We start from the raw sequence: 53,928 nt of genomic DNA, 5'->3' as shown, positions 1-53,928 counted from the left end.
AAGCAAGGCATTGCGTTGTGGCAGAAGCTGAAGGGCCGTTTCTTCGTCAATTCCTACGTCAAGGCGAAATTCCTGACGCATGATCCCGAGCGCATCGCCTCCTTCGACGCCGACCCACTGATCACCCGGCCGATCGCCTCCAACATCCTGGTCGAACTCTACGACCACGCAGCGCGCATCGTCGCCGATGCCCGCGCCATCACCGTGCCGACACAGCTTCTGATCTCCGGCAGCGACTGGGTGGTGCGGCATGGACCGCAGCACGAGTTTTTCGTCAATCTGGCGAGCCCGGCCAAGGAGCGGCATGTGCTGCCCGGCTTCTTCCACGACACTTTGGGCGAGCGCGACCGCCACAAGGCACTCGACCTGATCAGGCCTTTCCTCGAAAAGCAGTTCGCGGCGCCGGAAAAGCCGCTCGACCTGACCGGGGCCGACCGCGCCGGCTACACACGCGACGAGGCCGACCGGCTGGCCTCGCCGCTGCCGCTACTGTCACCCAAAGGTCTCTACTGGGCAATGAGCCGCGCCTCGATCCGCATGGGCGCATGGCTGTCGTCCGGCATGAAGACCGGGATTGCCACCGGCTTCGATTCCGGCTCGACGCTCGACTATGTCTACGAGAACGATGCGCGGGGCATCGGCCCCGGCGGCCGCATGATCGACCGCACCTTTCTCGATGCTATTGGCTGGCGCGGCATCCGCCAGCGCAAGCTGCATCTGGAAGAGCTGATCGGCAGTGCCGCTGAGACGCTGAAGGCCGCCGGCCGGCCGGTCCATATCGTCGATATCGCCGCTGGCCATGGCCGCTACGTGCTCGATGCTGTGCAGAAATGCGCCGAGCCGCCGGCCAGCGTGCGGCTGCAGGATTTCTCCGAGCTCAACATCTCGCTCGGCCGCAAGCTGATCGCCGAGCGCAAGCTGCCGGCGAGCGTCTCGTTCCATCAAGGTGACGCCTTCGACGCCACGATGCTGGCCGGCCTCGACCCGGCGCCGAATCTCGCCATCGTCTCGGGGCTCTACGAATTGTTTTCCGACAATGCCATGATCGCCCGCTCGCTCGGTGGACTGGCCGGCGCCATGCAGCCCGGAAGCCTGCTCGTCTACACCAACCAGCCCTGGCATCCGCAGCTCGAGATGATCGCGCGCAGCCTGACCTCGCATCGCGGCGGCCAGGCCTGGGTGATGCGCCGGCGCACGCAGGCCGAGATGGACCAGCTGGTGGCGGGCGCCGGATTCGAGAAGCTCGACCAGCGCATCGACCAGTGGGGCATCTTCACCGTTTCGATCGCCCGGCGCGTCTGAGCATGGACTTGCCTGCCTCTGCCTTGCCTCGCGATGCCCCTGCCCTTCCGGCCTTGCCGCGCGAGCCGTATCCCGGGATAGTCCTGCGCGCCGCGCTGTGGCTGGCATTTCTGGCGCCGTTCTTCTACTCCACCTACGGCTTCGCCAACTGGCTGGCGTCGCGGCGCGACGATGTCGGCAGCATCGTCTTCGGCTGGGAGCATGGCATCCCGTTCCTTGCCTGGACGATCGTGCCCTACTGGTCGATCAATCTATTCTACGGCCTGTCGCTGCTGTTGAACAATTCGAAGAACGGCGTCGACCGCCTCGCCGGCCGCTATCTGACGGCGCAGATCATCGCCGTCGCCTGCTTTATCCTGTTCCCGCTGACGGCGACCTTCGTGCGTCCGCAGACAAGCGGCCTGCCCGGTTTCATGTTCGCCGTGCTCGGCGGCTTCGACAAGCCCTTCAACCAGGCGCCGTCGCTGCACATCGCACTACTGGTCATCATCTGGGACCATTGGCGTCACAGGTTGACCGGCATCGCCGGCGCCGCCTGGCATGTCTGGTGTTTCCTGATCGGTGCCTCGGTGCTGACGACGTGGCAGCACCATTTCATCGACATTCCGACCGGCGCGCTGCTCGGCCTTTTCGCTCTGTGGCTGTTTCCGCGCGACGGCGAGCTGCCATTCGACGGCTTCCGCCTGAGCGTTGACCCGAAAGCGCGGCGGCTGGCGCTGTTCTATGCGCTCGGCGCAAGCCTTGCGCTGGCCAGTGCCGCTGCCGGCGCGTTGGTCTCGGCGCTGTGGCTCATCCTGTTGTGGCCGGCACTGGCGCTGGCCATCGTCGCTTTCGCCTATGCCGGCGCCGGCGCCAAAGTGTTCCAGAAAACAGCTGATGGCCGCGTGTCGCTGGCCAGCCGTCTCCTGCTTTGGCCCTACCGCCTTGTTGCCAGGGTCAATGTGTGGGCGTGGACGCGAAAGCTTCCAGCGCAGATCGTCATCGCCGACGGTGTTTGCCTCGGCCGTTTTCCGACCGCCGCCGAGGCCGACGCCTTCGGCACGGTGGTCGATCTTGCCGGCGAATTGGAAAGGCCGCGTGGCGCCTCGATCCGCTGGGTGAGCCTGCCCATGGTCGACCTTTTGCCGCCGTCTCGCGAGGCGCGTGCGCAAGCGGTGGCGGCGATCGAGACGGCGCGGGGCCAGGGCACGGTGCTGGTCTGCTGTGCGCTTGGCTTCCAGCGCAGCGCCGCCGTCGTCGCCGAATGGCTGGTCGCCAGCGGCCGGGCCGACACGCCGGCTCAGGCGCGAGGCAAGCTCGCCGCCGCGGGCCGGCCGGTGCATCTTGGCGTGGACGCACCGGCATGACCGCCTTTCGAGATAGGGCCGAGACGTTCGCCGCCGGGCTGATGGTGCAGGTGGCATGGCCGCTGCTGCTGGTTGCCGCTGCCTTGCTGGCGGCGCCGGTCGTCGGCCTGGCGGCAGTGCCGCAAACATCGTCGCTGTCGGCGGTAGCCTGGCTGATCGCCGCAGCGGGTGCCATAGCCACAATCATTCTCTCGGCCCTGCTTTTGTTCGACGCGCTGCTGTTCCGGCTGATGGCCAGCCACGCCAGCGAGGCAGGCGGCGGTGCCGCGGTCGACGATGTGCTGGCGCGCATGCGGCTGAAACCCACGGCGGCCGGCGGCCGCTCGCTCGACCAGCGGATAGCCGGCACGCGCCGCCTGCTTGCCAAGCAGCGTATCACGTTCGGCCTGTTCGCGGCGGCCTCGGTCGTCGCGGCATTCTTTTGAGCCCGTACATGACAAAGCTTCGTGTCAGCACCTATACCTTGCTGCAGACGGTGACCTCGGTCGGCCTGTCGGCGCTGGCCTGGGCGGTCACCGGCGTGCGGCCGATCTGGAACGGCAGCCAGCCATCGGACCGGCAGCGCATCTACTTCGCCAACCATGCCAGCCACGGCGATTTCATCCTGCTGTCGGCCTGCCTCAGCGAGAAGGAACGCGCCAGTACCCATGCGGTGGCCGCCGCCGATTATTGGGGCAAGACGCGGCTGCGCCGTTTCATTGCCGAGGACATGCTGTCTTCCGTGCTGATCCACCGGCAGTGGACGGATGAAACGCAGCACCCGATCTCGATCATGCTGTCAGTGCTCGATCAGGGCCATTCGCTGATCCTGTTTCCCGAAGGCACGCGCAACATGACCGACGAACCGCTGCTGCCGTTCCGCTCCGGCCTCTACAATCTGTCGATGGCGCGGCCCGATGTCGAACTCATCCCGTGCTGGATTGAGAACATGTCGCGGGTGCTGCCCAAGGGGCAATTCGTGCCGGTGCCGCTGCTTTGCCGTGTCGTCTTCGGCGCGCCGATCGCTATTCAACCGGGTGAGGAACGCCGCGCCTTTCTCGACCGTGCCCGCGAAACGCTGCTGGCGCTGAACCCCCGGCCGCAACGAGACGATTGAGGACCAAGGCAAAATGCTGCCGATGATGCACGAAACCCTCATTCTGATTGTCGGCCTACTGGCGGTGCTGATCAGCGCCAGCGTCGTCGCCGGCGTCTTGTCATGGCGCGCGCCAAAACCGTTGTCGCCGACGCTGGTCAACCTCACCCAGCGCATCAATGCCTGGTGGGTGATGGTGGTGGCGATCACCGTTGCCTTCTTCTTCGGCCGCCCCGGCATGACCATCCTGTTCGCGCTGATTTCCTTCGCCGCTCTGCGCGAATTCGTGACGCTGACACACAGCCGCCGCAGCGACCACTGGGTGCTGCTCGGCATGTTCGGCATCGTCATCCCGTTCCAGTACTGGTTGGTGTGGACCGCCTGGTACGGGCTCTTCACCATCTTCATCCCGGTCTACTGCTTCCTGCTGATGCCGGCGGTCACCGCGCTGCACGGCGACACCGAGCGCTTTCTCGAGCGCGTCTCGGCGCAGCAATGGGCGGTCATGATTTCGGTCTACTGCGTCAGCCACGTGCCGGCGCTGCTGACGCTCGAGGTGCCCGGTTTCGAAGGCCGCAACCTGTTGCTGATCGCTTTCCTGATTATCACCGTGCAAGGCAGCGACGTGCTGCAATATATCTTCGGCAAGCTGTTCGGCCTGCATCTCCTGGCGCCGACGGTCTCGCCGTCGAAGACCTGGGAGGGACTGGTCGGCGGGCTGGCGGCATCGAGCCTGCTCGGCGCGCTGCTGTCGTTCCTGACGCCGTTTTCGCCGCTGCAGGCGGCCGGCGTCGCCTTCATCGCCTGCCTGATGGGCTTCCTCGGCGGGCTGGTCGCCTCCGCCATCAAGCGCGATCAGGGCGTCAAGGACTGGGGCCATCTGATCGAAGGCCATGGCGGCATGATGGACCGTGCCGACAGCCTGGTCTTCGCCGCCCCGGTGTTTTTTCATACCGTGCGGTATTTCTGGACGTGAGGGGCGATTCAGCTGCAAGCGGGGTGCCCGACACGGCTGATCGCATTCGGCACTTAAAGGCCCCCCCTCAGTCATTAAGCATCGAGCTAATGCAGCAATCTGACTAGCCGTTTCGTTCTAAGGTCTGTTAAGCCTCCTCCAGCCAGAGGGTTCTGGCACGTTCTTTGGCGGTGGGATGATGACCTATAGGGCGCTCCAGATATGGTTATACGCGTCGCTGTCAGTGATGCTGTCGCTGTCAGTGATGCTATTGAGCAGTCGAGCTTGGCCGACTGAAAAAGAAGTTGTTCATGCGCAGGCCACCAAAGACGCAGCCGTTAACTATTTGCGATCGCTGCCGTATGATAGGAAAATCTATGTTTGGCCAACATGGCGTCGGCCCTACGAAGTTGTAGCTGATCGTCTGAACGTAAGCAGCTCGATCGAGCGATATAAAGTTCTCAGAGGCGATCTGAATGGTCTTTTCCCGGCCTTTGCCACGGCCCAAATTTCCATAATCGCTGCCGACGACGCGAACTGGCAAAAGGATATAGCGTCGGCCTTAACCAGTTCCCGCCTGCTGCCATCATACAAAGATGTCGTTGCAAAGGCGGAGGTCAGTTTAAACGGATGTACGGCTTATAAGTTTATAAGCAGAGACACTTGGGCGTCCGTAGGTGTCATTTTGGTAAACGAGCTCAACTTTCGCGACAGGGACACGGGAGCGCTTGACGGATGCGTCCATGCCGCACTTGATTACTTGCAAGGATTTCCAACGAAGGATGGATACTTCGACTACTTGACGCTTCCCGACGCGACAATCCGGGGCTTGGTGATTCAAGCGACCTATGAATGTGCTGCTGAAGGGGACGGAACCGCCGAGCCAAGAGAAAGAACTAGGGACGGTTTGACGCCACTTCCTTCGCTGGATTGCATCGTGGCGAAGGTGGCTGAATAAGGTCAGGCCACCGAGGAGGGGCAACTTTCTGGGCGGGCTGGTCGCCTCCGCTATCAAGCGCGACCAGGGGGTGAAGGAACTGGGGCCATCTGATCGAGGGCCATGGCGGCATGATGGACCGTGCCGACAGCCTGGTCTTCGCCGCCCCGGTGTTTTTTCATACCGTGCGGTATTTCTGGACTTGAGAGCGAGCTGCGGTCTCATTTTGCCGCGGCGAGCGGCTCTTTCTTGCGCGCCGGCGTCAGGCGGCGCATGCGGCGTTTGGCGGTGGCCTTCAGCGCCACCGGCGGAGCGCTGGACAACGCGCCGATCACCGCGCCGACCATGCCGTGTGCGACGAAATCGGCGTTGATCTCATTGGCCAATCTGGCGTCTGCCTCCTGGTTGTCGCTATCGGGCTCCGACCACAACACGATGCCCACCCGCAACCTTGGTTTGGCGCGTTTCAGCCGACGGACCAGGAACCGGCCATGCTTGACGGAATCGCGGTTCAAAAATCCGACGACGACGGTATCGACGGCGTCGAGTTCAAGGCGGCGAATGCTTCCCGGTTCCAGATCGGCGAAGCTCGCCCTCAACACCGTGGCGCCCTGGACTTCGAGCACCTGCGCCAGCATGGCGGCAGCGGCGTCGTCGAGTTCGCCGCGCCCTCCGGCGCACAGCACCGACATGCCCGTGCCATCCGGCAGTTCGGTGTCGTCCTCGTCCTCCCCCTGAATCTGCTTGTCCTCGCGTACGCCGTTGTCCTCGGCCGCGGCCGTATCGTCCGCTTCCGCCTCCTCGTGCGCGCTGTCGTCGAGGTTCGCCACCATCGTCAGCGCACTGCCGGCGACCTGCTGTCTTTGCTCATCGCTCAACACACCACGCACACGGTCCTGCTCGCCGAGCAGAAGTGCGGGAATCGCGACCTTGTCGTAGAACTCGACCAGATAGTTTTCCTCCAGCATCTCCTCGGCATGGTCTGTCGCTTCCTCGGGGTCGCCGGCCAGCAGCCGCTGGTAAAGCCGGGCGTGCGGTTCGAGCACGGGTTCGTTGCCGAACAGAACGTCGAGGAATTCGAACTGCGGCACATGGCGGCCGAGCACGACGAGGCAGACCGTCAGCGGCGTCGACAGAACCAGGCCCAATGGTCCCCAGAGCCAGGTCCAGAAGATCGCCGCAACGATGATGGCCAATGGCGACAGCCCGGTGCGCGAGCCGTAGAGCCAGGGTTCGATCACGTTGCCGGTGATCAGTTCCACGACCACGAAAAGCCCGGCGGTCCATAGCACGAGCGACCAGCCGGGCGCCACGGCCAGCGCCAGGAACAGAGGCAGCAGCGTCGCGATGACCGGGCCGATATAGGGAACGAAGCGCAGCGCCAGCGCCAGCAAACCCCACAGCAATGGATTGGGTATGCCCAGAACCCAAAGCCCGAACGTAATCGGTACTGCATAGACGATGTTCACGACCAATTGCATGAGCAGATATCGGCCGACCCGCTTGCCGGCATCCTGCAGCGCCTCGGTGGTTCGGTGCAGATCGCCGTAGCCGACGAGACGTATGAAACGATCGCGCAGGTCTTCCCGCTCGAGCAGCATGAATATGACGACCACGACGATCAGCCCGGCCGATGCCAGCGGGCTCAGCAGCGGGCCGATCAGATTCTGGAGAACCTCGAGCGGTCGTTCGCGCGCGACGATTTCGACCGGGATCGGCTCCCGCGGAGGCTGATCGGCGGCGGGTTGCGCGGGTTCCGGTCTGTCGAGTTCCTGGCCGACGCGTTCGATCACCCGGCTCAATCTGGAAACGATACCGCCGCCGACGCCGGTGTCCTTGAGAGACCGGACCTTGGTCAGGATATTCGCCTGGTAAAGCGGGATGTTCTGCGCCAGTTCACTAACCTGCGTGGCGACGATGAAGGAGAACAGCGCCAGCACCGTGAATGCGCCGAGCACGCTCGCGATCACGGCAGGAAGACGCGGAATGCCGGCGCGCTTGAGTGCCGACACCATCGGTACAAGCGCAAAGGTAAGCAGCAGGGCGATTGCGATCGGCAGAAAGACCTCGCGCCCGAAATAGAGCGCCGCGACGGCCGTCACGACCGACGCTACGCTGGGCAACGATGTGCGCGGAAGCGCCCTGGCAGCGGCAACAATACCCGCCCGCCGGGGCTCCGCTAGGTGCGCGCCGTTTCGACGATTTGCCGCCACTTTATACCTCCGCCCCGCCGTCGCCATGATCGGGCATATTGAGCCGGCGTGCAACTTCGCAGCGTCTCCCCCAACTGGACACCGATTGCCCTGGACCTTCATTGGCTTTGTCGGGCTTCAGATCGGCAGCGCGGCTATTCAGTCACGGTAGAATTTTTTGCATAAATGGCGTCAAGGGCAATCCTGTTCCATGTCTGCGCCAGAACGCGGAACTTTTGGGTCAAAACACCGTTCCTTCGTAGATCGCTGATGGACAACCTCAAAGCAGCAGCTCAGGAGGAATGATCATGAACATCAAGATGCTTTGCATGGGCGCGATGGCGCTTTCAATGATGACCGGCGCAGCGCTTGCCGCCGGTGCCACTGGCACTTCGGCGCTCGACGATCCGCAGAAAATGTCGCCGTTCTTTACCGATGCCGGCATGAAGACCATGAAGCCGGCAGCCGAATTCAAGACCGCATGGATGGCCATGTCCAAAGAGGACCAGGCGATGATGATGAAGGAATGCGGCGACGAGGCCATTGCCAAGGAGCATGACGATTTCTGCAAGATGACCAAGCAACTCGGCGGCGCCAACTAGGCACGTCGGTTCAGCACAATCGCAGTGGCGGGCAGAGATGCCCGCCATCTTCGTTTTGGGACCCTCGGTTCAGTCGGGCGCAAGCGTCAATCGCACTATTCGGCGTCAGCCGATCCTGACGACAAAGTGCTTGGTCACCGGCTCGATGATCTTCCACGTCCCCTTGAAATCGGCTTCCACCACGAAGGCATCGCCGGGGCCGACTTCGACAGGCGCGCCGCCATCCGGCGTGATGACGATACGGCCGGCTATCATGTGCACGAACTCATAGTCGCTGTAGGTCGCGTGATAGGTGCCCGGGCTCGCCTGCCAGGTTCCCGACATGACCTTGCCGTCCTCGGTAATGTGCTGGACGGCGGTCTTCATGGTCGGCTTGCCTTCGACCACGACCCACCCCGCGAGATCGCCGGTCTCGGCGTTCTCGACGGCGCCGAATTTGAGGATGGTCTTGTCTGTCATGGTCGGCTCCGTCTTGAATTGTGCCGGGATGGCTGCCGGTCAATAGCTGATGCACCTGACCCCGGCAACGCGGCTTGACCCGGCCGCTTGACCTCCCCGCCAACCGTGGGATAGGCCGGGGACTGGCCCAACCACCTCCGCACCGGAGCCCCGCGAAAGACCTGCCATGACGGACACGATCGTAAGAGACAGCAACGGCACGGCGCTGCACGAGGGCGACTCCGTGACCCTGATCAAGGATCTCAAGGTCAAAGGCACCTCGGAGACGATCAAGCGCGGCACGCTGGTGAAGAACATTCGCCTCACCGGCAATCCCGGCGAGATCGAATGCAGCACCAGGCAGGTAAAGGGCCTGGTGCTGAAGACCGAGTTTTTGAAAAAGGCGTGAGTGCCTCGGCACCCTTCGTTTCGCTTCAATATCAATCGCTCTCATGACTGAATCGCTCATGTGAGTGAATCGCCCACGCCAGAAGCTGGAGGAGCCGCGCCCTCCCCCTATGTTGCACTGCGTTAGATTTGTTGCATTGCAATATCGGCGCATCGGGTCGAGCCTCTGCGAGGTGGGCATTCCTTGCATGAGGTGATTGTGTCGGCATCATTTCGGCCTGACATCGAAGGGCTGCGCGCGCTGGCGGTGGCGGGTGTCATTGCCTTTCATTTTGGTCTCTCCGGTCTGCCCGGCGGCTTTGCCGGCGTCGACATCTTCTTCGTCATCTCCGGCTACCTGATTACAAAACACCTGGTTACGGAAATCACCGAAACCGGGCGGCTGAATCTCTGGCGCTTCTACGCCCGGCGCGCCCGGCGCCTGTTGCCGGCGGCACTGTTCGTCATCCTCGCCACGCTGTTCGCGGGTTATTTCATCCTGTCGCCGGAGGAACAGGCGCTCTATTCGAAAGGCGCCATGTTCGCCTCCGCCTACATGATCAACCTCTGGCTGATCCGCTGGTCGTTTGACTATTTCGCCGCCGACGCCACCAACAACCCTTTCATCCACTTCTGGTCGCTCTCGGTCGAGGAACAGTTCTACCTGGCATGGCCGGCGCTGCTTCTTGCCGCCGCATGGCTGCGCCCAGGCAAGCGCACCGCTATAATCGTCATCGGCGTCGCAGGCCTAGCCTCCTTCGCCGCCTGCGCCTGGCTGACCGAAGTGTCGCAGCCTTGGGCCTTTTACTTCTCGCCGCTCAGGGCCTGGGAATTCGCCGCCGGCGGCCTCGCCACCATGGCGCCAGCAAGGATCTGGCGCGACCGGCCGCTGCTGGCCACCCTCCAGGCATGCCTCGGGCTGGCGCTGATCGCGTGGGCCTATCTGATGCTGGACGAAGACTCGCCCTTTCCCGGGGTGAATGCGCTGGCGCCTGTCGCCGGCACCGTGCTGCTGCTGCTCAGCGGCAGCGGCCGCAACCTGCCAAGCGCCGTGCTGGCGCTGGCGCCCCTGCAATGGCTGGGCCGGCTTTCCTATTCGCTCTACCTCTGGCATTGGCCGGTCATCGTCTATGCGGCGATGATGGTTCCCAACCTGTCCACGCTTGACCGGCTTGCCTGCGCGGCGCTGACGCTGGTTCTGTCGATGTTCACCTATCATTTCATCGAGAACCCGATCCGCCGCAACGGCTGGCTGATGGCCGGAGCAGCGCGGGCGCTGGTGCCCGCCGTCGCCCTAACCGGCGCCGGCGTGGTCGCGGCCTACGGCAATGCGCGCTTTGCCGAGCACAATCTCAGCCCCGAACAGCACGTCATCGCCGACAGCGCCGCGCAGCTCTCCACCGTGCGCGCGAGCGACGGCGGCTGCGTGCTCGATTTCGAGACCGTCAAGCCGAAACCCTGCATGTTCGGCCGCAAGGACGCCCAGCGCTCGGTCGTGCTGTTCGGCGACTCGCATGCCGACCATTGGTCGACGCCGCTGATCAAGGCGGCCGAGAAGAACAACTTTCGCGTCGTCACCTTTCTCAAATCCTCCTGCCGGGCTTCGCGGGTGACGACCTGGAATTGGCGGCTGAAGCGCGACTACACCGAGTGCGACCAATGGCGCGAGCAGTCGGTCAAGGACATCATCGCGCTCCACCCGCAACTGGTGGTGATCTCAGAATTCTCGATCGGCAATGTGATCAAGGAATCGCCCGAGGAGTTGAAGCACGCCGATTGGCAAGAGCAGTGGCGGACGGGCCTGACCTGGACGCTTCAAGCGTTCAGCCAGGCCGGCATCAAGGTCGCGGTCATCAGGGACGTGCCCTATAACGCAAGCTACGCCGACAAATGCGTGGCGCGGGCGCTGTGGCGGGGACAGACGCCCGCGACATGCGATACGCCGAGGATCATGGCGGCAAATGACGACATCGCCACGATCGAGCGCGACATCGTGCGCTCGACACCCAACGCCAGCTATATCGACATGACCGACCGCTTCTGCGACCAGACCACCTGCCACGTCTTCATCGACGGCAAACTCGCCTTCCGCGACCGCCACCACCTGGCGACACCTTTTGCGGAGACGCTAGAACCGGCGGTGGAGCGGGCGCTGTTTTCGGATGTGATGGCAGCGGCTGTGAAGTAACGGCGCCGGCAGCCTTTCCCGCCGAAATCCTTCAGGCGGGCTTTGGTGCCACGTTGACCGACACGGCAACCATCCCTGGGTCAGCTAAGGATGAGACCCGCGAGGAAAACGGTAAGGATAAGCGACAGCGGAACTGCAAGAAGGCAGCACAGCTCGAAAGTATTGGCTCGCCAAGAAGTCATTGGTCGCTTTTCCATGTTGGCCTCCTCCCTCAACGGCCAGACCGGGACGGCAGTTCCGCTTAGATAGTGCTCATCCCCACCACTCATCATGCAATTGGCGCAACTCGTTCCGCTTCCTGGTCATCCATCGTGCACGCGCCAGATGTGTCGCCCACGCCCGGAAAGCCCTGTCTGGCTCCTGCTCCGGATCAATGTGCAGAACGATGCGGGCGACCTCGCGCCAATCGGTCCCTTCAGCCGACGCGTCGAGCAGCCGGATATAAGTAAGCATGCGATCTTCGTCATAACCGGTCGGCACTGAAGACGTCGGCGCTGCGTTCGCGATATGAGAGTTTGGCTGCTTTGGCATTGCGACCTACCAGCAATGGCGCACCGTAGCAGCCTATGAAGAAGCCGGCGCCCTTTGATCGGAGGATGCGGATCGAGATTCGCCTTGACGGTCGGCAAATGCGGGCCTCAGGCGGGAGTTCACCGCCCAGGAGGGCCACGCCTCATCACATCGCGATTGGGTCGATGCATTCCATGTATTTTAGTGGAACCTAATTTAGTTGGCGCAATTATGCATGCGTGAAAAAGCGTGAAATCCAGACTGTCACTGAAAGCTGGCTACCGCGAGATCAGTTGGCCGATGATCCAGTGATTGCCGTCGATTTGACCGAACGGATATTACAGGCGGCCGAAAACGACAGGATCGTCTGCGTCGTCGTGGCAACGGAGCAGCTGGAAACCGACAGCATCGCGAAAGCGGAACCTCAGGAGACCAGGATTGCCGCAAGTTTCGTCCGGGACTTTGAGGTGATGCTGCTTGTTCTTTATGCGGCCTACGCCCTCGCTGTGCTGGGCGCGACGGCTTTCGTTTTGCTGGAATTGGGCCATGTTCTGTAGGCAAACGTCGGCAACGCGGCGGGACTGGCGCCCGATTGTCGCTGCTTGACGAGAGGAGCGGTCACTCTGCGCCGGCGATCCCACCCTGGCGCAGCCAGCTGCATTTTCGCGCCAGCAGGCGCTAAACTTCGGGCTCGTTCATTCGTGACATCTTGCCAATCTATGGAACGAGGCTGCCCCTCACGGGTTTTTCTATTAGAGGGACGTTAAAGAAGGAGGTAGCTATGAAGAAGCTCCTGCTTGCCTCGGTGATCGCCATCGCCTCGGCGGCTTCCGTGATCGGCCCGGCGAATGCCGGCGGCAGTGTCACGATCGGCATCGGCAACGGCTATGACGACGATTATTATTATCGCCACCATCGGTATTCCGATTACGACGATGAGTACGTCCCCCGTTACCGCTATGACGTCTATGACGAGGACTACAGGCCACGCTACCGGTATCACCGGCGCTGCCACACGGAAGTCGTCAAGCACTGGCGTCATCACCACCGGGTTATCGAAAGAATCCGTGTCTGCCGTCGTTGACGGATCGATCCGGCCGGCAGTGCCGGCCGGATCGGTGGAGCTCCTCACCGCGGCTTGCGCATCAGCATCATGCCGTAGTGCACGGCCAAAATGTCGAGCCCGATCTTGAGTAGTTTCACCACCACGTCGCGCGGCTCGCCGGCCTGTTCGGCCAGGCTCTTCACCGTTGCGTCGGCACAGCAGACCTTTTGCACGATACCGGCGATCTCCCAATGGGCAAGCGCCCTGGTGGCCTCGGCATGGTCGCGGCCGGCGGACAGGATGTGGTCGGCGACACCGCTGCCGGTGCGGCCGCCGTCGACGCGCTCGGCCCAGGCCATCGGCTTGGCGCTTGCCTCCGACGAGTTGCGGAAATCCTGGCGGTAGCGCATGCCTGCATCGCGCTGCTGGCGCGACAACGAGGTGAGGCCGGTCAGCGGGTCGACATTGCGCACCCGCACGATGCCGCCGGTCGCGGTGTGGCCGTCATTGGAAACCTCATAGAGGCGCGCCGCCTCCTGCGTCCCCTTGGCCAGCCGCTTGCGGCCGAACCGGTCGTCCTGCAGCGCGAAATCATGGCCGATCTCCTTGCGGATGCGCACCTGCTCGGCCTCGCCCTTCGGCAATCGCGGCAGCCTGGCTTTGGTCTTTTGGACGGTTTTGTTGCTCATCGGCTCTGTCCTCCTGGTTTTCTGTCGTCGGGCTCTGGCGAATTTCCGTCATCCAGCGGGGCTCAAATCGCTTTGGCCGGCAGCGTGCGCAGGAAGCGCGCCGCATGATAGGCGCAGTAGCTTTTCGAAGGCCTTGTGCGCAGCCCGCAGCACAGCATGTCCAAACCGGGGCGGCTGCCGGGGGCGTCGTTTCCCGCATCCTCCTGCAGCGTCGTGTCGAGCGGCGCGCGGCAGCGGTCGAACAGGCAATCGATGAAGCGCATGGCGACGAAGTGTGGCTGGCGGCCGCCGGCGGCGATCGGGCGCGGCGCCGGCATTTCGAGCGGCTCGCCATCGGACCCCGTGATCCGAACCGGACCCGGCTGCCAGGCCGGCGGCGCCAGCCTGGCCGACAGCCTTGCCGGGCGGCAGTGGTGCTCGGCCGGTACTGCCCCTGCCTGGCCGGCGGGGTTCGACGGCTCTGGCGCCGATTTTCCATGCCGGCCGCCCGACCGTCCGCTACACCAGCCCTTGGATCTGGCAAGGCCGATGGCGTGCAGACGGGCGGTGCGGTGGACGATGCCGATGATCGCCGCGCGCGAGGCCGGGCGGCCGCGCTGCGCACTCAGCCGGGCGGCGATCTTCGCGGCCGACAGCCCACTCATCAGCCAGTTCTCGATTTGTTCCAATTCGGAGGGGGAATAGCGGGCGGCCATGACGTTTTATTCCCTGCAAAGGTGGTTGTGTGGCGCCGGCTTCGCCGGCCTCAGGCTCGAAAGCCGGTCAGCCCTCGCGTGGCCTGCTGCGATCGAGCTTCATCCCGGCCGCCTGCCTTGTTGCGCCGGAGACTGCCTTGCCCGCCCGCTTGTCGAAGGCGATGACCGTGCCGTCTTCGGTGCGGATGCAGGAAACTGCGGCATCCGCATTGCCGGCCGGCAGGCAATTCGTGGCCGGAGCCGTGAGGGGAACGGCTCCGGCCGTTCCGGCCGCTTGCGCTGCCGGATCCGAGGCGCGAGCCTCGGGCATCGTCCCGGCCGGGGAGGAGGACAGCCAGGACGAAGGCGAAAAGGTTGGCACATGACTGCCGCGGCCGCCTCCTTGGCGCTGAAGGGCGGATTCGAGGACCGAAAGCTGGCGGAGCGACTTGTGCATGGCCGTATAAGAGCATAACTCAATCCGTAATGCAAGTGATTCTTGCATAGACGAAACCGAATCTTGTGCCTCAGATGGAGCCATGGTGAAAACTGCACTGTCGATCAAGGTCGGGGCGGCGATCCGCCGGGCGCGCAAGCAGCGCGGCCTGGTGATGCGCCACATTGCCGAGCACAACGACACCGACGTCGCTGCCGTCGGCAATTGGGAAACCGGGCGCAACCTGCCCAAGACCGAGAACCTTTTGAAGACCGCCGCCTTCCTGCGCGTCGACCCGGTGGCGCTCGGCAAGGGCGAGGTCGTCTTCCTCGAAGATGCCGGGCCGGTTGCCGATGCCGAGATCGTCACCGATCTCGGCCCCCTGCCCGCCGGGCCGATGGACATCCAGCTTCTCGGCACCGCCGTCGGCGGCGACGATGGCGACTTCACCTTCAACGGCCAGCCGGCCGGCTATGTCCAGCGGCCGCCGGGGATCCGGCATCTGCGCAACGTGTTTGCGCTGCACGTGCTGAGCGATTCGATGGTGCCGCGCTACGAGCCCGGCGAGATGATCTATTGCGGCGGCCGCGAGGCCGTGCCCGGCGACCATGTGGTGATCGAGACGCTGCCCGAGGAGAACGAGCAAAACGGCAAGGCCTTCATCAAGAAGCTGGTCAAGCGCACCGCCGCCGAGCTGATCGTCGAGCAATACAATCCGCCGAAGACGCTGACCTTCAACCGCTACGCGATCAAGAACGTCTTCCGCGTCATCCCGCTCAAGGAACTGCTGGGGTATTGAGGCTTGTTGCCTTCTCCCCTTGTGGGAGAAGGTGGATCGGCGCACAGCGCCGAGCCGGATGAGGGGTGCTGGAAGGAACGCGGCGGAGGAAATGTAGAAGCGATTTTAAGCACTTACGCCATCAAGGTAGCGATCCGTCCAACACCCCTCATCCGACCGGGCTTCGCTCGGCCACCTTCTCCCACAAGGGGAGAAGGGAAGAGCAGCACGCCCTCCCCCCTCAAGCCCGCCTCGATTGCTCCAACTCTCGACCATTGAGCAGGCGCGCCTCGGCGCGGGCCCGCTGCCGGTCGTCGATGAAGGCGGCCTGGATCGAAACGGCGGCGCCCGGCAGTCCGTCGGCCCGGCAGGCCTTGCAGATCAGGCGCCCCGAAAGTGCTGATAGCGGTGTCTCCGGCATCACCCCATGCCGCTTGAGCTCGGCCGGCTTCCACCACCTGTTGCGGCCGCAATCGATGCACTCGACGGCAATCGAGACGACATCGGCGATCGTCGCTTCCTTGCCCGCTAATGCCATGGCCATCCCCATCGTTGTTCCTGCTTTGTTCACATCATTATCGGTTTTCGAGGCGGAGTCGAGTCGGTTCCGCTTACACCAACATGAAAGTTTCACTTGTTGACTTATTTGAGTTATGCTTATATTCTATACAAGCTGGAATCGGCGCAGCCGCGGCCGCTCCGTCCACCGAATGCAAGGGAGTGACGATGGACCTCGCCCGGTTCGCCCAGGCCTGCGGTTATGCCGGCGACAGCCCGGCCATGCTTGCCGCCTTCGCGGCCATCCGCCAGGACGGCATCCGCACGGCGCGCCAGGGGCATCGCCAGCGCAAGGCGGCGATCGACCGGATGAAGCCGAGCCGCGCTTTGTTCCTGGCGGCGATCCGCCCGGCGCAGTCGGCCAAGGAGGCGATCGAGGACGCCGCCCGCTTCCTGTCGATGTTCCGCAACATGCCGCACTGGCGACAGGAAAGGCGCAGCGCCGACCTCGCCCTCGCCAGGCAACAGCGCCTCTTCGCCCGCTTCTTCCGCCGCTACGGCTATCGCCTCTGGGCGTTGGAGGCCGCCTGAAGACGCGCGCCCCCCTTGCAGTCAAAACGGATATTGCGATCGCCAACACTGCGCCGTATGTCTCCGCGCGATGAGCGAGATCGAATTCCGTCGTGCCCAGGCGCCCGACCTGCCGGCGATCGTTGCAATGCTTGCCGACGATGCGCTCGGCGCAGACCGGGAAGACCCGTCCACGCCGCTCGCGCCATCCTATCTCGATGCCTTCAGCGCGATCGATGCCGATCCCAACCAGTTGCTGGCCGTGGCCGTCGAGGCCGGGCAATTGGTCGGAACGCTGCAACTCAGCTTCCTTCCAGGCATTTCGAGGAAAGGCGCCTGGCGCGGCCAGATCGAAGGCGTTCGCGTCGCCCGGCAATGGCGCTCTCGCGGCGTCGGCAAGCTGATGATCGAATGGGCGATTGAAGCGTGCCGTTCGCGCGGCTGCAGCCTCATTCAGCTCACCACGGACAACAGTCGACGGGAAGCGCACACCTTCTACGAGCGCCTCGGTTTCACCGCCAGCCATCTCGGCTACAAGATGGGATTGTAGGTCAGCATTTCATCGCATTCGGCGCCGACTGGTCTTTCTTCGCCGGCCCACTCTGGACGGAGCATTGACAAGCCGGCCTTTCGCCCTGCTCCATCCCATCGATGATTTACGACCGAACCTGGCTTGAAAAAACCTTTCGTGCAAAGCCCCGGCAGAAGTTCCTGTTCTTCTGGGGCCATCAGCCGTCCAAGGACGGCCGCATAACCACGTCGTGCTTCAGCCAGTGGTGGCATGCGCCCTTTACCGTCGATGGCCTGAGCTATCCGACGGCGGAACACTGGATGATGGCCGAGAAGGCCCGCCTGTTCGGTGATGCTCAGGCGGCAACGCAAATCCTCAAGGCGACGAGCCCCAAGCAGGCAAAGCAGCTTGGCCGGCAGGTGGCCGGCTTCGATGGAGCCAAATGGGATGCCGACAAATATCGCATCGTCACCGAAGGGAGCCTTCAGAAGTTCCGCCAGAACGCGGCGCTGCGCGAATATCTGCTGTCGACGCATGATCAGGTGCTGGTCGAGGCGAGCCCCGTCGACCGGGTGTGGGGCATCGGCCTTGCGGCGGATGACGAGAGGGCGGTGAACCCGCTGCTGTGGCGCGGCGAGAACCTGTTGGGATTCGCGCTGATGCAGGCCCGCGATCGGCTGCGCGGCTGAACATTGCCGTCCGCCCGTCATCGGCGGCAGCCTTCGCCCTGCTTGACAATCCGCCCACAATGTTCTCTTTATGTTCTCATCACAACTCGAGATGATGCGGCGTTTGAACCGCCGCGGGCGAACGGGCCGGATGGAAGCCAACATCCTCCACGCGGATCTGGATGCCTTCTATGCCTCGGTCGAACAACTGCTCGACCCGGCCTTGCGCGGCAAGCCGATTGCCGTCGGCGGCGGGGTAGTGCTCGCCGCATCCTATGAAGCCAAGGCGTTCGGCGTGCGCGGCGGCATGCCGGGACGGCGGGCGCGGGAACTCTGCCCGCAACTCATTTTCGTCGGCGGCCATTTCAAGGACTATCAGCGGCTGGGCGATGCAGCGATCAAGGTGCTGGGCGATTTCACGCCGGTGGTCGAGCGAATTTCCATCGACGAGGCCTTTGCCGACGTCGCCGGCTGCACCCACCTGTTCGGCTCGCCGGCCGAGATCGCCGGCAAGATCCGCCACCGCGTGCGGGCAGAGCTCGGCCTGCCGATCTCGGTCGGCGTAGCCCGCACCAAGCATCTGGCCAAGATCGCCTCACAGGTCGCAAAACCCGACGGGCTGGTGGTGGTCGATCCGCGCCACGAGCTGGAGTTCCTGCACCACCTGCCGGTCGAGCTGATGTGGGGTGTCGGCCCGGTCACCAGGGAGCGGCTGGCCGGCATCGGCGTCAACACCATCGGCGAGCTGGCGAAGACCAACGATGGCGCGCTGGAGCGCCTGCTCGGGCCGGCGGCGGGAGAAAAACTCAACGCGCTGGCGTGGAACCGCGATCCGCGCAAGCTGGAGACGCAGCGCCGGGCGCGCTCGGCCGGCGCGCAATCGGCGCTCGGCCGAAAACCGGCCGAGGAGCAGGTCTTCGTGCCTGCGCTGCTGCATCTGGCCGATAGGGTCGCCACAAGATTGCGGGCGAAATCCCGCCCCGGCCGCACGGTGACGGTTCGCGTCCGCTTTGCCGACCTGCGCTCGGTGACGCGCTCGATCACGCTCGACCAGCCGATATCGGCAACCGCCATGCTGGCCGAGATCGCCGAGGCGCTGGTGCGCAAGGTGCTCATCGACCATCCGCACGAAAAGACAATCTCGCTGCTGGCGATCGCTGTCTCGCATCTGGAGCAGCATGCCGGCCTGCAACTGGAACTGCCGCTCGGGCTCGCCGACGACCGCCGCCGCCCCGGCACCAGGAAGGGCGCGGCGCGCTGGACCGCAGATCGCGCCGTCGACAAGATCCGCGACCGCTTCGGCTGGGAGGCGGTCGGCTACGCCTCGGTCGCGCTCGGACTGTCGCGGTCCGTTCCCGACGCGTTTCGCGAGCTCGCCGAAAAGGAATTGTGAGCTGCGCGGCCGGGGCGAAAAAAGATTATCCGGCAGGAGCCAGGGGCGATACGGCCGGCCCGTTCAAAGCCGTGCCATCGACGGCAAAATGCGAGCCGTGGCAGGGGCAGTCCCAGCAGCGTTCCAGCGAGTTCCAATGGACATGGCAGCCGACATGGGTACATGCGGCCGAGCGTTTGTAGAGCGTGCCGTCCTCGTCGCGAAAGGCCGCGACTTTGGTAAGACCTTCGCGGACGATGGCGCCCTGCCCCGGCCGCAGCTTGTCGGCGGAATCGATTTCACCAGGCGCGACATACTCGGCAAAACTCCTGATCGCTGTCGCATTCTCCGCTAGATAATCGGCGATCGCCCGTACCGTCTTGCGAGAGGGTTCGTAAAGTTCCCGCCAGGGGCTTTCCCCCTTCAGAATCAGGTCCGAAATCAACAGGCCTGCCACGACCCCATGGGTGATGCCCTGGCCGGAATCGCCGGTAGCAACGAAGACTCGCCGATCACCGGGATTGCGGCCGATGAACCCGGCATAGTCGACCGTCTCCATCACCTGCCCGGACCATCGATTGGCTTCCGCGCCGACATCGGGCACCAATTTTTTGATCCAGGCCGCCAGGGCCGTGAAGCGGTGGTCGGCGTCGTCGGCCTGCCCTGTCTTATGGTCTTCACCACCGACGATCAGAAAGTCGGTCTTGCCTTCGCCAGGCTGCAGACGGACGTAGTGATAGGGGTCCAGCGTGTCCCAATAGAGTGCATCCGGCAAAACGTCGCGCGCGATCTCGAACGACATCGCGTAGGTCCGATAGGGCGCTTGCTTGGTATGGAGCGCGACCCGATCGTTGATCGGCGAGTTGGTGGCGACAACGGCCGATTTGGCAGACACGGCAAAGCCCGAGACCGTGCTTACGCGCACGCCGCTGTCGGTCTCCTCAACCTTGTCGACGATGGTCTCCGCATAAAGCGCGCCGCCGTGCGCGCGGATGCCGGCAGCCAGCCCGCGGAGATATTTGAGCGGGTGGAATGTCGCCTGATTGGCGTAGCGAAGGATCGGTGCATCCGAAAAGCCTGCAAACGGCACGCCTGCGGTTTTCTCGACGCCGACACCGATCTTCAGAGCGGCGTCCAGTTCGCGCTCGATGACGGATTCCTTCCTGCCCGACGCCGGAAACAGAAAACCGTCGAGGCGGCGGAAATCACACGCGATACCCTCCGCCTCCAGGATCGATTGGATACGGTCAATAGCGGCCGACTGGCTTTGATAGTAAATCCGCGCCAGTTCCTCGCCGCGCAATTTGATCAGTTCCGAAAAATAGTCATCGCAGATCGATGACAGGTGCGCGGTGGTGCGGGCCGTCATGCCGCTTCCGATCCGGCCGCGATCGAGCACCGCCACCTTTTGCCCGGCGATGGCCAGTTCGTAGGCGACCGACAGTCCGACAATGCCAGATCCGACGACCACGACATCGACCTGTTCACTCCGCTCGAGCGGAACCGCATCAGGCGCGACTTCGGTTCTCGCCCAAACGGATACAGTCCTTTCGTCGCCGACATTCATGGCGGAGCCCTTCATACCCGACATTCGGATAAACGGACGCCAGGATTCAAAGTTCCTCGACGCCTGAATGCCTGCGTAAGCTTGACGTCACCGCCGGTCCGCCCCGACGCGTTGTGAGCCGGCCGGGCTGGGGCGGTGCGATGCACTTTGCGTGGCCGTCACACCAAAAGCGTTGCGGTGCCCCAGGCGATCAGGGCGATGCCGGCTGCCCGGCCGACCCACTGGCCGGCAGGAAACGCCTTTTCAACCAGCACCAGAATGGCGAGCCCGGCAACCCACACCAGGTTCATGATGCCACCCACGAACAATAACGCCATCAGCATCCAGCAGCATCCGACACAGAACGCCCCGTGCAGCGCGCCCAAACGCAGCGCGCCAAGTGTGTGGGGACGCCAGTGGCGGGAAAGGAACGCCGTCGGCTTCCTGCAATGCGACAGGCAGGCGTTCTTGAGCGGCGAGAGCTGATACAGGCCCGCGGCGATCAGGACGATGCCTGAAAGCCAGCGGCTCTGCGAACTCATCGTCGCCGCGGTAACGAATGCCTCGCGTTCGAGCAGCCAATGCAACGCAGCTGCCGCGACGGAGAACCCCAGCCAGACCAGGAGATAGCCTGCCATGAATACGCCGGTGGGCGCGAGCTTGTCCTGGATCTGGCCCTGTGCGAGCGCATGGCGATGCACGCGCGCATAGAGCAGGATAGTCGGCGCCGCACTCGGGGACATCATCGCAACCATCATGACCCACCACATCGCAATCATCAGCGCCCAGATCGCGGCCCCCCAAACCCGCGGTTCGGTCGCCACGGCCATCGCGCTCATGTCCATCCCGCTCATGTCCATGCCAGACATATCCATGCCAGACATATCGGAGGTCATGTCGGCGGTTTGCTGGTGGGGGAATAGCGCGACCCTCGTCATCTCCCACGCATTCATGCCGAGCCCTGCACCGGCGACGATATAAAGCCAGCCCAGCAGGCACAGCGCCGCCACGCCCGCAATCGTGATGACGCGGTCGCGTCTGAGCAGCCGTTCCAGTGGCGACCCACCGTCCATGCGGCGCGTCAGGCTCGCACCACCCCGTGATTGTTGAGATGCAGCCGGGCGAACTGGCCGTAACTGTCCTTCATATTCACCTGAACCGGCCCGCTGGTTGTGCTTGAAGCGCTGCCGATCTCGGCGACCGCATATTCGAAGCCGTTCGGCAACACGATCTGAGCGCGCGAGTCCGCGCCCGTCACCTTGTTGCGAATCGGTTCGCCGACCGTTTCGATGTAGTCCTTGACGAAGATGCGGCCCCTGCGGCCGTCGATATCGAGGTCGAGATCGATCTTGGTGAAAACCGGATCATTCATTTTTGTCACGGTTGAGGCGTAAACGGCGAACATCGTTGCGAACGGGTCGGTGTCCTGGCCGGTCATGATGCGCAGCAGCGCGTCACGCTGCCGGTCGGTTGCGCTCTCGTCGACGAAAGCGATGGCTTCACCGTGGCCTTCGTGGATGGCGCCAGGCCATTTGAAGATCGCCGCGATCCGGAGGCCGTCGAGGGCGGTCTCGCCATGATGACCTTCATCGATCTGGATGCCCGCCACCGCATGGCAGTGGCCCTTGTCGGGCAGCGCATTGAATTGACAGTTGCAGCCATATTCGCAGGTGCAATTGACGAGTTCCCGTCCCTTGATTTCCCAAGACGTCATGCTGTCCTCCCTGATGCGAAGTATTAGACCATCATCATACACCTGCGCCGGCCGTGCCGCCATCCTGTGGCGCCAAGAGTGATCGCGACAAGAGGCGGCAGGCCAATGCGGTTTCTTGTCGAATTTGGGTGAACATACCCCCCGGAGATGGCGGGCGATATCGGAACGGCAGACGTGGGTCGAAACAAGCGTTTCCGAGCGCAACCCGCCAAGGTTCGGAAATGACCCCAGAAGGGGCGTTCGGCAGCGATCCGAGCAGCAAGGATTTGGCAGGACCGGAAATCGGCATGGAATGCCGCAATCATCATCATGTCCCGTCCAAGTTGTGGACACTTCCTTCTCAAAGGCGCACTCTTGGCATGCGAAACGCGAGCCAGAGTTTCGTCCAACGCTTCACATGCCTGACTTGCGTCGGTGATTGTCTGACCTATCCGGATACTTCCGGATGGGCAGACCTCACATTGTGTCGCCTATCCGTGATCAGGCTACGGCCTAAGGCACGTTGCAGCCCGTTCCGGATCAACTGGGAGGTAAACAACATGCCTGATTTTCAGCGCAGAGAACTTCTTGTTCAAGGAAGCGCGGCTCTTGCCGCAATTGCTGCTCTCTATACCTCGCGTCGGGCTTACGCTTTTCCAACACGGCCGAGCGAGGAAGTGATTCGGTGGCTGGATCAGCCGGCCGAAAATCCCGATCCGGTAGGTATCCAGAAGCAGCTTGTCTGGGAGGATTTGGACAGCTGGATAACGCCAAACGACAAGTTCTTCAGCATCTCGCATTTCAACCGACCAACGATCGACGAGAAGACATGGTCGATGGAGATCGGAGGCCTGGTCAAGAAGCCCTTGGAGTTAACGCTCGCCGACATCAGGGCGCGACCGCGGCAGGAGGTCGTTTTCACAGTGGAGTGCTCGGGCAATCACGGGTTTCCCTTTTTCACCGGCGGCATCGGCAATGCCCGTTGGGCAGGGACGCCGCTCGCCCCGATCCTCGAGGAAGCCGGTGTTCTGGAGAAGGGCATCGAGGTCGTCTTTTTCGGTACCGACACAGGCGAGATCCCGATACGCGACGTAAAAATGAAGCAGAACTTCGCTCGTAGCATGTCGCTCGCCGACGCGATGAACCCCGACAATCTCCTCTGCTATGAAATGAATGGAGCCGCCTTGCCGGCGGCCAATGGCTTCCCGGTACGGCTCATTGCTCCAGGCTGGTACGGGATCGCCAACGTCAAGTGGCTAAAACGCATCGAGGTTCGCGATACGCGGTTCATGAGCCTTCTGATGGCCCGTGACTATGTCACCATCCGGGAGGAGGACCATAACGGCCAGACCGTATGGGCCGAGACTTCGGTCGGGCGAGCGCTGATAAAGTCCGCGCCCGCGAAGGTTACCCGGAAAGATTCAGATTACTCCATCATTGGAGCAGCCTGGGGGGCGCCGATCGAACGGGTCGAAGTGCAAATCGATCAGGGGCCTTGGGCACCAGCGACCATTGACCACAGTGAGGAGGCAGAACACGCCTGGAAAATTTGGTCCCTGGATTGGGCAAATCCCTCTCCTGGAGAACACACGGTGACCTCGCGCGCGGTCAGCACCACGGGACAAATTCAACCGGCGATGGACGATCCCTTGATTGCCAAGAAACACACATACTGGGAAAGCAATGGCCAGGTGACGCGCCGCGTGCGTATCGGCTAGCGCATTTTGCAGCCAAATGGAATCATTTGGCGTCCGCATAAATGCGGCAAAACAGATAGTTAGAGCGGGTTACCGGTTCCAGAGAACCGGAACCAGTCTAAGAACTTGCTGCCGTGTGACAATTTGCGTTTGGGTCACCCAGGAGGAGGCTGCCTGATCCGAAAGCTGGCACCGCTCTGTATCGAGCATGACGGGTGTAGGCCGTAGATCCTCTTCGCGACGATACCGGTCCCCGAAATCGGGGGCGGAGCCCTTCAGCTTAGTGATCGAGGCGATGGCAGACTTGTCCGGTGGCGCAACCTTGGCCATGTCGCCTTCGCGCGCCATTTCCGCACCATTTCCAGCCTTCTGCTCACCTCTCCACGGCCCTGATTTCCGCATCGACCAGGCACCACGGCGCATAGCGGAAGTCGCGGATCTGGATGACCTCCTCGCCCGCCCATTCAACCAGCACGAAGCCGCGCACGGCGCCGTCGGCCGCCTGCGGGTCGCGGATGAGGATCGCCGGCCTGCCGTCGACGAAGCCGAGCGACAATGTCCAGTCGCTGATACGATCGTAATTGCCGAAATAGGTCGACGCCTGGGCCTTGCCGCGCAGGCGGACGCGGTTGACGACATCGAGCCGGACGTCCTCTGCGATCAGTGCCCTGACCGCGTCGAAGTCGCGCGCGTTGAACAGGTCGACATAGCGCCGCAGCCGGCGCTCGTCATCGGCGTCGAGCCTCGGCGCGAGCGCCTGCTCGGGCTGCAGCGCCAGCAGCTTGAGCTGCGCCCGCCCGCGATGCAGCGCGGCCTTGGTGGCGGCGAGCGTCGCGCCGGTCACTTCGCAGGTCTCGTGCAGGCTGAGGCCGAGCACGTCGACCAGGATCACGGCACTGCGCTGCGGCACCGAAAGCTGCATGAAGGCGCGCAGGCCGGTCTGGGCGGCGAGCCGGCTGTCGGCGCTGCCGGAGGGATCCTCGATGACGCTCATGTCGGCCTCGGTCATGCGCGACCTTTCCCGATTGCGCCGCCGCAGATGATCCTGCGCGGCATTGTGGGCGATGCGAAACAGCCATTGCTCCGGCCGCTCGACCATCGCACCGCCGTCGATCGCCTGCAGCGCGTTGATCAGCACCTCCTGGACGATGTCCTCGCCGTCGATCACCGAGCCGGCCATGCGCGCGCAGTAGCGATGCAGCCTTGGCCGCAACCCGACGAGCATCGCCTCCAACGTCGCCCTGTTCATTTTCGGCGTAGCATCCCGTTTCTGCGCGAGCGGCATGGCAGGCGCTATCCCGCCTTCTGACCCGCCAGCATACGGTAATTGCCGATGACTTTGACAGGCGATCGCATTGCCGGGGTCGAACGGCGTTCGGCGTGGTTTTCCGCAAATGCCTTGAAGGCGGCAAGCCCGGTCAGCGCCGACGAATCGCCGTCCTGGCCGACGATGTGGACGAACGAGCCGTCGTCCAGCTCGAGCACGAGATAGCGCACCGTCGGCGGTGCCGCCTCGCCCAGTGCTTCGAACACTTTTTCGACCAGCGCGCGGTTATCTTCCAGGTCGGCTTGGTTCACACCGTATCGAATGAGCGCGTAGTCCATCGTCGTCTCCTGACTGGTTGGTATGAACGAAGGACGACCGGCTGCGCTGAAAAGATTCTCCTTGTGGAAGAATCTTTTCGGTTGCCCGCATCGTCTTTCCCGCGTGGGCGGCTGCGCGGCAGCCATCAAGCAGGAGAGACGACCATGCATATCCAGTTTGCCGAGCTTCCGGTGTTCGACCAGGACCGCGCCAAGGCGTTCTACACCAGGCATCTCGCCTGTCAGGTGCTGGCCGACCAGAAGATGGGCGACGGCGGCTGGCGCTGGATCGAGCTGGCATTTCCGCATGCCGTGACGAACCTGCATTTCATCAGGCGCGCCGACGACGCCCCCGGCGCGGAGCCCGTATTGGTGCTGGTCGACGAAAATGTCGGAGCAATGAGCGCGGCGTTGAAGGCGGGCGGCGTCGAAATCATCACCGAACCGCATGATGCGCCGTGGCAGCCGGGGCGCACGGTGGCGGAGTTTCGCGACAGCGAAGGCAACCGCATGGTCCTCGCCAGCCGATAAGCCACCGGAGCCCTCTGTCCGGCGGGGCATCGTACCTAAGTCCTACCTTCGGCCCGACCATCGGCCGTGCTTCCTTCGTGTTATTATTTCGTGACCGCTGCGCGCCGGAACCTTCCCTTGCATCGGGCGTTCGGGCGCTGTATTCGCGATGCCTCATATTTAGGCAGGCGGAGGAAATGCGAATAACGGCGGGTGGCAAAACAAACATGGGCCGGGGAGGAGCATCTTACCATGTCGAACCGTAAAATCGGAATGTCCCCCAGTTTGGGGCTGCGCGTCGCTGACCTCAAATCCAGAATGCAAAGTGCCCAGATTACCGAGCACGAAATCAAGACGTTTCAAAAGGTTGCCGCCATTATGGGCGGCGCCAAAGGCTCACTGCGCCTCGATGCGGACGATCTGATTGCCGCATCCTTCCTTGTCGATCCCGTGGAAGATCTCCCGCTCTCCAGTTGACGGCGCTGAACGCGGGTCGAAATCCTATCGGGTTTGAACCTGCGATTGCCGCCAGCGGAGCATCCGCCAGCCCAGGCCGCATGCGAGGATGACGTTGGCCAGCGCCAGACCAGAAAGCGCGGCCAACGTCCCATGCGGGCCGAAGCGCTCCAGCAGCAATGCGCCGGCCGAGGGTGCCGCCGCCTGGGCGATCAGGCTCGGCATGGCGAGGCGGCCCATCAGCTTCGCGTAGCCGTTCGAGCCGAACAGCGCGAGCGGCAACGTCCCCCGCGCGATGGATTCCAGGCCGATGCCCGCGCCATAGAAGCCGAGCGCCAGCGGGATGATTGGCATGCCGGCCCAGAGCGCCGAAACGCCGATCGCCACAAACGTAACCGAGGCGAACTTGGTCAGGATCGGATGGTGGTAGCGCGCGATGGTCATCTCGATCGCGCGCGCCGCCACCTGGGACGGGCCGACCAGCGCGCCGAGCCCGACGGCCGCGGCCAGCGCCATGCCGCTGCCTTGCAGGATGGTGAGCAGATGCACCGACACCGTCGAGGAGATCACCGCCGCAAGCGTAAGGGTGGCGGCCAGAACGATGATGATCGACGGATCGGGATTGCCTTCGCCGGCCGGCGTCACCTCTTTCAATCCTGGCCCGACCGGCAATCCTGGCCCGACTGCCGGTTGCGGCGCCTCGCGGGGCAGGATCACGAGATAGAGCGGAAGCGCAATCACCAGCTGAAAGACAGCGTAGGCCAGGCAGGTGCCGCGCCAGCCGACCTCCCCAAGAAGCCAGGCCGAAATCGGCCAGCAGATCGTACTGGCAAAACCGCCGAACAGCGTCAGCGTGGTAATGGCGGAGCGCGCGCCGTGGCCGTAGTGGCGCCCAAGCGTCGCGAAAGCGGCATCGTAGAGCCCAGCCCCCATGCCCAGTCCGATGACCAGCCAGGCTGCGATATAGGCCGCAAGATTAGGGGCGAGAGCCAGCCCGATCTGGCCGAGCCCGATGCATGCGGCGCTGAACGCCAGAACGCTGCGGCCGCCATGCCGCTCGATCGACGACCCGACGCGCGGCGAGATCAATCCTGCCGTGAGCAAGCCGAGAGACAGGCCGCCGACAACCCATGCCAGCGGCCAGCCGGTATCGGAGGAGACCGCCGGCGCAATGACCGCTGGAAGATAGTAGGAAGATCCCCACGCCATGATCTGCGTCAGGCCAAGCGCGGTGATGATTGCGCCGCGGCTGCGCAGGATGGTGGGCGAAGGCGCCAGAAGGCTCATGCCGCGACGCCGCAGCCACAGCCGCTTTTGCCGATCGCCTTTGCTTCGGCATCGGCGACACAGCAGGCATCCACCGCTACCGGCGCCGGACCGCCGCAGCAGCCCGTGTCGGCAATGCCGATCCGCGGCACGGTGCAGACGCCGGTCTCCGGCAGCACGAGCTGGACATTGTCGGCGGCCACCATGTCGCCGGCGATCGCCGCGGCGACGGAGCGGACCTGCTCATACCCGGTCAGCAGCAGGAAGGTCGGTGCGCGGCCATAGCTCTTGATGCCGACCGTATAGAACCCATGCTCGGGATGGCTGAGCTCGCGATGGCCGTGCGGCGGCACGTCGCCGCAGGAATGCTCGTTGGGATCGATCAACGGTCCCAGTGCCTTGACGCTTTCCAGCCACGGATCGAGCTCAAGCCGAAGCTCGCGGGTCAGCGACAGATCGGGGCGCTGTCCGGTCGCGGCGATGATGCGGTCGACCGGGCCAATCCGCTGCAAGCCGTCCTTGGTCTGGCCTTCGACGACCAGCCGTCCGTCGGCATCGCGGATCGAAACAGCCGCAAAGCCCGTCACCAGTCTGAGGCCGCCGCTCTCGGCGAGTTCGCGCACTTCGGCGCCGAGTTCGCCGCGTGCCGGCAATTGGTCGGCATCGCCGCCGCCATAGATGCGCACCAGGTCGGTGCCGCGCGTTGTCCAGATGAAGGCCGTGCCGGGCTCCATATCCGCCAGCCTGGCGAGATCCAGCAAGGCGTTGGCGGCTGAATGGCCGGAGCCGGCGACCAGCGTCGTCTTGCCGGCATAAAGGCGGCGGTCGCGGCCGAGGATGTCGGGAATGCCGTAGGCGATGCGGTCGGCAAATTGCGCTTCGCCTACGGCATGAATTCCGCCGGCGCCGAGCGGGTTCGGCATCTGCCAGGTTCCCGAAGCATCGATGACGGCGCGGGCGCTGTCGCGCCGCGTGCCACTGGCGGTTTCGATCACCAGCATGAACGGCCGGTTTTCGCGTTCCTTGCTCAGCACCTTGTCGGCGCCCCAGCGCGAGACGCCGACGACCCGGGCGCCGGTTTCGATCGACGGCGACAATTGCGGAAGCTTTGCAAGCGGCTCGAGGTAATCCGCGACGAGGTCGCTTGCGGTCGGGAATGCCTCGGGCTCCGGCATCAGCCAGCCATGCGCCTCGAGCAGGCTTCTAGACGCCTTATCGACGCAATAGCGCCAAGGCGTGAACACCCGGACATGGCCCCAATCCCTGAGGTTGGATGCAACCCTATTGCCGGCTTCGTAGACTTTGACAGGAATACCTTGCGCGATGAGGTGGACCGCTGCCGCCAGGCCGACCGGCCCGGCGCCGATCACCGCGACGGGGAGTTTTTCGATCATTTCCATACCTTCCATCCATCCGGTAATTTCGAATTATACTGCCAAAAAAAATCACGCTGGCGTCTTGGCCGTCGCTTCCGCCGATGCCGGCGCACAGGTGGCGTCGGCGCAGCATTCGTCTGCGAGGTATCCGATGAGCCCATTCATGGCGGGATAGTTGGCCCGGCAGATCAGCGTCGTCGCCTGCCGCTCCTGTGTCACCAGGCCGGTGTCGACCAGCCGCTTGAGGTGATGCGACAGCGTCGAGGCAGCGATGCCGAGCCTGTCCTGGATGCGCCCGACCGGCAGGCCTTCATCGCCCGCCCGCACAAGCGTCCGATAGAGCTGCAACCGCGTCGGGCTGCCGAGGGCTTCCAGTTGCAAGGCTGCTTTTTCGAGTTTCATGGAAACACCTTAGCTCCGAGAACCCACGACGTCAACGCTTATTTCGAACATTCTCGAATAACCGGACAATCGCCGTCTCGTTTGCGCCAACCGCCCGCCTCAAATCGACCGCTGATTTACCCGTCTGGCAAGCTCTTCCGCGCTTTCGACGCGTTCGGAATATCGGTTGGTGAGATAGGCCGACCGGTCGCGCAGAAGAAGCGTGAATTTCATCAGCTCCTCCATCACGTCGACGATGCGGTTGTAGTAGGGCGAGGGCTTCATGCGGCCGGCCGCATCGAATTCGTTGAATGCCTTTGCCACCGACGATTGGTTGGGGATCGTAAACATGCGCATCCAGCGGCCCAGGATACGCAGTTGGTTGACGGCATTGAAGCTTTGTGAGCCGCCGGAAACCTGCATGACGGCAAGCGTCCGGCCGTGGGTGGGACGCACCGAGCCCAACGACAATGGCAGCCAGTCGATCTGCGATTTCATGATACCGGTCATCGAACCGTGACGTTCGGGCGAACACCAGACTTGGCCTTCAGACCAGAGCGACAGCTCACGCAGCTCTTTCACCTTGGGGTGATCGGCGGGCGTCGAATCCGGCAGCGGCAAACCGGCAGGGTTGAAGATGCGGACTTCAGCGCCAAGCCAGGTCAAGATACGTGCGGCTTCCTCAGTGGCCATGCGGGAGTAGGAACGCTCGCGCAAGGAGCCGTAGAGCATCAAGATCCGAGGCTTATGGGCCGAGGCGGCCACATCGAACAGCGCAGAGGCATCGATCGCCGGGAGTTGCTCCATATCAATGTTTGGTAGGGACACTGCATGATCGACTGGTTTCATGGCTTCAAATCTTTCTTATTTCGAGTTTCATCGAAATAGATAGACGCGGTTCGCCGCGGCATCAAACCGAATTTCGATAAATGTCGAAATACGCTAGACGACGCGCTTGCCGCTGGCGTCGATGACAACCTCGCCGTCCTCCTTGGTGAAGGGGCCGATATCCGGATTGGGCAGGATATCGAGCACGGCTTCGGAGGGTCGGGCGAGCATGGTGCCGAGCGGCGTCACCACGATCGGCCGGTTGATCAGGATCGGATGCGCCAGCATGAAATCGAGGATCTCGTCGTCGCTCCACTTCGGGTCGGCCAGGCCAAGTTCGGCATAGGGCGTGCCCTTTTCGCGCAGCAACTGGCGCGGCCTCATGCCCATCGCTGCGATCAGTTCGACGAGCTTTTCGCGCGACGGCGGGTTTTTCAGATATTCGATCACCCCAGGCCCCTCGCCGAACTGCCTGATCATGGCCAGCGTGTTGCGCGAGGTGCCGCAATCGGGGTTGTGGTAGATGGTGATGGTCATTGCGCAGCTTTCATCTGTCCGACTGGTTTCGGTTGGGCGAGCAGCCACCCTGCCAATCCCATGGCGAGCAACGCGCCCAAAAGTTCGGCGGCGATGAAGCCCGGCAGATCGGCGGGGCGGATGCCGGCAAAAGTGTTGGAGAACGCTCGGGCGATGGCGACGGCCGGATTGGCAAAGGATGTCGACGCGGTGAACCAATAGGCGGCGGTGATATAGAGCCCAACCAGCCAAGGGATAGAATCCGGGCGGGAACGCAGGCCGGCAAGGATGGTGAAGACCAGCCCGAAGGCGGCGACCAGCTCCGCGATCCATTGGCCGCCTCCGGTCCGCACCGTCGCCGACACTTGCAGGATCGGCAATTCGAACATTGCATGCGCGAGGAACGTTCCAGCGATGCCGCCGGCAATCTGGGCGGCGACGTAGGCCAGCGCTGCGTTCGTTTCGATCTCACGCCGAAGCGCGAACACCAGCGTCACCGCCGGGTTGAAGTGCGCTCCGGAGATCGGCCCGAATATGGTGATGAGCACGACCAGGATCGCCCCGGTCGGCAAGGTGTTGCCGAGCAGGGAGACGGCGACATCGTTGCTCAGCCTGTCAGCCATGATGCCGGAACCGACCACGGTGGCGACCAGCAGAGCCGTGCCGAGGGCCTCGGCAACAAGGCGCCGGGAAAGCTGAACCACCTTAGCCGGCCTTCGGCAGATTGCGGCCGATTTCATCGAGGCGCTTCTGCAGCGCAAGTCTGTCGACCGCATTGATCGGCAGGCTGACAAAGATCGAAATCCGGTTGTTGAGCATGCGGTAGGCTTCGGCGAAGGCGAGATGCTTTTCCGCCTCGGTGCCCTCGACGGCTGCAGGATCAGGTACGCCCCAATGCGCCGTCATCGGTTGCCCGGGCCAGGCTGGACAGGATTCGTTGGCGGCATTGTCGCAGACCGTGAAGACGAAATTCATCTCTGGGGCACCTGGCTCCGCAAACTCTTGCCAGTCTTTCGAACGGGCGAACGACGTGTCGTAGTTGAGGCTTTTCAAAAGCTGAAGGGCATAGGGATGAACCTCTCCCTTCGGATGCGATCCAGCCGAATAGGCCTTGAACTTGCCTGCGCCGACGCGGTTCAGGATCGCCTCGGCGAGAATCGACCTTGCCGAATTGCCGGTGCAGAGAAAAAGAACATTGTATGGCTCGCTCATCGCGCACCTCCCTTCTAGCAGTTGCAGGTCACAGCCTGGATCACAGGCTGGCAAAGTTCCGGCGCGCCATTGCAGCAGTCCTCCATCAGGTAGGCCAGCAGATCGCGAAAGCCGGTCATATCGGCGAAATAGCGCACGCTGCGGCCCTCCCGTTCGGTCCGCACCAGGCCGGCATGCGACAGGATCTTGAGATGGGCCGACATCGTATTCGGGAACGCGGCGAGCCGCGAAGCGATCTCGCCCGCCGGCACGCCGTCGGCTCCAGCCCGCACCAAAAGGCGAAAAACGTCCAGCCGGGTTTCCTGGCCGAGCGCGGCAAGCGCCGAAAGGGCGAGTGTCTTGTCCATAATTCCAGGATTCCAGAAATGGCGAAGAGAGTCAACGCGCCTCTGCCAGCGACCCAAGGCAATCTCTCAGTTTTGAATTCGCCCTTTAAGCGTTTGCGTTGCCCCTCACCTGCCTGCCGGCATCCTCTCCCCGTATAGTGACGGGGAGAGGGGCCTCGTCATCGGTGATTTCGCCAAACATCAGCGGTGCAGAAACGACGCCAACGCTGCGGCCAGCCCCTTCTCCCCATCACTATACGGGGAGAAGTGCCGGCAGGGCGATGAGGGGCGGCGCCGACTTGTACAACTGGTCGTATCCGACACATCGAAGCGATGCCCGCTGCCCTCGGCGGCTCACTCGACCAAATCAGCCAGGCACCGTGGCGACAATGGCATCAGCGCGGCCAAGACCGGCAACCGCTTTCCTGACCCGCTGCAGATGCGCCTGGCGTCCGGCGGCCGAGACGCTGTCCATCCGGTAGAGCGCCAGGAATTTGGTCCGGCACAGCGGATGGCAGACGGAGCGGAAGCCGCGCAGCAGGGTTCGCCGGCCGGGCTGTCCCATGATCCACGACATCAGCGGCGTGGCACCGCATGTGGTCATCGCCATCACCCGGCGTATGTGCCGCAATTTGGGCCGCGGACCGCGTCGTGCGGTCGGCATCTCGAAAGCGAAGCCCGGCACCAGCACACGCTCCAGCCAGCCTTTCAGCATCGCCGGCACGCCATACCACCAGGTCGGGTAAATGAAGACGACCGCCTCGGCCCAGAGCAGCTCCTGCGCATGTTCGTGGACCGGTTGCAGGTTCGCCGCCTTGTCGTGGTAACCGCGCCATTCCTGCGTGCGCATGACTGGATCGAAGCCGGTCGCATGGAGATCGAGCAGGTGGACCTGATGCCCCCTTTCGGCAAGCGTCTCCAGCACCGTATCGCGCACGGCGCCGTTGAAGCTGTCGGTGCAGGGATGGCAATAGACGACGAGGACCTTCATCTTGCGCTCAGCCCGGTCGGTCGCCAGAGGATCGCGGTGCTGCATGCAAGCGCGTCGCATGCAAACAAGCCACCCGCAGACATAGTCGATCAGCTGTTTTCATGCGAAGCCCCGCAGCCCCATATCAAGACGCAACACCTCCAGTCGCGTCAAGCCCCGCTCGTTCGCTCAAGGAAAATTGCGCAGACATGGGCTTGCTGGAGGGCGCTGTCCCGCATGCCTTGAGGTACTCCGCGGGATGCGGCGCTGCGGCGTATCATGCCCAAGAACTCCCAGCATTGTTCCCAGAATGTCTGCGCCCTAGCTTCAGGGCGTGTTCAAAGCGTCAGGAGAAAACGATGCAGACAGGAAAACTGAGCGGCAAGATCGCCTTGGTGACGGGCGCCTCCTCCGGCATCGGCGAGGCCACCGCCTTGGCGCTGGCGGCCGAGGGCGCCACGCTGGCGATTGCCGCGCGGCGCGCCGAGCGCCTGGACGATCTGGCGAGGCGGATCCGTGAGACCGGCAGCACCGCGCTGCCGATTGCCGTCGACGTCACCGACGAAGCGCAAGCCACGGCGATGGTCGAACGGGTCCTGCAGGAGTACGGCCGGCTCGACATTCTGCTTGCGGTTGCCGGCGTCGGCGTCGCCGCGCCGTTCCGCAATACGACGCCGGAAGAATACCGCCGGATGGTCGACGTCAACATTCTGGGCCTGCTTTATCCGATCCATGCGGCGCTGCCGTCGATGCAACGGCAAGGCGCCGGCCACATCGTCGTCGTTTCTTCCGGCACCGGCCGTTATATCCACCCTTCGGTGGTCTATTCCGGCACCAAGCACGCGGTAAGCGCGATGGCGGAATCGCTTCGCCGCGAGATCGGCAAGGACGGCATCCGCGTGACCTGCATCGAGCCTGGCGCCGTCAAGACCGAGTTCACCCAGAATATGCGCGCCGATGTGCGCCAGGCGGTCGAGCTAAGGCTTGGCGACATGGAGCAGCTGGAAAGCGAGGACATCGCCGCCGCCATCCTGTACGCGGTAACGCAGCCGCCACGGGTCAACGTCAACATCCTGACGCTTTATCCGACCGAGCAGGCATGAGCTTGGCCGACAGATATGGTGCCCTGCGCCGCCCCGCAGCATCATCCCCCGGTCATCAGCGTGAACACAAGCTGCCGCAGCTTGCCGCCCGGGCCGAATTCGACCCGGTCGAAATCGCGGCTCGCCTGCCGCTGTGCCTGAGAAATTCCGGCGAGCCGTTTCGTCACTTCGGTCCTGATCTTGCTGCAGCCGCGGTCGTCGGGGACGGTCAGGCCGATGGTGGCCGCCTCGATCTTGTGCACCATGTCGATGATGCTGGCGCCGTGCACCTTCTCGTGGGCGGCGAGGCCGGCTGCGAAAACGCCCCAGTTCTTCTGGATTGTGCCCGGCAGCCGCGCGGCCGGCTTCGGCAAGGTGTAGGTGATGATCAGCTTCGGCCGCGCCGACACCAGCACGCAGGCGTCGCCTTGCGGCTGGTAGTCCCTCACCCAGGTCAGCTTGAAATTGGTATGCGCGATGACGCGGCGCTCGCCGAGCAGCGGCCCGCGGCCGCCGATCGAGGCATAGAGCTCCGGCCCGGATTGCCCTGAGATGGCATAGGTCTCGACCTTTTCGACCGCCTCCCAGCCGGCATGCGCCGGCGAGGTCAGCAGAGAGGCTAGCAGCAGGCAAAGGCGAATGGCTGTTTTCATGCAAGTCCTCGCAGCTGCTGCGCACGATGCAAAAGACATGCAGTTCCCTTCCGTGGACATAGCCGGCGGCCGGCTATAGTGGGATGCTCGTATACAAGAATCCACAGGCAACGCCATGTCGCCGCGACCGAACATTGCCCGGCAACGCCCTGCCCCCGGGACCCAGCCTCCCGGCGTCAGCCTGTGCCGCGCGCTGTCGAAGCTTGGCCTGTGCTCGCGCAAGCAGGCCGAGCTTCTGGTTGCCGAGGGGCGCGTGCGGGTCGCCGGCAAGATCGTGCGCAACGGCGCGATGCGCGTCGATCCCGGCCGCGACCGCATCGAGGTCGACGGCCGCCGCGTCGCCGCCGAGCGCAAGGTCTATCTGATGCTCAACAAGCCGCGCGGCCTGGTTACCACCCGCGACGACCCGCAGGACCGCGGCACCGTCTATGATTGCCTGGCAGGCCTCGACCTGCCCTTCGTCTCGCCGGTCGGCCGCCTCGACAAGGCCAGCGAAGGCCTGCTGTTGATGACCAACGACACGCGCTTCGCGCAGCGCCTGCTCGACCCCGCCTCGCATGTCGCCAAGACCTATCACGTGCAGATCGGCGCCCTGCCCGACGAGGCCATGCTGGCGCGGTTGCGCGCCGGCGCGACAGTCGACGGCGACTTGCTGACGGCCCGCTCGATCGAGCTGTTGCGCGGCGGCACCAGCACCGCCTGGCTGGAAATCGTGCTCGACGAGGGCCGCAACCGCCATATCCGCCGGCTGCTCGGCGCCCATGAGATCGAGGTGCTGCGCCTGGTGCGCGTTGCGATCGGATCTCTGCAACTCGGCGAGCTTGCCAAAGGCAAGGCCCGCCATCTGACCGCCGAAGAGCTGGCGCTGCTTCGGGCCTGAAGGGCAGAGCGAAGCATCACTCAGTGCCCAGGCCGGTTTGATGAGCGTTCTCATGGATTTCGGCAAAATCCAGCCCATATCCTAGATATGGAGCTTTGAGCGTGAAACTCGCGCGTGCGGTCCTGCTTGCCGCGGCTTTCGTGGCTGCTGCGGCCGTTTGTCCCCCTTCTGCAACCGGAGAGGCGAACGGCCGGGAGAAAATTGTGTTGCGCGTCGAGATGGACGGCGCCATCGGTCCGGCGAGTGCCAGGCAGCTCGAGGAAGCGCTGGCGGTGGCCGCGGACCGAAACGCCCAGGCTCTCATCCTGCAGATGGACACGCCCGGCGGGCTGGTCACCAGCATGCGCGAGATGATCGCCGCTATCCTCGCCTCGCCGGTTCCCGTCATCGGCTATGTCGCGCCCGCCGGCGGGCACGCGGCGAGCGCCGGAACCTACATCCTCTACGCTACCCATGTAGCGGCGATGGCGCCCGGCACCAATCTGGGCGCGGCAACGCCGATCGAGATGGGCGGGCCGCTGCCATCGTTTCCCGGCGGCAAGAACGATGGCCCGGAGGCGGACAAGGACAAGAAGAACGCACCCGCGGGCGATGCGATGATCGCCAAGGCGACGAACGACGCCGTTGCCCTGATCCGCAGCCTGGCTGAATTGCGCGGGCGCAATGCCGAATGGGGTGAAAAGGCCGTGCGCGACGCGGCCAGCCTGTCGGCCGGCGCGGCGCTGCAGGAGCATGTCATCGACTTCGTCGCCCGCGACACCACCGAGTTGCTTCAACTGGCCGACGGCCGGACCGTCGAGATCGCCGGCAAGAAAGAGGCATTGGCGACGAAAGGGCTGCCGGTTGAAACGCTCGAACCAGGCTGGCTCATCCGGCTTCTCGCCGTCATCACGGACCCAAACATCGCCGTCATCCTGATGCTGGTCGGCGTCTATGGCCTCGTCTTCGAATTCACGAGCCCGGGCGCGGTCGCGCCTGGCGTGATCGGCACGATTTGCCTTCTGCTCGGCCTCTATGCGCTCAATCTCCTGCCGATCAGCTATGCCGGCCTTGCCTTGATGCTGCTTGGCATCATCTTTCTCGTCGTCGAAGCCTTGAACCCGACAGTGGTCCTTGGGCTGGGAGGCGTGGCTGCGTTTCTGCTGGGCGCTGCCATGCTGCTCAAGATCGAGGGGCCCGGCTTCGAGATGTCGTGGGCCGTTATCGGCACCGCCGCCGTCCTGACGCTCGGCCTGGCGCTGTTGACCGGCAGCTATCTGTGGGCGGCCCGCAAGAACGTTCCGCGTGTTGGCGCACAGGCCATGCAGGGGCTGCCGGCGGAGATTCTCGACTGGCAGGGCAGCGAGGGCCACGTGCTCGCCCGGGGCGAGCGCTGGCGGGCAAAAGCCGACGAACCGCTTGCGGTGGGCGACAGCGTCGAGGTGGCTGATGTCAGGGGTCTTGTGCTGACGATACGGCGCCGCAATGTGGGAAGCGATGGAGCAAGGCAATGATCATCGGTTATGTGACCTATCTGGCAGCAGCGCTCGTCGTGGTCATGTTCTTATCCGCGGCCATTCGCGTCCTGAGGGAATATCAGCGCGGGGTGGTCTTCACGCTCGGCCGCTTCACCGGGGTCAAGGGCCCCGGCCTTATCATCCTCATCCCGTTCGTGCAGCAGATGGTGAAGGTCGACCTGCGAGTGGTGGTCCAGGACGTGCCGCCGCAGGACGTGATCTCGCGTGACAACGTCTCGGTGAAGGTCAACGCGGTGCTGTATTTTCGTATCGTCGACGCCGAGCGGGCGGTGATCCAGGTCGAAGACTTCATGACCGCCACCAACCAGTTGGCACAGACCACGTTGCGCTCGGTGCTCGGCAAGCATGAGCTCGATGAAATGCTGGCCGAACGTGACAAGCTCAACAGCGATATCCAGGAGATTCTCGACCAGCGCACCGATGCCTGGGGCATCAAGGTCTCCGATGTCGAGATCAAGCATGTCGACCTCAACGAGAACATGGTCCGCGCCATCGCCAAGCAGGCCGAGGCGGAACGGCTGCGGCGTGCGAAAGTGATCAATGCCGACGGCGAACAACAGGCGGCGGCAAAGCTCGTCGAGGCTGGCAAGATGCTGGCCGAAGCACCGCAAGCCATGCAGCTACGCTATTTCGAGGCTCTCCATGACATCGCCGGCGAGCGCTCGTCGACGGTCGTGTTTCCGGTGCCAATGGATCTGCTCGGTCATTTCATCAAGCAGGGCGGGAAGTGAGGAGAGGTGATGGGCTGAAGCTGCCAATCTCCCCCTTGTGGGGGAGATGCCTGGTAAGGCAGAGGGGGGCGCTGTCCCGCCGGCCTGTCAGCCTGTTACAATTACAAGCTTAAGCCAGTTCGCGGCTGATCGTAGGTCATCCTTCGCGCCCCCCTCTGTCCTGCCGGATATCTCCCCCCTTGTGGGGGAGATCGGCAGATCCACCCGCTCACGTCTGCCACGGCGGGACCGGCGCAAAGCGTTTGCCGATCCAGTCGGCGAAGGCACGTGTCTTGGCGGCTTGCCCTTTGGCCGAAGGCATGACGACATAGACCGCGCCCTCGTCGGCAAGCGTCCAGTCCTCCAGCACTGGCACCAGCCGGCCGTCGGCGAGCTCGCGTCCGACCAGCCAATCCGTGCTCATCATCAGCCCGACGCCCTGCACGGCGGCTTCGACCAGGACCTCGGCGTCGTCGGTGACCAGCGGGCCGGAGACCTCGATACTGACGCGGCGGCCCGTAGTGTCGGTCATCTCCCAGGCCGGAAAGGTCTGGAAGCCTGAGAAGCCGAGACAGCTGTGTTCCAGCAGCGCTTCCGGCGCAGCCGGCGTGCCCCGGCGGGCGAGGTAGGACGGCGCGGCGCATAACAGACGCCTCCGTGTCGCGACCTTGCGCGCCACCAGCCGCGAATCCTCCAGCGCGCCGAGACGAACGGCAACATCGAAATTCTCGGCGACGAGATCGACGAAGCGGTTGGAGAACTCGGCCTCGATACGGACGTCGGGAAATTCGGCGAGAAACTGTGGCAGCAGGGGGCCGATCCACATGCGCCCGAACGAGCCGGGCAGCGCCAGCCGCAGCACGCCGCGCGGCCCGCCGCCGGCATGCGCCGACGCGACAGCCTCGGCTTCGTCGACGGCGGCCAGGATAGCGCGGATGCGGACGAGGAACTCCGAACCCGCCTCGGTCAGCGACACGCTTCGCGTCGTCCGGTGCAGCAGGCGCACGCCCAACCGCTCTTCCAGGGAGGCAAGGCGCCGCGACAGGATCGTTGCGTCGCGGCCGATGCGAGCCGCCGCCTTGGTGAAGGAGCGTGCTTCGGCGATTGCCGCGAAGGCGGCCATTTCGGCCAATGCTGCCGGTTCGTGCGATTGCTGCATCTGGCGCAGAGCTCAAATGTAAAAGCCAAGGATTATATACCAATAGCGCAGCAGCTAGTTTCACTCAATCCCGGCCCGTCAATCGGCCCATCAACCGGAGTGAGACATGAAAGCGATCGAACTGACTGCCCCGAGACTGGACGCGTTTCGCGCGGCCACCGTTCCCACGCCTGAACCGCAGCGCGGCGAAGTGCTGATCCGCCTGCGCGCCGCAAGCCTCAACTTTGTCGACGTCGCGATCGCGAGCGGCAACTATCCAGGCCCGAGCTTTCCGCTCATTCCCGTCGTCGACGGCGCCGGCGAGATCGTCGGCATCGGCGAGGGCGTGTCGAGGCTCGCCGTCAACGACCGCATCATCGCCCATGCAAAACCGCGTTGGATCGGCGGCCGTCCGCGGCCTTATGAGACCAGAGAGATGCGCGGGCTGACACTGCCCGGCTCGCTCGCCGAATATGTCGTGCTGCCGGCCAATGCCGTCGTGCCGATGCCGGCTCACTTGTCCTTCGAAGCGGCAGCAACGCTGCCGATCGCTGGCACCACCGCCTGGAACGCGATCCGCGCCGCCGATGCCGGGCCCGGATCAGTCGTCGTCCTGCTCGGCACCGGCGGTGTGTCGATCTTGACCCTGCAGCTGGCAAAGGCAGCCGGCGCCACGGTCATCATCACCTCGTCGTCGGACGAAAAGCTGGCCCGCGCCAAGGCCCTGGGTGCGGATCATCTCATCAATTATCGTGAGACACCGGACTGGGACGCCAAGGTGCTCGAGCTGACCGACGGCCTCGGCGCCGATCTGATCGTCGAGACCGGCGGCTCGGCCACCTTCGCCCGCTCAATCAATGCCGCGGCGCCCGGCGGCACGGTGTTCGCGATCGGCTTCGTCACCGGCGCCGAGGCCACCACGAACCTGCTGCCGATCATCATCAAGGCGCTCAAGGTAGTGGGCAACAACACCGGTTCGGTATCCGACCTGCGCGACGCTGCGCGCGCTATCGGCGCCGCCCGTATCGATCCGGTCATCGACACAATCTACAGCCAGCACCAGGCGACCGAGGCCTACGCCCACATGGCGGCCGGCGGCCGGCATTTCGGCAAGCTTGCGTTCAGTCTGTCGTGGTGAGCCTGAAAAGGCAGGGCGTTCAAGCTGCCGATCTCCCCCCTCGTGGGGGAGATGTCCGGCAGGACAGAGAGGGGCGCTGTCCCTCCAGCCTATCAAGCAGTTCGCGCACCCACGTAAGGTTCTCAGCTCATCAAAGTTGAACTGAACGCTGGCGATCCTTCACGCCCCCCTCTGCCCTGCCGGGCATCTCCCCCACGAGGGGGGAGATTGGCAGTTCCACCGCGTCCGCCTAAATCAGCTTCTCCAGCGTGATCGGCAGATCCCGCACCCGTTTCCCGGTGGCGTGGAATACCGCGTTGGCGATCGCCGGCGCCACGCCGACGATGCCTAGCTCGCCGACCCCCTTGCCGCCAAGCACCGAGGAATGCGGGTCGGGAATACCGACCGAGATCACCTCGATGTCGGGAATGTCGGCATTGGTGGCGATGAGATAGTCGGCGAGGTTGTTGTTGACGATGCGGCCGTGGCGGCGGTCGACGATGCCTTCCTCGAGCAGCGCCTGGCCGATGCCCATGATGATGCCGCCCTTCCACTGGCTTTCGGCGAGCTTGGGGTTATAGAGCCGGCCCGAATCCAGCGCCGATACCACGCGCGACACACGAACCGTGCCAAAGTCCTCGTCGACGCGCACTTCGATGAAATGCGCGCACCAGCTGTGGCGGGAATAGTCGCCCTCGGTGTGCGGCAGCGCCATGGCTATGGTGGTGTAGTTCTTGTAGCGGTCCTCGACCGTCGAATTGGCCGGCATCGTGTCGCCCTTGGCCTCGATATGCTGGCGCCCGACGCTGCTGAGCAGTTCGGCGATGGAAACTTCAGGGCCGTTGCCGCGCGGCGACGAAATGCGGCCATTGGCGACGACGAGCGTGTTGGCCTGCAGCGTATGGAACGGCGAAGCCGGATCACTGATGGCGAGCCCGACCAACTGGTCGAGCGCGGCACTCGCCGCCTTGTGGACGGCGCCGGTCATCACCCCGGCCAGCCGCGAACCGCCGGTGACGCCGGCACGGGCATAGCGGGAATCGCCGAGCTTGACGATGACGTTTTCCGCCGGCACGCCCAGCACCTCGGCGGCGGTCTGCGCCAAGATCGTGTAGGTGCCCTGCCCCATGTCGATCGACGAGCTTTCGACCTCGACCGAGCCGTCGGCGAGAATGCGCACGACCGCCTCGCCATAGGCGCGCCGCACCGGGTAGGTGCCGGCGGCGACGCCCCAGCCGATCAACTGGTTGCCGTCGCGCATCGAACGCGGCTGGGGCGTCCGCTTCGACCAGCCAAAGGCTTCAGCGCCGGCCGCGAACGCCTCGCGCAGCTGCCGTGTCGACCACGGCTTCTTCGCATGCGGATCCTGCTCGGCATAGTTCCTGAGACGGATTTCCAGCGGGTCGATACCGACCTCATAGGCGAGCTCGTCGATCGCGCTTTCGATGCCGAAGGCGCTCGGGTTCTCGCCCGGCGCGCGCAATGCCCCCGGCACCACCGTGTTGACCCGCACGACGTTCTGCCGCGACGAGAAATTCGGCGTCGCGTACATGACCGAGGTGACCGAGCCGAGCGGCTCGACCCACATGCCGTCGACCGAGGTCTCGTTGACGCCGCGATGCACGATCGACTGGATCTGACCCTCTGCGTTGGCGCCGAGCGCCACGGTCTGGCGCGTCGCCGCCCGTCCGCCATAGGCGGTGAAGGTCTGCGGCCTGCTGACCGCCAGCTTCACCGGCCGTCCCAGCATTTTCGCGGCGACTGCCGCCACCGCGCCGTAGCCATAGGCGAACGCCTTGGAGCCGAAGCCGCCGCCAATATAGGGCGAGACCAGTCGCACATTCTCGAACGGCACGCCGAACCATTCGGCATAGGTCCGCGCCATGCCGTCGAGCCACTGGCTCGGCTCCCAGACCGTGAGTTGGTCGTCCTGCCACTTTGCGATCAGGCCATGCGGCTCCATCGGCGCCTGGTATTCGCGCGGCGTGTTGTAGGCGTTGCAGATCCTGACCGGAGCCGAGGCGAACGCGGTCTCCGCCTCACCCCACTCCTTGGTCATCGCATCGACCGCAATGCCGTCGCCGGCTTTCGGATCGCTGAGGTCGACGATCGCCGGCGCCTCGTCATAGGCGATCTTGACCAGCGCCGCGGCTGCGACCGCCTGTTCGAAGCTCTCGGCCACCACCGCCGCGATATGCTGGCCGCTGAAGGTGATGCTGCGCGCCAGCGGGCAATAGGCAACAGCCGGCGGCGGCGTGCCCAGCCAGTCCGTGGCGGTTCTCAGCGGCAGGAAATTGTCGGGCGTCAGCACCAGCAGCACGCCCGGCGCGGCTTCGGCCGCTGCCGTGTCGATCGACTGCACCCGGCCGGCGGCAATGGTACTCTCGACCAGCACCGCATAGGTGAGCCCCTCGAGCTGCTGCTCGACGGCGTATTTGGCGGCACCGGTGATCTTGGCCGGTCCGTCGACGCGCGACAGCCGGCCGCCGACCTGATCCGCGAGGACGGCGCCGTCCGAAGCGTCGCCGCGTTTGGCATCGCCAGGTCTTGTTCTCAACTCGTGAACGGTCATGCCGTTTCTCCCATTTTGAGGATGGCGCGGGCGACGACGCGCGGCGCCAGTTCGATCTTGTAGTGGTTGGCGCCATGGTCGACGGCGCCCTCGACGGCGAGCAGGCTGGCTTGCCTGACGACCTCCGGCTCGAGCACCTTGCCTTTCAGCGCCTCTTCGACGGCGCGGGCGCGCCATGGCTTGGTGGCGACGCCGCCAAGCGCGACGCGCAGATCGCGGATCGTCCTTCCGTCGGCCTCGAACTCGATACCGACCGCGGCACTTGCCGCGGCGAATTCATAGGACTGGCGGTCGCGGACCTTGAGATAGGTCGAGCGGCGGGCGGCGGCCGAAGCGGGAATGCCGATCGCGGTGATCATCTCGCCGGGTTCGATCGCATGTTCCCGTTCGGGCGTGCTGCCCGGCGGCAGGAAAAAATCATCGACGGCGACCTGACGGTCGCCGAGATGGAGGATCGCGTCGAAGGCGACGAGCGCAACCGCCAGGTCGCCGGGATAGGTGGCGATGCAGGCTTCGCTGGTGCCGAGCACGGCATGACCACGGGTGACGCCGCCGATCGCCGAGCAGCCGCTGCCGGGCGAGCGCTTGTTGCAAGCGGGGAAATTCGCCGGATCGCGGAAATAGGGGCAGCGCGTACGCTGCATCAAATTGCCGCCGATCGTCGCCATGTTGCGCAACTGCGCCGATGCGGCCTGCCACAATGCTTCCGAGACGGCGGGGAACCGGCTCTTGATATCGGCGTGGTCGGCGACTTGGCTCATCCTGGCCAGCGCGCCGATCGTGGCGCCCCGGTCATCGACGGCAATCGTATCCAGTCCCCTGAGATGGGTGATGTCGACCACGGTCTCGGGTTCGGCAACGCCGCATTTGGCGAGATCGACAAGCGTCGTGCCGCCGGCCAAAAGCATGGCGCCCGGTAGCGCCGCTGCCTGGCGGGCTGCATCGACGGAGCCGGCGTGGAGATACGAAAAGTCCCTCATGATGCGGCCTCCATTGCCGCCTGGCGCACGGCGGCGACGATATGCGGATAGGCGCCGCAGCGGCAGAGATTGCCGGCCATGTATTCGCGGATCTCCTCGTCGGAACCGGCATGGCCCTCGCGAATGCAGGCGACCGCCGACATGATCTGGCCCGGCGTGCAATAGCCGCACTGGAAGGCGTCCTGTTCGAGGAAGGCGGCCTGCACCGCATGCAGCGTGCCATCCTCCCCGGCAAGCCCTTCGATGGTGGTGATGTCCCTGCCTTCAGCCTGAGTGGCAAGCGTCAGGCAGGCCAGCACGCGCTGGCCGTCGATATGGACCGTGCAGGCGCCACACTGGCCCTGGTCACATCCCTTCTTGGTCCCGGTCAGGCCGAGATGGTCGCGCAAGACGTCGAGCAGCGTAACGCGCGGCTCGACCTCCAGTTCACATGTCCATTGATTTGAAGTTGGATTGGAGTTCGGGTTATGCTTGTCATGGGGCGTCTGGCTCCAGTTGCTTGACGCGGGAGGGGATGATCTGGTGCCCGGCCGGCGAGCGGCAAGGTCAGCTTATGGCTAGGTGAAGGCTAATCTCCCCCTTGCGGGGCAGATGCCCGGCAGGGCGGAAGGGCTCGGTTCGACTTGGCGCGACCTCTGGGAAGGCTGCAGCTTGCGAGGTCGAAAGACGTGACATACCCGATCCCGTGATTACATGATAAAGGCGCTCCACAAATCGGAGGCGCCTCCGTTTACTACGTAGGGACCTGCTCTGCCCTGTTCAAGCCCCGGATCGAAATCGAACGAAATTGAAAAAATTGGCAGGGCAGCAGCCGTCATGCCAAGCCTGAAGCCGCCGCGGCAACCGCTCGCGCGCCGACAATCGCTCGGATTCAGCCGCAACACTCGAAACAGAGCAACGAGCGGACCATTGGGGCGCCGAAGGAGGGTGGTAAAAAAGCACCACCGGCCCAAGCCGGTGGTGCTCTCTGGACTGTCTGTAGGGGCAGGACAGTCCAATGATCCTGAGGGGATCGTGCTCAATGTCGGCTCATTTTTGCCTCAGGGCATCGGCCGAACAGATGAGGAGTGCCGGCCGCGCCAGGAAATATCCTCCGTCGTCATCCACCGGGACAGGCAAGATGCGGAACGCCGGCCCAGACTCGATCCTGTGATTGTATTTACTTGCGATTATATTTGTCGGAGGCGTAACGAAGTTGGAGGCGTCTCCGTTGTTGAAACGGGGCCTGCCCTATTCGGATCAACACTGGAGAAAAAATTGGCCGCAGAGCCGCCCGTCATATCTGGAGACAAGGCCGAAGCCGCCGCTGCAAAACCGCTGCGCGCCGACGCGCAGCGCAACCGCGACGCACTGGTCGAGGTCGCGGCGAAAGCCTTTGCCGCGCATGGCGTCGATGCCTCGCTGGAGGAGATTGCGCGTCAGGCCGGCGTCGGCATCGGCACGCTCTACCGGCATTTCCCAACGCGCGAGCATCTGGTCGAGGTGGTTTATCGGCGCGAAGTGGAAGGACTGTGCCAGGCGGCCGACGAACTCGCCCAGGATCATGTGCCCGACGTCGCGCTCGAACAATGGATGCAGCGCTTCGTCGACTACATCGCCACCAAGCGCGGGCTGTCGACAAGCCTGCGCATCCTGCTCACAACCAACTCCACCCTGTTCTCCGACGTTTCGGGCAGGGTGACGCTGGCTTTGCGGCGGCTGATCGATGCCGCGGTCGCCAACGGCTCGATCCGCAGCGACGTCGATGCCTCCGACGTGCTGCATGCGCTGGGCGGCATCTATTCGGCCCCGGACACCAAGGACTGGCGCGACCGCTCGCGCCGATTGGTGTCGCTGCTGATGGATGGGCTGCGGTTTGGAGCGGCCAAATCCGGCCCATCCAGGGAATGACGAATGCAATGACTGCCCTTATTTCAGCGAGATGCTCATACCGCTGAGATCGGCGTTGACTTGCAGACCTACCTGCCTGCCTGTGAGTTCGAGTTGGGCACCCTTGTCATTGGTCATGACGATCACCTGGGCTCCTTTGCCAAGCGCGCCGCCACCGCCCGCTGCACCGTACACCCCCGTCACATCCCGGGCGCGGCGTATGTGGCGCACGGTACCTTTGAAATAGGTCTTGGAGGCGCCGAAGGCGAGGCCGCCCGAGATGCCGCCGACCGAGATGGGATATCGGCGACCATGGAAGGTCAGTGTGCCCTCGCCTCCGGAGCCGCCGATGAAAAAGGCCGCCTTGTAGATGGCGAAGCGGATCGTACCGCTGTCGGCATGCGCGACGCTGGCAAAGCTAACTGCCGCGGCGGCGATGACGGCAACCGCGACTGAACGAAATCTGGACGAAATCTTCATGATGAGAACTCCTCAAGATCGCCGCATGCCCAGCCGGCCGGGCACATCGGCGTCGTATCAAAGTCATAGCTGAACAGTCTCGCCCGTCATTGGTTCCAAGCGCGCGGCCTGAATTCGGCTGCGAGAAGACCGCTACGAAACGAGGCGGACGGCGAGCATAGACCTGGCTGTAAGAACAGCGGCCGAATGGTGGGAATCCTTCGCCGGCGCTCCCATGAAAACGTAGGTGTTGAAGCCGAACGGTATTAGTCTGCGCTGTCTGGGGTTTCGGGAGCGCGGCAAAGAATGGGTTTGAACTCTGGCTACGGCTACATGCTGATCGGCGGCCTGATCCTGGTCGGTGCCGGGCTCCTGGTCGTTTCGCTGATCGTCAATCTCCGTGTGGCGCACAGTGTGCGTGACGACGTACGCCATCGTGAAAAGCTGCTGGAATATTATCGCAACATCTTTTCGCAGCTGGGCGTGATCCTGATCGGCATTGGCGTGTCCCTGTTCATCTTCTTTTTCCAGCAGAACTATCAGGACCAGCGTAAACGCGAAACGGAGCTCCAGCAGGTTCTCGCCAAACTGGCGGCGCGTATTGCCCGCGGCGGCGCCGTCGTGGAGGCCCTTGGCGAATTCGATGCGCTGCTGGATGATGGCGGCGCCTATGTCAGTCCGGAACTCGGCGGCAACAATGCCGCGGTCAGCGCCCACGGGACGGCGCTCGCCAAGCAGGTTTCGCAGATCCTTCTGGTCGAACGCGACGTCGATGTTCAGGGGTTCGATACCCTGAATTTATCACGCGATTTCGAAGCATCGTTCGTCGTCAACGAGCTCAACCCAACGCTATGGTTCAACATCGTCCGGGACGAGAGCGACATCAAATATGCCACCACTCAGATCGCCCTGGATTACAAGGACCTGCAGGATGCGATCGGCGGCGAGGCGATCGAGGTTGCGATCGCCAATCCCGAAAAGGAGCGGAAGATCAAGCAGGAGGTGCTCGACATTTTTTATGATGCCGACCTCCTGCGCCAGCGCAGCAGGCGGTTTCTCGGCCGCGCATGCTGGCTGTTCAGCAAGGGGCGCGGTTTCGTCAAGCTTGCACCGGCCAATGAGATCGAAGCCGATGCCAGGTCGCACCAAGAATGGATCGACCGGTCGAAACCCTTCCTGACGCAAGCGACGCCGGGCAGCGGCGATTGCTTCAAATTGCTCCAGTTCGGCCCGGCATCCTGAACCGGCAAAGGCTCGCCCGCCCCGCGACGGCTAATCACCCTCGCGCTGCAGCGTGCCGAGATGATTGTCGTTGAGAAACTCGATGGTCACGGCCGACGCCTTGCCGTCGGGGTCGATGACAAAGCTGACGGCCGAGGGCCTGTCCGGCATCTCGGCATCGGGGAAGGTCACGAAGAGGTCGCGGTCGAAATGCTTCAGTGGATAGGACCGCGCACCGGCGGGCCCGACCTTGAGGACAAGAGCCTCTCCTTCGCCCGACACAATAGCATCGCCGATGAAGTCGTTGAAGTAACGGCCGGCATAGGCACTGGCTGGCCCGGCCGGACTTGCCGGAGAGGGCGGCACGGCATAGGTGGCCTTGGCCGCCGCAATCACCGGCCCGAACATGCCTGCATAGATATCATTCCATGCCTTTACCTTATCTTTCCCCAGCGTTCCGTCGAAGACGAGATCGGCGAAGCTGTCGGACAGTCCCTCCGGCACGCCTGTCGGAAAGGCGTTGGCGATGACGACGATGCCAAGCTTCTCCTCGGGGAAGAGCATCACCAGACTGCGTGCGCCGGTGCTGAAGGCGCCCGCATGACCCCAGACCAGCCCGTGCCGGCCGAATTCGACATTCCAGCCGAGGCCGTAGAAGGCCTCGCCTCCGGAGACGGGGTTCTTGCCGCGAACCATCAAGGGAATATGTGTCTGGTCCAGCGCACCGGCGGCAATGAGTCTCTTGCCGGCGTAGGCCCCGTTGCCGAGCACAAGGCGCATCCATTGAGAGAGATCGCGTGCGGTGGAACTGACGCCGCCTGCTGGCGCCTGCGCATCCGGATAGCGCTGGACCTTCGCGGCCCAGGCGCCATCGATCTTGGCGTGGAGTTCGGCGCGGTTGGCGTGCTTGATGAAGTCCGAATGACGCGAACTGGTCGAGGCCATTCCAAGCGGACGATAGAGCTTCTCTTCGGCGACCTCTTCCCAGGGCTTGCCCGTCGGCTTCGCGGCGGCGACGGCACCCTCGGTCAGTCCGAAATTACTGTAGGAATAGCCGGCACGAAAGCTCGACGACGGCGACACGAACCGCAGGCGGCGCAGGATCTCCCCGCGGTCATAGCCAATGTCCTCGAGGTCGTCGCCCGCCGTGCCGGGAAGCCCGCTGCGGTGCGCAAACAGGTCGCGGACCGTGAGTTCGCTGGTCGGATAGGGCTCGGCGAGCCGGAAAGCCGGATCGAGGTCGGCGATCTTCGAATCCCACGAAGCAATCCCGTCGCTGACCAGCGCCGCCACGACGGTGGCTGAGACCGGTTTGGAGAGCGAGGCGATCTGGAAGACCGTATCGGCGTCGACGGCCTCCGGCTTGCCGGTCTCGCGATGCCCGAACCCCTTGAGGAAGATCACCTCGTCGCCATGCACGACGCCGATGGCCAGACCGGGCACGCTACCATCCGCGACGACGCCTTCGGCGAGTAATTCGAGCTTCGCAAGGGCCGCGGCGATCCTGTCGGGTGGGATGGTATCGGCCGACGCCGCTTTCGGCAAAAGCACCATGATAGCGATGAAGGCCAACATCCTCCAACGGAGGTGGTTCCGCTTTATGAATAGCCGCATGCTCAGCCCCCTCCGCTTCACCGGCGTGCACTATTGCAGGCCGACGCAGGGAAGGCCAGCCTCACGCTCGACCCGCCATCCATTGACGGATGTCGGTTTCGCACCAGTCGAAATTCAGACAGCCGCTAGGATGCCGCGCGCAGGCGAAGGCGCCGCCTGCTGGCGCGGGCCTTCTCCGCCACCGCAGCGGTGATCTCGACCACGCCGTCTTCACGCGGTCTGGCGTTGGTGACCTTGTGGAGCCGCTCATAGGGCAACAGTTCCTTGACCCGGGCTTGAAGCGACGCGACTTCGGCACGCAGATCCTCGCATTCCTGCCGCTGGACGTCGAACTGTATCTGTTCGGATGCCTGCTGCAGGGAAAGCTGCGAAAAATTCGCGCTGACCGCGGAAAGGTTCATCTTGTCGCTTTCGCTCTCCTTCATGAGAGCAGACAATTTTTCCTCGGCGATTTGCTTTTCGGCCACCGCGTCGCTCGCTTGAGCCTTGAGCCTGGCGATCTCGCTGACGGCTTCGCTGTTGTGGTTCGAGGCGGCTTCCAGTCGCGATCGGAGATCCTCGATCTCAGAACGCAAGCCGGTCATCTCCGCGACACCGCGTGCAAGTTCGGCTTCCCTGTCCCCGTCCCTGATGCGGGCCGCTTCCGTCATTTCCGACAGCTTGGCCTGCGCCATGTCGAGCGATTTCTGCAGCCGCATTTCCTCTTTCTCGCTCTTGCCAAGCGCGGCCAGCAGTTCCGAAACCTGTGCGGCGTCATTGGCGTGGACAGTCGAGAGTTCGTCCAGCCTGTGCCGGGCCTCGGCCTCCCGTTTCAGCGCCTTGTCGAGGTCGATCGACAGGCTGACATGTTTCTCCCGCAGCATCTCGTTCTCGCGCGAGCGTCTGTTGGCCTCGACCGCTCTGGCCGAGAGCGTTTTGACAAGCTCGCCGAACTCGGCCTCGCGTTTTGCGCTCGCATTGCCTGCCACGACGAGTTCCAGCCTTGCTGCAGCCAGCGCGCCGCGAAGTGCTTCCTTGTCCTCGACCAGGCTCGCCTCGTGCTGCTGCAGCGCCTCGATAGCGCTGTCGCGCTCGCGCTGCTTTCTGGTTGCATCGTGGAGCTGTTCGGATAGTGCTCTTTGTTGCGCGGTCAAGCTGGTATTTGCCAGCTCCAATTCGTTGGCGCGAAGAATGTCGCCGTGGAGGAGTTTCAGGAATTCGCCTGTCAGATGATGCGAGGTCGCGATCTCCGACAGTTTCGCATGGATCTCCCCAAGATACTCCTGCGCGTCGTGAAAGAGCCCGTCGACCGCACTTAAGGCAGCGAGCCGGGTTTGCGTGTGGGGCGTCAGCCGTCGCGCGGTCTCGAAGGCATCCGCATTGGCCTCAAGTTGCGAGCTGTCATCCATTGCCGCGAGATTCCCATCCGACACAGTCTCATCCGGGACAGTGACGTCGTTCAACGGCGACTGATCGTCCACGTTGAGACATTCGCTAAACGCATCCGCCAAATCGGTTTCGAGCTCCTTGAACGCCCTCTCCACAGTCTCGGCACGCTTGATCAAACCTTTGAAATTCATGACTGAATATCCCTCTCGTGCAGCGCCGTTAAGGAGCGAACATTCGCCTCCCCCGAATACGGGTTCACCCCTGACCGTGCGCTCTGGCCGACGCCACGCTAGGGACAGGCTCGGCCACTGTCCTCGTGTATTTGAATGACGCGCCTCGCGGCAGTCGCCGATGGCGCGATTCGTAGCGACGGCGACAGTTCCAACGAACGCGTTGGGCGGCATCTGCTCGGCCGCCGCAAAACCGTCGAAGCTCGACATGAACCGGTTATTTCGACGTCTGGCGGCATCGGTGCTTGATGCCGCCAATATTTCATTCCACACACCGGTCACGATGACGGACGAGATACGGGATCAGCGCCAGGTATTCAGGTGGGCCTTGCCTGCCTCCGCGGTCCTGCATTTGCTCGCCGCGGCGCTTCTGTTGTCCGCGCTGCCGGTGTCGCCCCCGCAGCCGCAGAAGGAGCAGGCCATCGGGGTGGATCTGGTGCCGCCGCCCAAACCATCGGAGAAAGCCAAACCTCCGCCTCCTGCGAAACCGCCCAAGCCCGAAAAGCCGCCGGAAGCAAAGATCGAGACGCCGGCGCATCCGGAAGCCGGCCCTCAGAGGCCTGTCTTCCAATTCGGCGAGAAGGACGCCGGCCCTCGCAAGTCTCTGGACGGCAACAGTGCGGAGGATGGTTCGGAACAACCGACGGCGCCGCAAGATCCCGATAAACAGGATCTTGCGCAGCCGCCGGACGTGACTGCGGTAGACGGCAAAGACCCGGCTCCGCCGCCTGGCGCATCCGCGTCGCCTAAGCCCAAGCGAGCGGCCAAGGTGCAAAAGCCGCTGAAGCTTGAAGAAGCGAAAAGATTGTTCTCGCAAACAGCAACCGGTGATCCGATCGCGACAACCGCCATGAGAAATGTGCCGCGCCCCGATCGGATCGGTCAGCTCTGCTTCTGGGAAGCGCGCGAACAGTTGCGCCATGCTTCGCCCCCCTACTTTCCTGACGTCTTGCGTCCCTTCAGGTTGAAGGCCGGCAATATCATGCAAGTCTCCAGGACCGAGTTCCGCGCCGGCGGGCAGTGGTACGCTCTGAGCTTTCGTTGCGAGGTCGATCCGGATGCGACAAAAGTCGTGTCGTTCGCCTTCCGTGTTGGAGATCCAGTGCCAGCGCCGCGGACTGCCCGCCAAATAGGTGGCCCAGACTGATCGAGGTCGGCTCGCCGGCCGCATCAAATCCACGATGCCGGCGAAGTCTTCGCGCCCCGGCATCCGTAAGGTGGCTTTCGCCAGCGGCCGCCTCACGGTGGGACGAATGCTCGCCCGCCTTGGCAATCGCTGTGTCGAGGTTTAGCTTATGCTAAGGGAGGGTTCGATGACTTCAAGTTTCAATGTTCACCATGCTGCCGGCTATGAGCAGCTCATGGGTCGCTGGAGCCAAAGGCTCGGGCCGCTGTTCATCGACTTCGCGGGCCTTAAGGACGGCGAAAAGATCCTCGACGTCGGTTGTGGCACCGGCAGCCTGACCTTCGCGCTCGTCAAGGCCGCTGAACTCCGTGAGATCGCCGCGATCGATTTTTCGGCCGTTTTCGTCGAGGAGGCAATCCGGCGCAACACCGACCCGCGGATAAAAATCCGCCAGGCGGATGCCTGCGCTCTGCCCTTTGAGGACGGCGCGTTCGACCGTGCCCTGGCGCTGCTCGTGCTCCATTTCGTGCCCGAAACCGGCAAGGCAGTCGCTGAGATGCGACGCGTCGTGCGGCCGGGCGGCGTGGTCGCGGCGACCGTATGGGACCATCTCGGCGGCATGCCCGGAATGCGCATGATGATCGACACGGTGGCAGTGCTCAGTGAAGGCGGACGCCAGCTGCGCGCCCGCTATTGCACCCAGCCGATGATGCAGCCGGGCGAAATGAAACGGACCTTTGTCGAGCAGGGTCTCCGCGACGTTACGGAGACCGAGCTGATGATCCGCATGGACTACCAAAACTTCGACGATTACTGGGCGCCGATTGCCGCCGGCGAAGGGCCGCTCGGCAAGTATGTGGCCACGCTCGATCCAGAAGAGCGGGCGCGCACCGACGCCGCCATGCGCGACGCCTATGAGGCCGGCCGGCCCGACGGCCCGAGGTCCTTTGCCAATGTCGCCTGGGCCTGCCGCGGTGTCGTTGCCTGACGTTGGCGCTAATGCATGTCGCGCAAAAGTGTGTATCGGTTTGCGATAACGACATGCATAACAAAGAACCTAAAGCGCGTCGCATGAGGCCGATCGAACGCGACGCGCTTTAGCCAATCCCATAGACCAGCCCGACGCGGCCGTCCGACAGCTGCTCAACCTTGCGCAGTTCGAGCCCACGACGATTCTTCGCCGTTCCAAACAGCGCCTTTCCTTCACCGGCGAGCAGCGGATAGACGATCAGCCTGAGTTCATCCACCAGCCCGGCATCGATAAGGCTCGCGGTAATTCGGGCGCCGCCCATAAGGTAGATGTCCTTGCCGGGCTGCTGTTTCAGCGCAGCGATATCCTCGAAATTCCGCACGAAGCGCGTCTTTGGCCAGGCCGCCGAAGTCATTGTGTTCGACAGCACATAATGCGGCGTCTGCGCGGCGAAGCGGGCCCATTCGAGCTCGGCCGGCTTCGGCAATTTGCCGGTCATCGGCAGCGGCTTGTCGGGCTCGTTCTGGATGGCGCTCCAGTAGCGCTCGTAGCCAGCATACATGACGCCGCCAAGCAGGCAGGCATCGATTTGCGGCGTCAGGCCGTATTCCTCAGACCACGCATCGACCCAATCAGCGTAACCCTCGGGTCCCTCCATCTTGCCGTCGACGGAAATTTTCATTCCAGTGATCAATTTACGCATGACTTCCTCCATCAGGCTTGCGGGATGCAAGCACGTTTCGTCGGATCATCGTTGCTTCGTGTGGCTGGCGGCGACCTCAGGGATGGCCGCCGCGAGTTACATCAGGCCGGCAGGCGGCGGTCGTATTCGTCCCGCAGGCGGCTCCAGTCGCCCCAGAACGAGGTCGGTGTCTTACCCGCCAGGCG

At 63.7% G+C, this 53,928-nt stretch carries 59 protein-coding genes and 1 pseudogene (2 of these 60 running past the window's edge); 29 read left to right on the top strand and 31 right to left on the bottom strand.

Annotated elements, in window-relative coordinates:
- The 7 genes and pseudogenes from NKH01_RS22560 to NKH01_RS22530 all read left to right on the top strand — a co-directional run.
- A protein-coding gene (locus NKH01_RS22560; RefSeq protein WP_353022481.1) for a bifunctional alpha/beta hydrolase/class I SAM-dependent methyltransferase crosses the window boundary here: on the top strand, positions 1 to 1,302 show its 3' portion. The gene continues 486 nt to the left of window position 1, outside the view; the window shows 1,302 of its 1,788 coding nt (coding positions 487-1,788); the start codon falls outside the window, past its left edge; the stop codon is at positions 1,300 to 1,302.
- Between the two features lie 2 nt (positions 1,303 to 1,304).
- Complete coding sequence (locus NKH01_RS22555; protein ID WP_352481644.1) at positions 1,305 to 2,648, top strand: phosphatase PAP2/dual specificity phosphatase family protein; 1,344 nt, start codon at positions 1,305 to 1,307, stop codon at positions 2,646 to 2,648.
- Positions 2,645 to 3,073 (top strand): hypothetical protein, encoded by a 429-nt coding sequence (locus NKH01_RS22550; protein ID WP_031195380.1) that lies wholly within the window; start codon positions 2,645 to 2,647, stop codon positions 3,071 to 3,073. The genes NKH01_RS22555 and NKH01_RS22550 overlap by 4 nt, the downstream gene beginning before the upstream one ends.
- An 8-nt stretch (positions 3,074 to 3,081) precedes the next feature.
- Complete coding sequence (locus NKH01_RS22545) at positions 3,082 to 3,744, top strand: lysophospholipid acyltransferase family protein (protein WP_352481645.1); 663 nt, start codon at positions 3,082 to 3,084, stop codon at positions 3,742 to 3,744.
- A 22-nt stretch (positions 3,745 to 3,766) separates the two neighbouring features.
- Entirely contained in the window at positions 3,767 to 4,699 is a 933-nt protein-coding gene (locus NKH01_RS22540) for a phosphatidate cytidylyltransferase (protein WP_353022543.1), read from the top strand.
- Between the two features lie 178 nt (positions 4,700 to 4,877).
- A complete protein-coding gene (locus tag NKH01_RS22535; RefSeq protein ID WP_353022478.1) occupies positions 4,878 to 5,636 on the top strand; it encodes a hypothetical protein in 759 nt (252 codons plus the stop codon).
- 25 nt (positions 5,637 to 5,661) lie between these two features.
- A pseudogene (locus NKH01_RS22530) lies at positions 5,662 to 5,821 on the top strand (phosphatidate cytidylyltransferase); the annotation flags it as partial.
- 15 nt (positions 5,822 to 5,836) lie between these two features.
- Here the strand turns inward: NKH01_RS22530 and NKH01_RS22525 are convergent.
- Positions 5,837 to 7,828 (bottom strand): AI-2E family transporter, encoded by a 1,992-nt coding sequence (locus NKH01_RS22525; protein ID WP_353022476.1) that lies wholly within the window; start codon positions 7,826 to 7,828, stop codon positions 5,837 to 5,839.
- A 287-nt stretch (positions 7,829 to 8,115) separates the two neighbouring features.
- Here NKH01_RS22525 and NKH01_RS22520 point away from each other — a divergent pair, with 287 nt between their 5' ends.
- Positions 8,116 to 8,409, top strand: a complete 294-nt coding sequence (locus NKH01_RS22520) for a hypothetical protein (protein ID WP_352481646.1) — start codon at positions 8,116 to 8,118, stop codon at positions 8,407 to 8,409.
- Between the two features lie 105 nt (positions 8,410 to 8,514).
- Here the strand turns inward: NKH01_RS22520 and NKH01_RS22515 are convergent, their stop codons facing one another.
- Entirely contained in the window at positions 8,515 to 8,868 is a 354-nt protein-coding gene (locus tag NKH01_RS22515; RefSeq protein ID WP_353009453.1) for a cupin domain-containing protein, read from the bottom strand.
- 166 nt (positions 8,869 to 9,034) lie between these two features.
- Between NKH01_RS22515 and NKH01_RS22510 the strand changes: the two genes are divergently transcribed.
- Both NKH01_RS22510 and NKH01_RS22505 read left to right on the top strand, forming a co-directional pair.
- Positions 9,035 to 9,256 (top strand): alkylphosphonate utilization protein, encoded by a 222-nt coding sequence (locus NKH01_RS22510; protein ID WP_352640940.1) that lies wholly within the window; start codon positions 9,035 to 9,037, stop codon positions 9,254 to 9,256.
- Between the two features lie 198 nt (positions 9,257 to 9,454).
- Entirely contained in the window at positions 9,455 to 11,422 is a 1,968-nt protein-coding gene (locus NKH01_RS22505; RefSeq protein ID WP_352481648.1) for an acyltransferase family protein, read from the top strand.
- Positions 11,423 to 11,674: 252 nt separating this feature from the next.
- Here the strand turns inward: NKH01_RS22505 and NKH01_RS22500 are convergent, their stop codons facing one another.
- On the bottom strand, positions 11,675 to 11,953 hold the full coding sequence (locus NKH01_RS22500; RefSeq protein ID WP_352457314.1) for a hypothetical protein: 279 nt from the start codon (positions 11,951 to 11,953) through the stop codon (positions 11,675 to 11,677).
- A gap of 218 nt (positions 11,954 to 12,171) precedes the next feature.
- Here NKH01_RS22500 and NKH01_RS22495 point away from each other — a divergent pair, with 218 nt between their 5' ends.
- Positions 12,172 to 12,489, top strand: a complete 318-nt coding sequence (locus NKH01_RS22495) for a hypothetical protein (protein ID WP_353022473.1) — start codon at positions 12,172 to 12,174, stop codon at positions 12,487 to 12,489.
- Between the two features lie 224 nt (positions 12,490 to 12,713).
- Positions 12,714 to 13,016 (top strand): hypothetical protein, encoded by a 303-nt coding sequence (locus tag NKH01_RS22490; protein ID WP_352457316.1) that lies wholly within the window; start codon positions 12,714 to 12,716, stop codon positions 13,014 to 13,016.
- Between the two features lie 44 nt (positions 13,017 to 13,060).
- On the opposite strand, the gene NKH01_RS22485 is transcribed toward NKH01_RS22490, so the two are convergent.
- The 3 genes from NKH01_RS22485 to NKH01_RS22475 all read right to left on the bottom strand — a co-directional run bounded on the left by NKH01_RS22485 (position 13,061) and on the right by NKH01_RS22475 (position 14,671).
- Positions 13,061 to 13,666 (bottom strand): DUF6456 domain-containing protein, encoded by a 606-nt coding sequence (locus NKH01_RS22485; RefSeq protein WP_353022471.1) that lies wholly within the window; start codon positions 13,664 to 13,666, stop codon positions 13,061 to 13,063.
- Positions 13,667 to 13,728: 62 nt separating this feature from the next.
- Positions 13,729 to 14,361: a GcrA cell cycle regulator gene (locus NKH01_RS22480; RefSeq protein ID WP_353022469.1), complete on the bottom strand. Its 633-nt coding sequence runs from the start codon at positions 14,359 to 14,361 to the stop codon at positions 13,729 to 13,731.
- A gap of 67 nt (positions 14,362 to 14,428) precedes the next feature.
- Complete coding sequence (locus NKH01_RS22475) at positions 14,429 to 14,671, bottom strand: hypothetical protein (RefSeq protein ID WP_353022467.1); 243 nt, start codon at positions 14,669 to 14,671, stop codon at positions 14,429 to 14,431.
- A gap of 208 nt (positions 14,672 to 14,879) precedes the next feature.
- Here NKH01_RS22475 and NKH01_RS22470 point away from each other — a divergent pair, with 208 nt between their 5' ends.
- Positions 14,880 to 15,575 carry an XRE family transcriptional regulator gene (locus tag NKH01_RS22470; RefSeq protein ID WP_353022465.1) on the top strand — a complete coding sequence of 232 codons (696 nt, stop codon included), beginning with the start codon at positions 14,880 to 14,882 and terminating at the stop codon, positions 15,573 to 15,575.
- A 220-nt stretch (positions 15,576 to 15,795) separates the two neighbouring features.
- Here NKH01_RS22470 and NKH01_RS22465 read toward each other — a convergent pair whose 3' ends face one another.
- On the bottom strand, positions 15,796 to 16,092 hold the full coding sequence (locus NKH01_RS22465) for a hypothetical protein (RefSeq protein WP_353022463.1): 297 nt from the start codon (positions 16,090 to 16,092) through the stop codon (positions 15,796 to 15,798).
- Positions 16,093 to 16,280: 188 nt separating this feature from the next.
- On the opposite strand from NKH01_RS22465, the gene NKH01_RS22460 reads away from it, so the two are divergent.
- From NKH01_RS22460 to dinB, 4 genes are all read left to right on the top strand, one after another.
- The gene (locus tag NKH01_RS22460) at positions 16,281 to 16,643 is read left to right on the top strand and encodes a hypothetical protein (RefSeq protein WP_353022461.1); all 363 of its coding nucleotides are present in this window, start codon (positions 16,281 to 16,283) and stop codon (positions 16,641 to 16,643) included.
- Positions 16,644 to 16,713: 70 nt separating this feature from the next.
- Positions 16,714 to 17,172 (top strand): GNAT family N-acetyltransferase, encoded by a 459-nt coding sequence (locus tag NKH01_RS22455; protein ID WP_353022459.1) that lies wholly within the window; start codon positions 16,714 to 16,716, stop codon positions 17,170 to 17,172.
- 101 nt (positions 17,173 to 17,273) lie between these two features.
- On the top strand, positions 17,274 to 17,822 hold the full coding sequence (ybiA, locus tag NKH01_RS22450; RefSeq protein WP_353022457.1) for a riboflavin biosynthesis intermediates N-glycosidase: 549 nt from the start codon (positions 17,274 to 17,276) through the stop codon (positions 17,820 to 17,822).
- A gap of 130 nt (positions 17,823 to 17,952) precedes the next feature.
- A complete protein-coding gene (gene dinB, locus NKH01_RS22445; RefSeq protein WP_352494403.1) occupies positions 17,953 to 19,194 on the top strand; it encodes a DNA polymerase IV in 1,242 nt (413 codons plus the stop codon).
- A gap of 25 nt (positions 19,195 to 19,219) precedes the next feature.
- Here the strand turns inward: dinB and NKH01_RS22440 are convergent, their stop codons facing one another.
- The 3 genes from NKH01_RS22440 to NKH01_RS22430 form a co-directional block, all read right to left on the bottom strand.
- Positions 19,220 to 20,740, bottom strand: coding sequence for an FAD-dependent oxidoreductase (locus NKH01_RS22440; RefSeq protein ID WP_353022541.1), 1,521 nt, complete (start codon positions 20,738 to 20,740; stop codon positions 19,220 to 19,222).
- 158 nt (positions 20,741 to 20,898) lie between these two features.
- On the bottom strand, positions 20,899 to 21,792 hold the full coding sequence (locus NKH01_RS22435) for a DUF2182 domain-containing protein (protein ID WP_353022455.1): 894 nt from the start codon (positions 21,790 to 21,792) through the stop codon (positions 20,899 to 20,901).
- Positions 21,793 to 21,800: 8 nt separating this feature from the next.
- Positions 21,801 to 22,433, bottom strand: a complete 633-nt coding sequence (locus NKH01_RS22430; RefSeq protein WP_353022453.1) for a DUF1326 domain-containing protein — start codon at positions 22,431 to 22,433, stop codon at positions 21,801 to 21,803.
- A gap of 539 nt (positions 22,434 to 22,972) precedes the next feature.
- Here NKH01_RS22430 and NKH01_RS22425 point away from each other — a divergent pair.
- Positions 22,973 to 24,130: a sulfite oxidase gene (locus tag NKH01_RS22425; RefSeq protein WP_353022451.1), complete on the top strand. Its 1,158-nt coding sequence runs from the start codon at positions 22,973 to 22,975 to the stop codon at positions 24,128 to 24,130.
- A gap of 352 nt (positions 24,131 to 24,482) precedes the next feature.
- Here the strand turns inward: NKH01_RS22425 and NKH01_RS22420 are convergent, their stop codons facing one another.
- Together NKH01_RS22420 and NKH01_RS22415 are read right to left on the bottom strand one after the other, a co-directional pair.
- Positions 24,483 to 25,358: a sigma-70 family RNA polymerase sigma factor gene (locus NKH01_RS22420; protein WP_353022449.1), complete on the bottom strand. Its 876-nt coding sequence runs from the start codon at positions 25,356 to 25,358 to the stop codon at positions 24,483 to 24,485.
- 44 nt (positions 25,359 to 25,402) lie between these two features.
- Positions 25,403 to 25,714, bottom strand: a complete 312-nt coding sequence (locus NKH01_RS22415) for a hypothetical protein (RefSeq protein ID WP_352481658.1) — start codon at positions 25,712 to 25,714, stop codon at positions 25,403 to 25,405.
- Positions 25,715 to 25,858: 144 nt separating this feature from the next.
- Between NKH01_RS22415 and NKH01_RS22410 the strand changes: the two genes are divergently transcribed.
- Positions 25,859 to 26,224: a VOC family protein gene (locus NKH01_RS22410; protein WP_352481659.1), complete on the top strand. Its 366-nt coding sequence runs from the start codon at positions 25,859 to 25,861 to the stop codon at positions 26,222 to 26,224.
- Between the two features lie 231 nt (positions 26,225 to 26,455).
- Positions 26,456 to 26,680: a hypothetical protein gene (locus tag NKH01_RS22405; protein WP_352481660.1), complete on the top strand. Its 225-nt coding sequence runs from the start codon at positions 26,456 to 26,458 to the stop codon at positions 26,678 to 26,680.
- Positions 26,681 to 26,704: 24 nt separating this feature from the next.
- On the opposite strand, the gene NKH01_RS22400 is transcribed toward NKH01_RS22405, so the two are convergent.
- The 9 genes from NKH01_RS22400 to NKH01_RS22360 all read right to left on the bottom strand — a co-directional run bounded on the left by NKH01_RS22400 (position 26,705) and on the right by NKH01_RS22360 (position 33,555).
- A complete protein-coding gene (locus NKH01_RS22400; protein ID WP_352844611.1) occupies positions 26,705 to 27,946 on the bottom strand; it encodes an MFS transporter in 1,242 nt (413 codons plus the stop codon).
- Entirely contained in the window at positions 27,943 to 29,319 is a 1,377-nt protein-coding gene (locus tag NKH01_RS22395) for an FAD-dependent oxidoreductase (protein ID WP_353022446.1), read from the bottom strand. The genes NKH01_RS22400 and NKH01_RS22395 overlap by 4 nt, the downstream gene beginning before the upstream one ends.
- A gap of 51 nt (positions 29,320 to 29,370) precedes the next feature.
- A complete protein-coding gene (locus NKH01_RS22390) occupies positions 29,371 to 29,703 on the bottom strand; it encodes an ArsR/SmtB family transcription factor (protein WP_353022444.1) in 333 nt (110 codons plus the stop codon).
- 99 nt (positions 29,704 to 29,802) lie between these two features.
- Positions 29,803 to 30,531: an arsenical resistance protein ArsH gene (gene arsH, locus NKH01_RS22385; protein WP_353022442.1), complete on the bottom strand. Its 729-nt coding sequence runs from the start codon at positions 30,529 to 30,531 to the stop codon at positions 29,803 to 29,805.
- A 93-nt stretch (positions 30,532 to 30,624) separates the two neighbouring features.
- Positions 30,625 to 31,047, bottom strand: a complete 423-nt coding sequence (arsC, locus tag NKH01_RS22380) for an arsenate reductase (glutaredoxin) (protein WP_353022440.1) — start codon at positions 31,045 to 31,047, stop codon at positions 30,625 to 30,627.
- Positions 31,044 to 31,766: an aquaporin gene (locus NKH01_RS22375; RefSeq protein ID WP_353022438.1), complete on the bottom strand. Its 723-nt coding sequence runs from the start codon at positions 31,764 to 31,766 to the stop codon at positions 31,044 to 31,046. Before NKH01_RS22375 ends, arsC begins: the two co-directional genes overlap by 4 nt.
- Positions 31,732 to 32,238: an arsenate reductase ArsC gene (locus NKH01_RS22370; RefSeq protein WP_353022436.1), complete on the bottom strand. Its 507-nt coding sequence runs from the start codon at positions 32,236 to 32,238 to the stop codon at positions 31,732 to 31,734. The genes NKH01_RS22375 and NKH01_RS22370 overlap by 35 nt, the downstream gene beginning before the upstream one ends.
- A 14-nt stretch (positions 32,239 to 32,252) precedes the next feature.
- Positions 32,253 to 32,585: an ArsR/SmtB family transcription factor gene (locus NKH01_RS22365; RefSeq protein ID WP_352640967.1), complete on the bottom strand. Its 333-nt coding sequence runs from the start codon at positions 32,583 to 32,585 to the stop codon at positions 32,253 to 32,255.
- Positions 32,586 to 32,931: 346 nt separating this feature from the next.
- Entirely contained in the window at positions 32,932 to 33,555 is a 624-nt protein-coding gene (locus NKH01_RS22360; RefSeq protein ID WP_502912674.1) for an NAD(P)H-dependent oxidoreductase, read from the bottom strand.
- 338 nt (positions 33,556 to 33,893) lie between these two features.
- Here NKH01_RS22360 and NKH01_RS22355 point away from each other — a divergent pair, with 338 nt between their 5' ends.
- Positions 33,894 to 34,637: an SDR family oxidoreductase gene (locus tag NKH01_RS22355; protein WP_353022432.1), complete on the top strand. Its 744-nt coding sequence runs from the start codon at positions 33,894 to 33,896 to the stop codon at positions 34,635 to 34,637.
- 41 nt (positions 34,638 to 34,678) lie between these two features.
- Here NKH01_RS22355 and NKH01_RS22350 read toward each other — a convergent pair whose 3' ends face one another.
- Positions 34,679 to 35,269, bottom strand: coding sequence for a DUF922 domain-containing Zn-dependent protease (locus tag NKH01_RS22350; protein WP_353022430.1), 591 nt, complete (start codon positions 35,267 to 35,269; stop codon positions 34,679 to 34,681).
- A gap of 115 nt (positions 35,270 to 35,384) precedes the next feature.
- On the opposite strand from NKH01_RS22350, the gene NKH01_RS22345 reads away from it, so the two are divergent.
- From NKH01_RS22345 to NKH01_RS22335, 3 genes are all read left to right on the top strand, one after another.
- Positions 35,385 to 36,149, top strand: coding sequence for a pseudouridine synthase (locus NKH01_RS22345; RefSeq protein ID WP_353022428.1), 765 nt, complete (start codon positions 35,385 to 35,387; stop codon positions 36,147 to 36,149).
- A 101-nt stretch (positions 36,150 to 36,250) separates the two neighbouring features.
- The gene (locus tag NKH01_RS22340) at positions 36,251 to 37,642 is read left to right on the top strand and encodes an NfeD family protein (protein WP_353022426.1); all 1,392 of its coding nucleotides are present in this window, start codon (positions 36,251 to 36,253) and stop codon (positions 37,640 to 37,642) included.
- Positions 37,639 to 38,397, top strand: a complete 759-nt coding sequence (locus NKH01_RS22335; RefSeq protein ID WP_353022424.1) for a slipin family protein — start codon at positions 37,639 to 37,641, stop codon at positions 38,395 to 38,397. Before NKH01_RS22340 ends, NKH01_RS22335 begins: the two co-directional genes overlap by 4 nt.
- Positions 38,398 to 38,605: 208 nt before the next feature.
- On the opposite strand, the gene NKH01_RS22330 is transcribed toward NKH01_RS22335, so the two are convergent.
- On the bottom strand, positions 38,606 to 39,535 hold the full coding sequence (locus tag NKH01_RS22330) for a LysR family transcriptional regulator (protein ID WP_353022423.1): 930 nt from the start codon (positions 39,533 to 39,535) through the stop codon (positions 38,606 to 38,608).
- Positions 39,536 to 39,641: 106 nt separating this feature from the next.
- Between NKH01_RS22330 and NKH01_RS22325 the strand changes: the two genes are divergently transcribed.
- Complete coding sequence (locus NKH01_RS22325) at positions 39,642 to 40,652, top strand: zinc-dependent alcohol dehydrogenase family protein (protein ID WP_023722348.1); 1,011 nt, start codon at positions 39,642 to 39,644, stop codon at positions 40,650 to 40,652.
- Between the two features lie 229 nt (positions 40,653 to 40,881).
- On the opposite strand, the gene NKH01_RS22320 is transcribed toward NKH01_RS22325, so the two are convergent.
- Genes NKH01_RS22320 through NKH01_RS22310 form a run of 3 tightly spaced genes read right to left on the bottom strand, consistent with a single transcriptional unit; the run spans position 40,882 to position 44,608 of the window.
- Positions 40,882 to 43,203 (bottom strand): xanthine dehydrogenase family protein molybdopterin-binding subunit, encoded by a 2,322-nt coding sequence (locus tag NKH01_RS22320; protein ID WP_023722349.1) that lies wholly within the window; start codon positions 43,201 to 43,203, stop codon positions 40,882 to 40,884.
- Positions 43,200 to 44,183, bottom strand: a complete 984-nt coding sequence (locus tag NKH01_RS22315) for an FAD binding domain-containing protein (protein WP_353022420.1) — start codon at positions 44,181 to 44,183, stop codon at positions 43,200 to 43,202. The genes NKH01_RS22320 and NKH01_RS22315 overlap by 4 nt, the downstream gene beginning before the upstream one ends.
- Positions 44,180 to 44,608 carry a (2Fe-2S)-binding protein gene (locus NKH01_RS22310; RefSeq protein WP_353022539.1) on the bottom strand — a complete coding sequence of 143 codons (429 nt, stop codon included), beginning with the start codon at positions 44,606 to 44,608 and terminating at the stop codon, positions 44,180 to 44,182. Before NKH01_RS22310 ends, NKH01_RS22315 begins: the two co-directional genes overlap by 4 nt.
- 832 nt (positions 44,609 to 45,440) lie before the next feature.
- On the opposite strand from NKH01_RS22310, the gene NKH01_RS22305 reads away from it, so the two are divergent.
- Positions 45,441 to 46,073 carry a TetR/AcrR family transcriptional regulator gene (locus NKH01_RS22305; protein WP_353022418.1) on the top strand — a complete coding sequence of 211 codons (633 nt, stop codon included), beginning with the start codon at positions 45,441 to 45,443 and terminating at the stop codon, positions 46,071 to 46,073.
- Positions 46,074 to 46,091: 18 nt separating this feature from the next.
- On the opposite strand, the gene NKH01_RS22300 is transcribed toward NKH01_RS22305, so the two are convergent.
- A complete protein-coding gene (locus NKH01_RS22300) occupies positions 46,092 to 46,532 on the bottom strand; it encodes a lipid-binding SYLF domain-containing protein (RefSeq protein WP_023677323.1) in 441 nt (146 codons plus the stop codon).
- A gap of 285 nt (positions 46,533 to 46,817) precedes the next feature.
- Between NKH01_RS22300 and NKH01_RS22295 the strand changes: the two genes are divergently transcribed.
- The gene (locus tag NKH01_RS22295; protein WP_353022416.1) at positions 46,818 to 47,753 is read left to right on the top strand and encodes a hypothetical protein; all 936 of its coding nucleotides are present in this window, start codon (positions 46,818 to 46,820) and stop codon (positions 47,751 to 47,753) included.
- 30 nt (positions 47,754 to 47,783) lie between these two features.
- Here the strand turns inward: NKH01_RS22295 and NKH01_RS22290 are convergent, their stop codons facing one another.
- Both NKH01_RS22290 and NKH01_RS22285 read right to left on the bottom strand, forming a co-directional pair.
- Entirely contained in the window at positions 47,784 to 49,307 is a 1,524-nt protein-coding gene (locus NKH01_RS22290; RefSeq protein ID WP_502912672.1) for a serine hydrolase, read from the bottom strand.
- A 164-nt stretch (positions 49,308 to 49,471) separates the two neighbouring features.
- Positions 49,472 to 50,905: a coiled-coil domain-containing protein gene (locus NKH01_RS22285; RefSeq protein WP_352481675.1), complete on the bottom strand. Its 1,434-nt coding sequence runs from the start codon at positions 50,903 to 50,905 to the stop codon at positions 49,472 to 49,474.
- Between the two features lie 202 nt (positions 50,906 to 51,107).
- Here NKH01_RS22285 and NKH01_RS22280 point away from each other — a divergent pair, with 202 nt between their 5' ends.
- Positions 51,108 to 52,091 (top strand): DUF930 domain-containing protein, encoded by a 984-nt coding sequence (locus NKH01_RS22280; RefSeq protein ID WP_353022412.1) that lies wholly within the window; start codon positions 51,108 to 51,110, stop codon positions 52,089 to 52,091.
- Positions 52,092 to 52,257: 166 nt separating this feature from the next.
- Positions 52,258 to 53,058: a class I SAM-dependent methyltransferase gene (locus NKH01_RS22275; RefSeq protein ID WP_352816513.1), complete on the top strand. Its 801-nt coding sequence runs from the start codon at positions 52,258 to 52,260 to the stop codon at positions 53,056 to 53,058.
- A gap of 109 nt (positions 53,059 to 53,167) precedes the next feature.
- On the opposite strand, the gene NKH01_RS22270 is transcribed toward NKH01_RS22275, so the two are convergent.
- Positions 53,168 to 53,743 (bottom strand): dihydrofolate reductase family protein, encoded by a 576-nt coding sequence (locus NKH01_RS22270; protein WP_352481678.1) that lies wholly within the window; start codon positions 53,741 to 53,743, stop codon positions 53,168 to 53,170.
- 101 nt (positions 53,744 to 53,844) lie between these two features.
- Positions 53,845 to 53,928: the 3' end of an SRPBCC family protein gene (locus tag NKH01_RS22265; RefSeq protein ID WP_352481679.1), read on the bottom strand. 450 nt of this gene lie beyond the right edge of the window; only the last 84 of its 534 coding nucleotides appear in the window; its start codon lies beyond the right edge, outside the window — the gene reads right to left on this strand; the stop codon is at positions 53,845 to 53,847.

This window comes from Mesorhizobium sp. M1403 (genome assembly GCF_040317695.1).
Classification (GTDB): domain Bacteria; phylum Pseudomonadota; class Alphaproteobacteria; order Rhizobiales; family Rhizobiaceae; genus Mesorhizobium.
The sequence above is the reverse complement of the archived record's forward strand: the minus strand, read 5'-3'. Positions and strand labels throughout refer to the sequence as shown.

Coding starts and splice junctions, on each gene's coding strand:
- NKH01_RS22555 (WP_352481644.1), top strand. CDS start 1,305: ATGGACTTGCCTGCCTCTGCCTTGCCTCGCGATGCCCCTGCCCTTCCG.
- NKH01_RS22550 (WP_031195380.1), top strand. CDS start 2,645: ATGACCGCCTTTCGAGATAGGGCCGAGACGTTCGCCGCCGGGCTGATG.
- NKH01_RS22545 (WP_352481645.1), top strand. CDS start 3,082: ATGACAAAGCTTCGTGTCAGCACCTATACCTTGCTGCAGACGGTGACC.
- NKH01_RS22540 (WP_353022543.1), top strand. CDS start 3,767: ATGATGCACGAAACCCTCATTCTGATTGTCGGCCTACTGGCGGTGCTG.
- NKH01_RS22535 (WP_353022478.1), top strand. CDS start 4,878: ATGACCTATAGGGCGCTCCAGATATGGTTATACGCGTCGCTGTCAGTG.
- NKH01_RS22520 (WP_352481646.1), top strand. CDS start 8,116: ATGAACATCAAGATGCTTTGCATGGGCGCGATGGCGCTTTCAATGATG.
- NKH01_RS22515 (WP_353009453.1), bottom strand. CDS start 8,868: ATGACAGACAAGACCATCCTCAAATTCGGCGCCGTCGAGAACGCCGAG.
- NKH01_RS22510 (WP_352640940.1), top strand. CDS start 9,035: ATGACGGACACGATCGTAAGAGACAGCAACGGCACGGCGCTGCACGAG.
- NKH01_RS22500 (WP_352457314.1), bottom strand. CDS start 11,953: ATGCCAAAGCAGCCAAACTCTCATATCGCGAACGCAGCGCCGACGTCT.
- NKH01_RS22490 (WP_352457316.1), top strand. CDS start 12,714: ATGAAGAAGCTCCTGCTTGCCTCGGTGATCGCCATCGCCTCGGCGGCT.
- NKH01_RS22485 (WP_353022471.1), bottom strand. CDS start 13,666: ATGAGCAACAAAACCGTCCAAAAGACCAAAGCCAGGCTGCCGCGATTG.
- NKH01_RS22480 (WP_353022469.1), bottom strand. CDS start 14,361: ATGGCCGCCCGCTATTCCCCCTCCGAATTGGAACAAATCGAGAACTGG.
- NKH01_RS22475 (WP_353022467.1), bottom strand. CDS start 14,671: ATGCCCGAGGCTCGCGCCTCGGATCCGGCAGCGCAAGCGGCCGGAACG.
- NKH01_RS22470 (WP_353022465.1), top strand. CDS start 14,880: ATGGTGAAAACTGCACTGTCGATCAAGGTCGGGGCGGCGATCCGCCGG.
- NKH01_RS22465 (WP_353022463.1), bottom strand. CDS start 16,092: ATGGCATTAGCGGGCAAGGAAGCGACGATCGCCGATGTCGTCTCGATT.
- NKH01_RS22460 (WP_353022461.1), top strand. CDS start 16,281: ATGGACCTCGCCCGGTTCGCCCAGGCCTGCGGTTATGCCGGCGACAGC.
- NKH01_RS22455 (WP_353022459.1), top strand. CDS start 16,714: ATGAGCGAGATCGAATTCCGTCGTGCCCAGGCGCCCGACCTGCCGGCG.
- ybiA (WP_353022457.1), top strand. CDS start 17,274: ATGATTTACGACCGAACCTGGCTTGAAAAAACCTTTCGTGCAAAGCCC.
- dinB (WP_352494403.1), top strand. CDS start 17,953: ATGGAAGCCAACATCCTCCACGCGGATCTGGATGCCTTCTATGCCTCG.
- NKH01_RS22440 (WP_353022541.1), bottom strand. CDS start 20,740: ATGAATGTCGGCGACGAAAGGACTGTATCCGTTTGGGCGAGAACCGAA.
- NKH01_RS22435 (WP_353022455.1), bottom strand. CDS start 21,792: ATGGACGGTGGGTCGCCACTGGAACGGCTGCTCAGACGCGACCGCGTC.
- NKH01_RS22430 (WP_353022453.1), bottom strand. CDS start 22,433: ATGACGTCTTGGGAAATCAAGGGACGGGAACTCGTCAATTGCACCTGC.
- NKH01_RS22425 (WP_353022451.1), top strand. CDS start 22,973: ATGCCTGATTTTCAGCGCAGAGAACTTCTTGTTCAAGGAAGCGCGGCT.
- NKH01_RS22420 (WP_353022449.1), bottom strand. CDS start 25,358: ATGAACAGGGCGACGTTGGAGGCGATGCTCGTCGGGTTGCGGCCAAGG.
- NKH01_RS22415 (WP_352481658.1), bottom strand. CDS start 25,714: ATGGACTACGCGCTCATTCGATACGGTGTGAACCAAGCCGACCTGGAA.
- NKH01_RS22410 (WP_352481659.1), top strand. CDS start 25,859: ATGCATATCCAGTTTGCCGAGCTTCCGGTGTTCGACCAGGACCGCGCC.
- NKH01_RS22405 (WP_352481660.1), top strand. CDS start 26,456: ATGTCGAACCGTAAAATCGGAATGTCCCCCAGTTTGGGGCTGCGCGTC.
- NKH01_RS22400 (WP_352844611.1), bottom strand. CDS start 27,946: ATGAGCCTTCTGGCGCCTTCGCCCACCATCCTGCGCAGCCGCGGCGCA.
- NKH01_RS22395 (WP_353022446.1), bottom strand. CDS start 29,319: ATGATCGAAAAACTCCCCGTCGCGGTGATCGGCGCCGGGCCGGTCGGC.
- NKH01_RS22390 (WP_353022444.1), bottom strand. CDS start 29,703: ATGAAACTCGAAAAAGCAGCCTTGCAACTGGAAGCCCTCGGCAGCCCG.
- arsH (WP_353022442.1), bottom strand. CDS start 30,531: ATGAAACCAGTCGATCATGCAGTGTCCCTACCAAACATTGATATGGAG.
- arsC (WP_353022440.1), bottom strand. CDS start 31,047: ATGACCATCACCATCTACCACAACCCCGATTGCGGCACCTCGCGCAAC.
- NKH01_RS22375 (WP_353022438.1), bottom strand. CDS start 31,766: ATGAAATCGGCCGCAATCTGCCGAAGGCCGGCTAAGGTGGTTCAGCTT.
- NKH01_RS22370 (WP_353022436.1), bottom strand. CDS start 32,238: ATGAGCGAGCCATACAATGTTCTTTTTCTCTGCACCGGCAATTCGGCA.
- NKH01_RS22365 (WP_352640967.1), bottom strand. CDS start 32,585: ATGGACAAGACACTCGCCCTTTCGGCGCTTGCCGCGCTCGGCCAGGAA.
- NKH01_RS22360 (WP_502912674.1), bottom strand. CDS start 33,555: ATGAAGGTCCTCGTCGTCTATTGCCATCCCTGCACCGACAGCTTCAAC.
- NKH01_RS22355 (WP_353022432.1), top strand. CDS start 33,894: ATGCAGACAGGAAAACTGAGCGGCAAGATCGCCTTGGTGACGGGCGCC.
- NKH01_RS22350 (WP_353022430.1), bottom strand. CDS start 35,269: ATGAAAACAGCCATTCGCCTTTGCCTGCTGCTAGCCTCTCTGCTGACC.
- NKH01_RS22345 (WP_353022428.1), top strand. CDS start 35,385: ATGTCGCCGCGACCGAACATTGCCCGGCAACGCCCTGCCCCCGGGACC.
- NKH01_RS22335 (WP_353022424.1), top strand. CDS start 37,639: ATGATCATCGGTTATGTGACCTATCTGGCAGCAGCGCTCGTCGTGGTC.
- NKH01_RS22330 (WP_353022423.1), bottom strand. CDS start 39,535: ATGCAGCAATCGCACGAACCGGCAGCATTGGCCGAAATGGCCGCCTTC.
- NKH01_RS22325 (WP_023722348.1), top strand. CDS start 39,642: ATGAAAGCGATCGAACTGACTGCCCCGAGACTGGACGCGTTTCGCGCG.
- NKH01_RS22320 (WP_023722349.1), bottom strand. CDS start 43,203: ATGACCGTTCACGAGTTGAGAACAAGACCTGGCGATGCCAAACGCGGC.
- NKH01_RS22315 (WP_353022420.1), bottom strand. CDS start 44,183: ATGAGGGACTTTTCGTATCTCCACGCCGGCTCCGTCGATGCAGCCCGC.
- NKH01_RS22300 (WP_023677323.1), bottom strand. CDS start 46,532: ATGAAGATTTCGTCCAGATTTCGTTCAGTCGCGGTTGCCGTCATCGCC.
- NKH01_RS22295 (WP_353022416.1), top strand. CDS start 46,818: ATGGGTTTGAACTCTGGCTACGGCTACATGCTGATCGGCGGCCTGATC.
- NKH01_RS22290 (WP_502912672.1), bottom strand. CDS start 49,307: ATGTTGGCCTTCATCGCTATCATGGTGCTTTTGCCGAAAGCGGCGTCG.
- NKH01_RS22285 (WP_352481675.1), bottom strand. CDS start 50,905: ATGAATTTCAAAGGTTTGATCAAGCGTGCCGAGACTGTGGAGAGGGCG.
- NKH01_RS22275 (WP_352816513.1), top strand. CDS start 52,258: ATGACTTCAAGTTTCAATGTTCACCATGCTGCCGGCTATGAGCAGCTC.
- NKH01_RS22270 (WP_352481678.1), bottom strand. CDS start 53,743: ATGCGTAAATTGATCACTGGAATGAAAATTTCCGTCGACGGCAAGATG.